The following is a 57,164-nucleotide window of genomic DNA, read 5'->3' as shown; positions in this document are numbered from 1 at the left end:
TCTCGAAGACGATGATGTAGGAGCGGCGCTCGCCGCGGACGCGGGCGGACTCCAGGAAGTCGCGGTTGCGCAGCGACAGGGCCTGGGCGCGCATCTGGTTGGCGCCGTAGGACCAGCCGGTGACCACCAGGACGGAGATCATGACCGTCAGGGTCGGCCTGCCGGAGTACGCCGAGAGCACGATCACCAGCGGGAAAGTGGGGATGACCAGGACCACGTTGGTGACGAAGGAGATCACGTCGTCCGCGACGCCCCCGAGGTAGGCCGCGGAGACGCCGACCAGCACCGAGATGATCGTGGCCAGACCACCGGCGACGACCGCGATGATCAGCGGCTCGCGGGAGCCGTAGACGAACAGCGCCCACACGTCCTGGCCCAGCGAGGTGGTGCCGAGCCAGTGCTCGCCGGACGGGGGCAGGCGCGGCATGAACCTGGCCGGCGCCGTCGGGTCGTCGACGTCGGTGAACAACGCCGGGAACAGCGCCATCACCAGCAGCACCAGGAACAGCCCGAAGCCGAAGTTGGCCTTGCGGTTGGACAGGAACGAGCGCCACACGCCGCCCCCGCGCTTCTTGGCGCGGAGGGGCACGACCGGGGCGTCCGCCGGCTGCGACAGCAGGGTCGTCATCAGGTCCTCACCCCTTCGCCCGGGTGCGCGGGTCGAGCCACACCGTGAGCAGGTCGCACACCAGGATCGCGCCCAGCACCGCGACCGTGAACAGCAGGAACAGGGCCTGCATCATCGGGTAGTCGATGCTGTTGACCGCGTTGTAGAGCTGGTAGCCCAGCCCCGGGTAGTTGAAGATCTTCTCCACCAGGATGGCGCCGGTGAGCACGAACCCGATCGACATCGCGAAGCCGGACAGGTTCGGCAGGAACGCGTTGCGGGCGGCGTAGTTGTACATCACCTTGCGGTCGGACAGGCCCTTGGCCCGGCCCATCCGGATGTAGTCCTCGGCCAGCGTGGTGATCATGTTGTTCCGCATGGTCAGCACCCAGCCGCCGATCGAGGTGATCAGCAGGGTGGCGGCCGGCAGGACCGCGTGCTGGAGCACGCTGCCGACGAAACCGGGCGACCAGCCGGGCACGATCGTGTTGTCGTAGTTGAACGACCCGGGCAGCCAGGTGTTGTCGATCGTGAAGAACAGGATCAGGAACAGGCCGACCACGAAGTAGGGCAGGGCCGAGGTGACGACGAAGACCGACGGCAGCACCGAGTCGACCACGCCGCCCCGGCGCCAGGCCGCGACCGTGCCGATCAGCGAGCCGATGACGAACGCCAGCACCGTGGTGAGGCCGACCAGGCCCAGGGTCCAGGGCAGCGACTGGCCGATCATCTTGGACACCGGCTGGCCCAGCGAGCTGCCGCCGGTGGAGACGCCGAAGTTGCCGGTGAGCATCTTGCCCAGGTAGTCCCAGTACTGGCTGAAGATGTCGGCGTCCGGCTTGAAGCCGTAGGAGGCCAGGATCTGCTTCAGCTGCGCGTCCGGGACCTTGCCGCGGGTGGCGGCGCGCAGCGAGTTGATCGGGCTGCCGGGCATGAAGTGTGGCAGGAAGAAGTTCAGCGTGAGAGCGGCCCAGAGGGTGAGAAGGAAGAACCCTAGTCGGCGCAGAAGATATCTCAACCCTCTGTCCTTTCGTCTGACTGGCACGGAGATGGGGTGGCACCCGGGGTACGGTTCCGGGCGCCACCCGGATCCCTCAGGGGATCGTCAATGCGGCTTGGCTACTGCGCCGACTTCGCGTACACGTTGAGCAGCACCTGCTCGTTGTCCGGGAAGTTGTACGCCGCCGGCTGCGCGTACGGGTTGTCGGCGGTCGGCCAGCCGCCGAAGTCCTTGGTGTTGTACTGGAACCAGTCCACGGACTCGGTCACGGGGATGATCGGGACGTCCTTGAGCATGTAGCCCTCGATCTTCTTGATGATGCCGAGCTGGTCGTCGGCGGAGGCGGTGGCGTAGTTGTCGAGCAGCGTGTCCACCTCCTTGTTCTGGTAGCGCTCGAAGTTGCCGGCCGAGGCGGACTGGCCGATCGGCGCGGTGTTCGCCGAGTGCAGCCACTCGCGCAGCTCGAAGTACGGCGTCGGGCCGCCCGCCGGCTGGCCGACGTAGGCCAGGTCGTAGTCGCCCTTGTAGAGCTTGTCGTCGTAGGTCTGCATGGTCAGGGAGCTCTCGGTCAGGTTGATGCCGATGCCCTTGAGCTCGTCCTTGATGACCGCGATCGAAGCGTCCCAGTCGGTGTAGCCCTGGACCGAGATGACCGTCAGGTTCAGCGGGTTCGAGGTCGAGTACCCGGCGGTCTGCAGCGCCGCCTTGGCCTTCTCCAGGTCCGGCTTGTCGAACCCGGCCGCGGAGATCGCCGCGGTGTCGTTGTACTTGTCGAAGGTCGGGGTGACGATGCCGCTCTGGTTGGCCGGTGGCTGCTGACCGTCCTCACCGATCGCCGAGACCTTCGCCTTGTCGATCGCGTAGGCCAGGGCCTGGCGCACGCCGAGCTGGCTGGTGGCCTTGTGCGAGGGATCCAGGTTCGGCACCAGCGCCACGTTCAGGACCGGCGGCGACCAGGTGTGGTTGTCCTGCGACTTGTTCAGGTAGAAGGACTTGATGCCGGTGATGAACTGCGAGCCCCACTGCGCCTTGCCGCTGGCCAGGTCCTGGTTCGCCGGCTGGTTGTCCAGGTAGGCCGGGTACTCGACGGTGGTGACGTAGGGCTTGCCCGGCTGCCAGTAGTTCGGGTTCGCCTTGTACTCCATGTTGTTCGGCGTGCACTTGACCGTGTACGGGCCCGAACCCACCGGGTTCGCGTTGGTCCAGGTGTCCGGCTTCGACGCCGCGTCGCCGGTGGACCAGATGTGCTTGGGCACGATCGTGACCAGGTTGGCGAACTGGTAGAAGTACACCTGCGCGTTCTGCTTGAACGTCAGCGTGACCTGGTTGCCGGTGGCCTTGACGTCGGTGAGGCCGGCGCCGCTCCACAGCGTGTAGAGGTCGGTGGCCGGCGTCTGCTTCATGAGCTGGAAGGTGAACGCCACGTCGTCGGCGGTCAGCGCCTGGCCGTCGCTCCACTTCACCCCGTCGCGGATGGTGAAGGTGATCTGCGTCTTGTCGGCGTTCCAGGTGTAGGAGGACGCCAGCATCGGCGTCTCCTTGGCGTTCTGCAGCGTGTTGACGTAGACCAGCGGCTCGTAGATGAACCCGTTGGCCTCGACGTTGTTGGACGCGTTGAACGGGTTGAACGCGCACGGCCAGGTCTGGCCCTGCTCGTTCGAGATGGTGAGCGTGCCGCCCTGCTTGTAGGTCTTGGCGGACGTGGAGGACGACGAGCCGCCGGAACCGGTGCTCGCCGAGGAGCCGCCGCTGCCGCCGGAGGCGTTGTCGGTGGTGTGCTTGGTGCTGGAGCACGCGCTGGCGGCCAGGCCTATGGAGACGGCGACCGCGAGCAGCGACGACTTGCTGCGCCTCATGCTGGGTTTCCTTTCCGGTTCGCGGGATGTGGCGCCCGAGGGAGTCGTGCGGAGGTGGTGCTGTGGTGCGTTTCCTGCGGTGGTGCGGCTGGTGCGAAATCCCCGATCGTCACAGAGGATCGGGCCGGTGTCATCAGAGGGCTGTTGAGGGTTGAGGGCGGGCCGCGGCGCGCGCGAGGGTGAGCGCGCCGGCCAGCGGGGCGTCGAACGGGAACGCGGCCTGCACCAGCTCCGGGGGGAACGGCACGGCGGCGTCGAGGGCGCGGCGCAGGGGGCCGTGCAGGGCGGCCCAGGACCGGACCATCCCGCCGCCGACCGCGATCCGCGCGGGATCGAGGGCGATGGCGAGGTTGACCAGGTGGAAGGCCAGCTCGTCGGCGAACTCCTTGAGCGCCGAGGCGGCCCGCTCGTCGTGCCCGGCCGCGGCGAACAGGTCCTGGGCGCCCGTGGCGTCCGGGAACAGTTCCTTGGCCCGGGCCAGCAACCCGATGCCGCTGACCCCGTCCTCCAGGATCGAGCGCTTCCCGGTGGGGGCGCCGACGTCGGCGACGGAGCGGAGGTTGTAGCCGATCTCGCCCGAGGCGCCGTTGCGCCCGGCGACGACCTCGCCGCCGGCGACCAGCGCGACCGCGAGGCCGGTGCCGAGGTTGAGGTAGAGACCCGGGTCGGCGTCCTTCAGGGCGCCCTCCACGGCCTCGACCCGTGCCGCCGCCTTCACGTCCGTCTCGACCCGGATCTCGGAGTCGGGGAACGCGGCCCGTACTTCCCGGGCCAGCGCCAGATCGGCCCACCCGGGGATGTTCGGGGCCAGATCCACACCGGCCTCCCGCGGGATGCCGATGGTCGACACGCCCACCGCGAGCGGCTCCCGCCCCGGGGCCACCCGGTCCAGCAGGGCGCGGGCGGCGCGGAGCCCCCGGGCCAGGGAGGCCTTGCCGCCTTCGGCGGCGTGCGTGGGAACGGTGGCGGTGCCGAGACGGAGGCCGGTGGCGGCCTCGGCCACGGCCATCGCGGTCTTCGTGCCGCCGAAGTCGATCCCCAGCACTACAGGCGTGTTCAAGCGCCCTCCCTTAGCCGGCTTCTTCGCTGTGAGTTCTGCGGTGGTGCGGTGATGCGGGGTGGTGCGGGGTGGTGCGGTGAGCTGTGGTGCTCGGTGGTGCGAGTTCGTCAGTAAAGTAAACTAAATATTGCGCGCGGGGAAGGGGTTGGGTGGCGCGAGACGATAACGGCTCGGCAACGGTGCGGCGGCGCCGAAAACGCCGGCGGGGCCCCCGGAGAACCGGGGGCGCCGCCGGCGCCCTGCTTGAATCAGTTCCTTGTGTTACGAGCCCAGCGCCGGCACCAGCTTCGCCGCGTCCGGCGTCCCGAGGCCGGTGATCGGGTCCCAGCCCTGGGTGGCGGGGTAGCCGGGCACCGTGTCCGAGGCGGTGTTGTTGCCGGTGGTCACGTCGAAGAAGTACGTGCCGTAGTCCGGCCCGTCGGCCAGCGCGTACAGCTTCGGCTGGATGAGGCCGAGGTCGTGGCCCGCCATCTGGTCGGCGATCGCCACCAGGCCGGCCCACTGCGGGCTGGACGAGGAGGTGCCGCCGATGATGTACCAGCTGCCGTCGTTGACGTTCGAGCCGCCGTTGTCGCCGGGGGCGGTGTCGTAGACCAGGACCCCGGTGGCGGCGGAGGCCTGGTAGCCGATGTCCGGCACGCCGCGCATGGAGCCGATCGGGGTGGAGCCGGCGGGCAGTGCGTCCTGGTACGACGGGCGGGCGAAGTCCTGGCTGTAGCCGCCGCCGGAGAAGGTCCAGCCCACCTCACGCTGGCCGGGGAACTTCGGGCACAGGCCGCCGGCGCTGGTGCTGTCCACGGTGGTGCCGGTGGCGCCGTCGGTGCAGAGGTAGGTGCCGCCGACGGACAGCACCAGGGGGTCGGAGGCCGGCCAGCCGACGCTCGCCGAATCCAGGGCCGCCGGGTTCTTGATCGGCGTCTTGGCGTTGTTGGCGGTGCCGTTGTCGCCCGAGGAGGCCAGGAAGGTCACGCCGCTCTGGGTTCCGGAGACGAAGGCGTGGCGCAGGTTCTCCAGGGAGGCGGTGCCGTTGTGGAAGTCCGGCTCGGCGGTGCCGAAGGACTGGGACACGACGTCCGCCAGGTGGTGGTCCACCAGGAACTGTTCGGCGTCCATCATCTGCGGCAGGCCCTGCACGCCCTGGGTCTCGGCGACGTTGGTCGTCATCAGGATGATGTCGGCGCCGGGAGCCGTGGCGTGCGCCCACTGCGTGTCGAGCGCCACCTCCAGGGCCCAGGCGTTGGACGCCTGCTGGCCGGTGCCCTGGGACTTGGACGGGGGCTGCTTGACGGGGCGCTGGCCGTCCCAGCGGTCCCACTCGAAGGTGGGCATGCCCGGCTTGCACTCGACGTCCGGCATGCCGCACATGAGCGGCAGGCCGAACTGCTTGCTGTAGTTCTCCAGGTCGCTCGCGACCGTGTCGTAGCCGAAGGAGTCGATGATCGCGATCGTCTTGCCGTGCCCGTCGTTGCCGGCGGCCAGCAGCGGGGTGATGTCGTACGAGGCCTGCATCGACGCCGGGGTGAAGCAGCGGCGGCCGACGGCGGCGCACGCGGCCTGGGTCGGCGCGGTGACGCCGGTGGCGACCTGTACCGCGTCCTGTGCGTGCGGGTGCACGGCCGGGTAGGCCGCGCCGGCGGTGGACGCGGACCCGCTCAGGGCGAACGCCGCGCCGGCGGCGGCCGTCACGGCCGCGACCAGCAGACGGCGGGCCGGACTCCTGGTGAGTGAATAAGACACTCGGTGATCCTCCTGACGCTAAGGGCTAAGGGATGTGGCACCTGTTGCGCATCGACGAGGACGCGGGGCAGCGCGACGTGGCCGCGCACCGATCGGGTGCTGGCCGCGGGCGCCGATCCGGGTGGCAGGATCACCGTCGGCCACTCAATCAAGCGGTTTCCGCCGATCACGTCAAGGGTGCGGGCCTTGTCGGTGGTCGGGACTAGCGTGAAACCGCCAGCCACCGAACGGGGCCGCGGACGTCAGGAGGGGCCGTGTACCGCCAAGGAGATGTGTTGATCGTGCCGGTCACGGAGACCGCGGTCCCGGAGGAGATGCGCGCCTCCGGTCCGAAGCGCCGGGCGCCGCGCGAGCCGATGGTGCTGGCCCTAGGGGAAAGCACCGGGCACGCCCACGCCGTGCTGGCGTCCCATGACGACGGCGACTTCTACCCGGCGCCGACCGAGAGCGAGCCGGCATTCCTCTTCCTGCCCCGCGGCGGGAAGGTGGTGCACGAGGAGCACGGCACCATCCCGCTGCCGGAGGGCTGGTTCCGCGTCGTCCGCCAGCGCGAGTACGAGCCGGCCGCGCTGCGCTCGTTCCGGGTGGTGGCGGACTGATGGCGGGCATAGAGAGCCCTGAGACGCACCCGGACCTCACCGCCGACGGCGTGGTCGCGATCGCCGCGGCCACCGCTCGGGAGTGGCGGTCGATCGCCCTGTCCACGGACGCCGCGGACCGGGAGGCCGCCGAGCAGGCGGCGCTCACGCTGTACGCCGAGGCGTTCCCGGACGCCGCGCCGGAGATCATCTGGTGCCGCTCCCCGCTGGAGGCGGCGCGGCTGGTGGCCGCCGCGGACGGCCGGTACGGCGCCCCGGCCCGGGACCGGATCCGGGACCTGGCGTGGTCGCAGGGCCGCGCGGAGCTGGTCGAGCGGTTCGGGCCGCGCGAGTTCGGCCGCGTGTGGCAGGCCGCCTGCGGCACCCTGGCGCCGCTTCTCAGTGGCCTGATCACACGGATCTCAGCGGGTGTCGAGGCGCGGGCCGCCGACCCGGCGGAACGCACCGCACTGCGGATCGCCTTGACGCACGCGGTGCACGGCCAGTTCGACGCCGCGTGGCTCCCCCTCTACGAGGCGGCGGGCATGGCCTGCGGACTCAGCCGGATGGCCCGGGCGGCCGGCTGGTGGTGGCCCTTCGAGCGCGCCGTGATCCTCACCGAGCGGCCGCTCGCGCTGCGCCTGGACGACCAGGAGCGACTGCACCACGGCGACGGTCCGGCGGTCGCCTACTCCGACGGCTTCGCCCTCTACTCCTGGCGCGGCACCGCGCTGGACCCGGCGTTCGGCGCCCGGCTGGCGGCCACCACCCCGGAGCTGATCCGCGCCGAGGAGAACGCCGAGCAGCGCCGGATGATGGTCGAGCACTACACCCCCGAGCGGTTCCTGAAGGAGTCCGGCGCCGAGCCGGTCCAGCAGGACGAGACCGGGAAGCTGTGGCGCATCGAGATGCCGGACGACGAGTCGATCGTGATGGTCGAGGTCGTGAACTCCTCCCCGGAGCCGGACGGCACGTTCAACGTGTACTTCCTGCGCGTGCCGCCGCACACCCGCACCGCCAAGGAGGGCGTGGCCTGGACCTTCGGCCTCAGCGAGGACCAGTACCGGCCGCTGGCGCAGACCTGATCCGGGACAGGACCCCGCCGGCGAACGTCTCGTAGAGTCCGAGCTCCGGCATGTGCACGTACCCGATGTGGCAGTCGCACTGCGCCAGGGGGCAGAGTCGCGGCCGGAGGGCGGCTCGGTAGGAGCCGTCGTACAGGTTGCCCAGACGCTCGGCGGGGTCCGTCCGCGGGACGAAGTGGCAGCGGTAGACCTCGCCGTCGCCGTTCACGGAGACGACCGTCTCCCCCGCGCGGCAGGCGCGGCCTCGCGAGGGATGCGGGAAGCGCGACACGGGGAACAGCGGGTCGATCCCGGTCCAGGGCGCGGCTTCATCGTCCGTGTAGGGGTGGCCTTCGGCCGCGTTGACCCAGAGATAGACGTCCGCGGGGAGGTCGGCGCGCAGCCGGCGGGCGGCGTCCAGGTGCTCGGGCAGGCCGACGATCCCGACGCTGAACCGGACGCCGCGCTCCCGAAGGTCGGTGCACCGGCCGAGGAAGCGGTCGTAGGGAACCTGGCCGGGGTGGTACGTGCACCAGAGAGCCAGAGAGCTGAGATCGGCGTCGGCGGTCCAGGCGGTGCGCGAGCTCAGGTTGGTCTGGATGGCGACTTCACCGACGTGGTCCAGGCGGCTGAGCGCGACCAGTGCCCGCCGGTACCACGACCGGGTCAGACCTTCGCCCCACGGGGTGAACAGGACGTTGATCCGGTCCGCGGCCTGGCCGGTCACCCAGGAGACGAACCGCTCCAGGGCTTCCCGGTCGGCGCGCAGCGTCTCCGGCGAATCGCGGCGCTTGGCGAAGGGGCAGTACCCGCAGTCGTAGTCGCAGCTGGCCAGCGGGCCACGGTAGAGGATCGACAGTTCCACGCGGCGGCTACTTGAGATCGTAGGCGCGCATCGCGGCCCTGACCGGCTCGGAGAAGAACAGCGGGCCGATCGCGTCGGACCACGCCAGGCCCTCGGCGGTGAGGCGGATGCGGTGGTCCGGCGTGACTTCCAGGAAGCCGCGGGCGGCCAGCCGCTCCAACTCCGCCCCGAACGGCTCGCAGGGCGGACTCGGCTCCATGCCCTCGGCTTGCAGCAGGGACTGGATCAGGAACCTGCGATCCTGCTCGTCCTGGTCGAGATGGATGCCGACTTCGGCGCGGCTGAAGTCCTCGGTGCCGACATAGTCGTCGATGATTCCGCGCACCTCCGACGCCGACACCGCGTAGTCGAAGGAGTAGTGCAGAGAAGCGGTATAAGAACGTGCTCCGCAGCCGAGGCCGATCATGCCGTCGGTCTGGCAGGCGTAGTCCTCACCGCCTTCGATGACCGGTGCGTCCAGGCGGCGGAACATCCGCATGGAGACCTGCTCGTAGCCGTGGTCCCGAAGGAAGTCACGGCTGGCGCGGTAGAGGCCCAGGCGCTGGGTGTCCCAAGCGGCGTCCCGGTCCAGGTTGAGGCGTCCCAGGCCGGTCAGGGGCCGCACATAGAGCGGATAGAGATAGATCTCTTCCGGGGTCCAGCGCAGTGCGGTCGCCAGAGAGGCAAGCCAGCTGTCGCGGCTTTGTCCCTCGATACCGTAGATGAGATCGATGTTCAGAACAGGGATCTCAGCGGCACGGATCGCGTCCAGGGCCGCGAAGACGTCGGCCGGCTTCTGCGGCCGGACCGCCGAGCGGGCCTCGCCGTCGTCGAAGCTCTGGACGCCCAGGCTGAGGCGGGTGGTGCCACGCTCGGCCAGCACAGCCAGCCGGTCCGGTGTCGCCGTGGCCGGGGACGCCTCGACCGACAACGGGATGGTCCCCAGGCCGACGCCCATCACCTTCGAAGCGATGTCGAAGAGCCGCGACAGCTCATCGGGGCTCAGATAAGTAGGAGTTCCGCCGCCGATCGCCGCGTTGGCGAAGTGCGGTTCGGGGCCGGAGGCGTCCAAAGCGGCACGCACGGCGACCGCCTGCCGTTCGAGCGCGTCGAGGTAGTTCTCGGTCAAGGATGCGGGAGCGCCGGTGCGGGTGAAGAGGTTGCAGAACCCGCAGCGCACTTCGCAGAACGGGATGTGCGTATAGAAGGACAAGGCGTGGCGCGGTTCGCCGTGCCAGATGTCGGCCAGCAGCGGCTTCGGATCGAGCGGCCGATACGCGGTCTTGTGCGGGTACGCATATACATAGGCCTCGTAGGGACGATCCAGCATCAGCCCTCGTATCCCTTCGGCAGCACGAAATCCGCATACGGCACGGTCCACACCACGTCGTGGCCGATCCGGTGCCCGACGTGGCCGTCCTCGCCGTAGGCGGTGCCGTGGTCGGAACAGACGACGGTGAAGCAGGGACGGCGAGCGGCCATCGTGGTGAAGAGCCGACCGATCAACCCGTCGACGTAACGCAGGGCCGCCGCATGCGACGCGCGCGTGTCGCCGGCCTCCCGGGTGGCGCCGTCGAGATAGAACCAGTTCGGTTGGTGCAGTGCCGGGACGTTCACGAAGAGGAACAGGCGTTGTTCCGCAGGCAGGTCCGCCACCACGCGCTCGACGACGTCGAGCTGGTTGCCGAAGGCGTCCGGATCGGTGACACCGGTCCCCGGGCTCCAGTGCGCCTCGTCGAACATCCCCGGCAGTACCTGCCCGAGCCGGCTCTCCGGGTTGAAGAACCCCACTCCCCCGACGCACACGGTCCGGTATCCGGCCGCACGCAGACCGGCGACAAGGTCCGGCTCCTCGAAGACCCACGTGTCCGCCGCCGTGGTCTCGCTGCCGCCGAAACGCGCGGCGAACAACCGCGGATGCCGCCCCGGCGCGGCCGGCGTCGGCAAAAAGCCGGCGAAGAACGCCGCGTGCGCGGCGAACGTGAACGACCCCGGCGTGGACCGCCGCTCCCAGCCGTCCGGCAGCACCCGCGCGAGGTTCGGCAGCCGGCCGGCCGCCAGTTCCTCGGCCGCGACGTCGTGGCGCAGCGTGTCCAGCGTGACGAACAGGATGTCGTGCGTACCGACGACGTCGTTCATGTTCATGCGAAGCGGCCTATCAGTGAACGTACTTGAGCGCCGTAGGTGTCGACGCCCTCCCCGGCCGTACCCGGAAGTCCCATCAGGTTCGGCAGCAGGTCGCCGTAGGCGTTGACCTCGCCGATGTAGTCGTGGCCGTCGGCGCCCGGCAGGACGTCGATCCCCAGCGTGTGCACACCGGGAAAGCAGGCGGCGGTGGTCTCGGCGTGGCGGAGGATCGTGTGCCAGCGCTCGTCTCCGACCGCGTCCCGGAACCGGGCCAGGTCTCCTCGCCGTCCGCCCAGGTGCAGGTTCGTCATCGGATGCTCGCTCGTGCGCAGGACCGCGTGGGTGGCCGATCCGCCGACCGTGACGATGCGCAGGTCGCAGTCGCGGCCGTCCTGCTTGAGTTTCGGGATCCAGCGTTCTGCGTGCAGGCCGTCCGGCGCCAGGGCACGGAGCAGATCATCGATGTCCGCATCGCGGAGATAGGTACGGACGCGCAGCGAGTTGTAGAGCTCGATCCCTTGGTCGGTGCGCACCATCTCCACCGAGGTGACGGCGCGGCGGCGCGCGCCGCGCACGGTCAGCGCCACGACACCGGAGGCTGAGGATCCGTGCCGGATCTTGAGGAAGGCGGTCTCCGAGCCGTCGATCTCGGCCGCGCCGGGCACCGGGAGCCCGACGTCTGTCAGGAGCTCGTGGCACCGCAGTTTGTCGAAGGCGATGGCCACTTCCTCGTGGCGGAACAGGCTCACCGCGCCCGCTTCCTCGATCGCTCCCTGGAGTTTTCCGAGCGCTGCGGTGAAGCCCGCGTACCAGTCCCGCGTGCCCTCGACGCGGTACATGTCCACCGGCGCGGAGGAGCCTCGCAGCAGCCGCGTGACTTCGGCGTCCTCACCCGGGGAGTCGACCCGGACCACCTCGCCGCGGTGGAAGACGGCGTCGCCCCCCAGCACGTCGAGCCACGGCACGACCCGCGGCTCCGGCAGACCGGCGGCCCGGACCGCCTCGGCGAAGAGGCCGACGCGACGGTTGTCCGGGTTGCCGACCACCGCGAAGCGCGGGCTCATTCGGCCACCGCGATGTAGCGGCGGCCGCGCCGGTCCTCACGGTGCGGCTGGGACAGATCGATCTCGACGCCCGGCCAGGCCTGCCGCAGCCGCCCCTGCATCTCCTCGGAGAGGTAGTGGTGGTGCAGGTCGAGTCGGGCCAGGTGGCCGAGCGGCTGTCCGGCCAGGAGCGCGGCGGCCCCGGCGTCGCCGAGGGTGCCGAGCGAGAGATCCAGGGTCCTGAGTTGCGCGACCACCGGGGCATGGGCGACGGCCACGGCGAAGTCGTCCTGGACCACCGAGTCGCGCAGGCCGAGGTGCCGCAGGTTGGGCAGCCGGTCGCCGGCCAGGAGCCAGTCGATGTCGGCCGGCGTCGCGTGGCCGCCGTAGCCGGGGTGGCCGAAGTAGAACTCCAGGTGTTCCAGGGCCGGGAAGTCACATTCCGCGACGGCCCGCACGGTGGCCGGGTCGAGGCCGCCGGACTGGATCACGAGGGTGCAGAGGGAGTCGTGCTCGGCCGGGGCGATGATCGGCACGCCTATGCCCCCGACGACATCGGGGTCCGTGCCGCCCCGCACCCACAGTTGCTCCAGCCTCGGGTACGCCGCCAGCAACGGCGTGACCGGCTTCAGCGGGATGTACGAGACTTCGCACTGCTCCCGGATCAGTTCTCCGATGAACACCGCCCGCAGCGCTGGAAAGCGATCCGCGTGCGCACAGAGGAGTTCGACGACGGTGTCGTCCTCAGGTTCCGGCCACTCCGACCACAGCCCCGTCACCAAGGCCGCGACCCGTGTCGTGTCGACCCGCGCGAGGAAGCTCTCGAAGACGGTGTCGAAGTCGGACCGGTGCTCCTCGTCCCGGTCCTTCCCGCAGTCGATCCGCCAGGCCCGCGGCTCCGCTTCCGCGGAACCGTCGGGCAGCGGAGCGTCCGGGTCGACGGGGAAGTCGAGGATCTCCAGTCCGGCGAACTCGGTGATGTGCGCGTCGAAGCTCATGGCCGCTACTCGCTCACCGCGACGTACCGCCACACTTCGTCGTCGTCCCTTTCCTCCTCCTGCGGTTCCGAAAGGTCGACCTCGACCCCGGGCAAGGCGTCCAGCAGCCGCTGCCGCATCTCCTCGGAGAGGAAGTGGTGATGCAGATCGAGTTTCCTCAGATGCGTCAGCGGCTGCCCGGCCAGCAGCGCCGCCGCGCCCTCGTCGCCGAGCGTGCCCAGCGACAGGTCCAGGACCTCCAGCCGGGCGACGATCGGGGCGTGCGCGACGGCCGCGGCCGTCCGGTCGGCGTTCTCGTCGTCGCGCAGGCCGAGGTAGCGAAGCCGGGGGAAGTGCGCCCCGTCCAGGATCTCGGCCAGGTCCTCGACGCCTGAGCCGCCGAAGTACTCGCTGTCACCGAGGTAGAGCTCCAGATCGGTCAGTTCGGGGAAGTCCGAGGCGCCGACCGCGCGCACCACCTCCGGCGGCAGACCGCCGCTCTGGAACGTCAGCTCCCTGAGTTCCGGGTAGGCGCGCGCCTCCCACCCCAGGTTCTCGCTCCCGCGCACGCCGAACCGCGTCAGCTTCGGAAAGGCCCGCAACAGCGGCGTCAGGTCGCTCTGGTGGATCCACGAGATCTCGTGCTGATCCTGTTCGATGTCGCCGAGGAACAGCGCTCTCAGGTTCGGGAACCGGTCCGCCGCGGCGATCAGCGGCGCGAACATGTCGGCCGCGGTCTTGTCCATGTCCCGGTCGGTGAGCCAGTTGCCGATGATCAGCGCGGTCAGCGGGACGGTGTCCACGGTGCGCAGGAACGCGTCGAACAGGTCCGGGAACCCCGGCGAGTGCCAGTCCTGGCAGCCGACGCGCCAGGCCCAGGCGTCGACGTCGCCGGGGATCTCGCCGTGACCGGGCCAGTCGTCGAGGGTCCGGAACCCGGTGCGGGGCAGGTGGAACACCGGCAGCCCGCCCCAGACCTCGAGCCCCACGCACTCGCTGTTGATCACGGGATCCCCTCCGACCGGCTTGCTTTCCGACGGAGGTCTTTCTATCAGCCGCCTCCGACGGCTACTCGAACTCGGCGTCCCGCAACCGTACCGACAGCTCTGCCCGCCGCCGCAGCGCCTGGTCCAGCAGCACCCCGGCGACCGTCAGCCCGAGCACCACGGCCGCCACCGGCGCGGTCCAGCCCCAGCCGATGGAGCCGGTGGCCACCACCGAGGCACCCGGCCCGGACGCCGCCCCGCGGTCCAGCGGCCCCAGCATCGGGGACAGACCGGCGCCCATGCCCAGTCCGGCGGCCACCGCGAGGACCGCGATCGGCAACGGGACCAACGCGGCCACCAGGCGGCTGCGTCCCGCGCGCAGCCCGAAGACCTGCAACAGCAGCGCGCTGTCGCGGCTCACGGTCCGCGTCGCGGTCAGCAACTGCAACAGGCACAACGCGAAGTAGCCGACGCAGAGGGCTTCCACGAGGTGGAACACGTCCCGTGCCGCCGACACCCGGCCCTCGCCGTACGCCGCGGACCGCACCTGCTGAAGCGTCGTCACACGGTAGGACTTCGTGACGCCGGGCAGCGCGCGCAGCGCGTCCTCCGACATCGCCCCGGTGGCACCGGTGAACCAGGCGACGTTCGCCGGGCCCGGATCGACACCCTTCACCTGGCCCGCGGCCACGACGACGTAGTCGGTGCCGCCCCGGTCGACGACCGAGTCGGCGATCGGCACGTCCGCGACCGCCCCGAACACCGCCTTGAACGACCCGGCCGGCTCGGAGATCGACACCTGTCCCGTGAACAGCCCCGCCAGGCCCGGGGAGGCCAGCACCGAGACCGTGCCGTCGGCGGAGGGCGCCGTCGGCCAGCCGCCCTCCGGGAGCGCCGGCCCGCGCGCCGAAGCTCCGGACAACACTTCGGCCGCGGCCCGCCGGAACGCCTCCGGATCCACGGTGATGACGGCGATCGGCCGCGCCTCCGGAGTCCCCGAGGCCGAGATCTGCGCGATGCCGCCGAGTTCCACCCGCCCGGTGAGCACGCTCCGCACTCCCGGCACCTTGGCGGCGGCCGCGGCGAACCCGTCGGCGAACTGATACGCGTTCGGATCCTTCGTCGTCTGATCGGCCACCGACAGCGACCGGTCCGGCTCCGCGTCGATCCGTGCCGCGGCGCCGACCTGCCGGATCGTGTCGTCCCGCACCTTCTGCGCGACCGAGGCGTCGTAGCCGGCGGCGAACATCCCGGCGGCGACCACCACGACCAGCCCGGCCAGCGGCGCGGCGACCACGCGCACCCGGCGTCCGGACAGCGCGGCGGCCACGAAGCCGACCACGCTGCGCCGCCGGCCCAGCACCCGCACGGCGGGCCCGAACAGCGCCGGCACCAGCCGCACCGCGGCGATCCCGGCCGCGAAGGCGAGCAGCGCGGGCGCGGCGACGGCGATCCAGTCGATCGAGCCGTCGGGGTTCGCGGAGCCCTGGCCGCGGTAGATCGCCAGCGCGCCGCCGGCGGCCAGCAGCAGACCGGCGTCCCGCACCATCCGCCGGATCCGCGCGGTGTCCCCCAGCGCCTCGTGCCGCGCCGTGACGACGCGGTCGCCCTGCCGCAGCACGGACCAGCCGACGACGCCGAACGCCAGCAGCGTCACCAGGATCACGCCGGACCAGGCCGCCGGGTCGTGCAGCGTCCCGTGGCCGGTGCGGACCGCCAGGAGCGCACCGCCGAGACCGGACACCGCGACGACCGCCGCGATCTGCGTCGCGATCCGCAGCGCCAGCCGCACCGGCGAGGCGCCGCGCGCCTCGCACAGCGCGACCTCCCGCGCCCGCCGCAGCACCACGAGCCGCAGCATCAGGAACAACGCGGACAGCGCGCCGGCCGACAGCGCGCCGAGCACCACCGCCGCCAGCAGATGGCTGTCGGACTGGGTTTCGCGGACCTTCGCGGCCAGATCCTTCAGCCCGGTCTTCAGGGTGACGTCGCCCTTGAACTGGACGACGCCCAGCGTCGTCTGGTCCAGGGCCGGGCCCACACCCGCCAGGGCGCCGGGAGTCAGGCGCGCCGGATCGACGACGTAGTCGTAGGTCGTGGAGTACGCGCCGACGCGGATCAGGGACGTGATGAGCGCGACGACTTCGGGCCGGTTCACGAACACGTCCGCCTGCCACACCGTGGCCGTGGCGTCGCAGCCCTGGGCGCTCTCGCGCACGCACACCGGGACCCGGGCCGGCTCGGGGCGGTCGGCCACGTGCCACACCGGGTCCGAGGACGTGACGCCGGCGTTCGGCTCGTAGATCCCGGAGACCTTCGCCGACAGCGTCAGGGCCACGCCGATCCCGGCCCCGCCGGCGTCGGCACCGCCGGCGGTGTCGAGGCGCACCGTGCTGCCGACGCTCAGGCCGAGCCGGTCGGCGGTCGCCCGGGAGACCGCGATCGGCAGCGTCATGCTCATCGCGCGGGTGAAGCCCTCGGGACTCTTCTGGGTGATCTCGCCGGTCTCCACGCCGGGCGCCTCGCCGGCGACGTAGTGCACTTCGGCGTTCAGCTGCGGCGACCAGTCGACCCGGAGCCACGCCGGGGCGTCGAGTCCGGCCGGGGGGTCGACGACCGGCAGCGGGTGCGTGTACTGCCGGGTGATCACGGTCTCCGACACCAGCCGGTTCAGGGCGTCCGGCAGCGCGGCCAGGTTCGTGGCGGCGAGCTCGCCGAGGTCGTGCGCGTCCTTCGGATAGGCGGTGGCCACCCCTGCGCCCGGCCGCCCGGCCACCACCAGGTCCCGCTGCACGTACGAGGCCTGCGACACCAGGCTGTCCGCGCTCCAGGCGTCCGACTTCGCGACGTCGGCCGGGACCACGACGGCGGTGGCGGCGGTACCGGCCGCCAGCAGCGCCAGCGCGGCCAGCATCAGGCGCGCCGAGCCGAGTTCGGCGATCCAGCGCGGGGTTCTCAGCAGCCGGCTCATCGTCCGTCCTCCCCCAGGCGCAGGACGCTGCCGAGAGTCTGCTCGCGGCGGCCCAGCGACACCACCGCGACCAGCCCGAGCAGCAGCAGGGCGGCCGCCGCGCCGACCCCGGCCAGCGCCGGCAGGTCGACCACGGTCACCGGTTCGGGGATCGGCACCTGTCCGGAATCGGTGAGGATCAGCAAGGGCAGTTCCGATCTGATCGTGAGCACCGCCAGCGCGCCGCCGCCGACCATGCCGAGCACCACCAGCAGGAGGTTCTCGGCCAGCAGCATCACGGCGGTGCGGCGGCGGGACAGGCCGAGCGCGTTGAGCAGCGCCAGCTCGGTGGTGCGCTCGCGCAGCGCGATGACGGAGTGCAGCGCGAAGCCGATGAGGATGAACAGCAGCGCCGCGCCGGCCGCGATGACCAGCGTCAGCTTCATGCCGCCGCGGATCGGGTCGTCGCGGATGGCGGCGGCCGCGGTGGCGCGGTCGGTGACGACGCCGGCGCCCAGGCCGGCGACCCGCACGGACCGGAGCCCGTCGGCCAGGCGGCCGGGGCCGGTGCCGGAGGCGGTGGTGGACCACCACTCGGTCTCCTCGCCGACCGAGCCGGTGGCCAGGTCCGAGCGGCCGACGAGGCCGATCGGCACCACCAGCGCGTCGTCCTCGGCCGGGGCGTCGGCGTTGCGCTGGCCGATGCGGTGCGGGGCCGGCATCGCCCGCACCTCGCCGACGAAGTGCAGGCGCACCTCGGGGCCGAAGGCCTTGGTCTGGTAGGAGGACCCGACCTTCAGGCCCAGGGCGGCCAGCAGATGCGCGGACGCCAGCGCCGGGACGTCGGTCACCGCGGACGCCGAGCGCGCCAGGTCCAGGACGTGGGTGACCAGGGGCTGGCCCTGGGAGCTGTAGCCGGAGTACTCGGTGAAGTGCAGCAGGCCGTTCCCGGTCGGCGCGGTGACGTGGTAGTCCGCGCGCTGCGCGGCGGCGGCGCCGTCCGTGGACCCGCCGTCCGGCTCGGCGAACGGGCGCGGCTGGATTCCGGGCGGCAGCGTCGCGGGCCGGCCGTCGGCTGTCAGGTTGCTGACATTGACGGTCACCGTCTCGGCGTCCCCCGTGCCCCCGCCGGGTTCGCACCGCGTGTCGCGGGTGCCGTCGGCCTGGTAGTAACGGCATTCGGGCGCGTGGTAGCCGACTGAGAGTCCGGCGATCCTCACGGGGTAGGCGATCTTGCCCCCCTCGGCGTCGAGCTTGGCGGTCAGGGTGTGGACCTGCCCGTCCGCGGCCGGAACACCGCCGAAGTCCACCAGCGTGGGGACGCCGTAGGCGTCCACGACCTCGGCGACCACGCCGAGCGACCCCAAGGCGCTCGGCGCCCCGGCCTTGGCACCGGCGCCCTGATACGTGACGTCCAGGGTGAGCTTCGTCGGCGTGCCGGGCAGCGGGATGCCGCCGGACAGCCCGTGCTCGTCCCAGCCTTGGGCGGCCAGCGCGGCGGTGAGCTTCGGCCAGCTCTCGTCGGCCAGGTCCGAGCGGAGGTCCACGACCCCGTTCGAGCGGGCCGGGTCGACGCCGAGCACGTTGATGGGCAGCTGCTGGCGTCCGGAACCGAAGAACAGGCCCTCGCGCGTGGCGGCGAATCCCCGGCCGCTCCCGGGGACCGCGGCGAAGGCCCCGGACATGCCGAGGTGGCCGCCGGGGATGCCCGCGGCGCGCGTGTCGGTTCCGACCTGGTGGGCGGCCTGGTCGTCGGCGGACCGGTCCACGGAGGCGAGGAAGACGGTGGCCTGCGTCCCGACCGCGACCGCCATGATCAGCAGCGCCATCGGGGCGGCGTAGGTGCGCGCCATGCGCCCCACGCGCCAGCCGGCCAGGGCCAGCACGGCGGCGCGCCGGCGGGCGGCCAGGTACTCCAGCGGGCCGACGATCAACGGCAGCGCGCGCAGCAGCACCAACGATCCGGCCAGCAGAAGCACCGAGGGCGCCACCACCTGGGGCAGCGACAGGGCGCCGTCGCGCGCCGGGTCGTCGCCGAACCGGGTGAGCTCCCACAGCGCGCCGGCGCCGAGCAGCACCACGATCACGTCCGCGCCGGTGCGCTGCACGGCGGTGCGTACCTGCGAGCGGCTGCGTTCGCGCTTGACGCCGACGAAACTCGCCGAGGACGTGACCGGCACCATCGCCAGCAGCAGCAGGGTGGCGAGCGCGCCCAGCGCCACCACGACCCACAGGTCGGTGGAGATCGGGGCGGAGCTGTCGTGGGACGTGGCCCAGCGGCTGGAGCTCAGGCCGTGCTCGAGCTGCCGGGCGGCGAACGGCGCGACCGCGGCCGCCGGCAGGGTCAGCAGCAGCCCCTCGGCCAGTCCGACGCGCAGCAGCCCGCGGACCGAGGCGCCGCGGGCGCGCAGCAGGCCGTCGGACTCGCGGCGGTGTTCGCTGAGCAGCCGGGTGGTGAGGACCAGCGCCGTCAGCGCGAGCAGCGCCAGCTCGACCACCGGCAGCAGGTTCAGGCGGCTGCTGATCTTCAGGTTGCCGTCGATGCCCTGGGTCCGCGGCGCGAGCTGGTCCAGGACGGTGGCGTGGATGTTGCTGTCGACCGTCGCGGCGGCGTTCGGCAGCCAGGCGTCCAGCGGCGCCAGCCGGTCCTGCAGCCCGGCCGCGGCCCCGGTCCCGATGGTGCTGAAGTCCGGCGAGGCGATCACGCTCTCCTGCCGGATCTCCAGCTTCGCGCCGGTGGTGACGGTCGGGTCGACGAGCAGCGGGCCGAAGGTGGGCTGGTCCTCCTGGCCCTTGCCGGCCCCCTGATAGGACTCGGCCTGCCAGAACGCGGCGGTCTTGTCCGCCGGACGGTAGACGCCGACCACTTTGACGCGTTCCTTGGCACCGTCCATCCGGGCCGCGACGGCGAGCTCGTCGCCGACCTTCCAGTGGTTGGCGGTGGCCGCCACCTCCGGGATCACGGCCTCGAACTCGGTGCCGGCGGTGTCCTGGGTCCCGGGCTTCGCGTCGCCGGCCAGGGCCGCGGGCCACGCCCCGGCGACGAGCCGCGCGTTCTTCCGGGCGTCGGTCGCGCCCATGAAGTAGACCGAGTAGGCGGGCTTGGCGCCGGCCACACCGTACGGGGCGCTCGCGGACTCGTGCAGGATCGCGGTGTCGACGCCGGCGAACGCCTCGCGCATGTGCTGCTCGACGTCGTTCAGGAAGGCGATGCGGGTCGCCGGGTTGGCCGGGAACCGCGAGCCGATGTTGTAGACGGCGGTCACCGAGCGCGCGCTGTCCGGCAGGCTGGTCAGGGCTTTGCGGACGCCGTCGCGTTCGGCGGTGGTGCCGTGCAGGCGGATGAGCGTGACCAGCACCAGCGCCGGCAGCAGCACCGCGAGGGCGGCGGCCAGGAGCATGCGTTGGGCGACCGCTCGCTTGCGGACCAATCCCGGCACGCGACCTCCTGAGGACATGGGGACACCGCTCATACGGTTTAGAACGGGAGGTCGTCGCGAGCGCGTTGCGGGCGTTACCAATCGGTGATGTTGCGGCCGGCGGTTTCGCCGGGAACTGCGATCAGCCGCTGCTGAACAGGTCGCTGGGGAGTGTGATCGACGGCAGGTTGCTGATGAGGTCGCTGGGGATGTTCGTCGGGAACAGGTCGCTCGGGATGCTGCCGCTGGGGAACAGGTCGGTCGGCAGGGTGCTGGGCATGTCCTTCGGGATCCCGATCAGCCAGCGGCCGCCCTCCTTGACCCAGGTGGTGTCCTCGATGTCGAGTTGGATGGTCTGCCCGGCCACCTTGAGGCTGCTGGTCTTCCAGCGCACGGCCGAAGCGGGCACGAGGGCGGTGTTCCCGGTGACCACCACCTTCGAGGCGTCGACGGTGGCCGCCCGCGCGGCGCTGCGCTGGTCGGCCAGCGATCCGCCCAGAGAGTTCAGGAAGCCGTTGGCACTGGTCATGAGACTGGCGCACCCGGCCTTGCCGCCGTAGACCTTCAACAGGGCCGAGCTCATGTCGTTGCAGATGGCGGTGTTGTTGCCGCTGCCGTAGTCGTGCAGCGCGGACTCCATGGCCTTCGCCACGCTGACCTGCGGGGTGTCCGAGCTGCCGGAGGCGACCACGGCCACCGTGGTGGTGGCGCCGACCACGGTGACGGTCGCGACGGTGGCCGCGAGCGCCTTGCCGTGCAGGAGTTTGGCGCCGCGGCGGGACCACTTCGCGGCCTGGCGGGTGTGCTGGATGGCTTGGTGGCCGTGGGTGGCGCCGTCGCCGATGAACTGGCCGGCGGAGCTGGAACCGTGGACCGCGGCTTGGCCCAGGGAGTGGCCGGCGGTGTGGGTGGCCGAGTGGCCGAAGGCTTGGGCGGCGGCGGTGGTGCCGTGGGTGCCGGCTTGGACCGCGCCGTGGCCCAGGCCCGCAGCACTTGTGCTCGCAGCACTTGTTCCCACAGCACTTGTTCCCGCAGCGCCCGTTCCCACAGCGCCCGTTCCCACAGCGCCCGTTCCGGCCATGCCGGCGGCACCGGTTCCGGCTCCCGCCGTGCCCGCGGCACCCGCAGCTCCCGCGGCACCAGCCGTCCCCGCGAACCCGACCGTTCCAGCCGCCGTCGTCCCGGCGGCCAGCGCCAGCAACGGCAGCGCCGCGATCATCCCGGCGGCCACATAGGCCAGGTCCCGAACCCCGCGCTCCAGCCAGTCCGGGCCGTAACCGGCGACCGCCGAGGCCTCGACGTCGGCCAAGAACGACCGCACATCCCCGTACCGCTGCTCCGGATACTTCGCGAGTCCACGCTCCAGGAACCCGCGCACCGGCGGCGGCACGCGGTCCAGCGGCGGCGGCGCGGTCTCGTGCAACGTGCGCAGCTCGGCGAGGGTCTCCGAACGGAACGGCCGCACGCCGGTGACGCACTCGTAGAACACCACCGCGGCCGAGTACATGTCCGACGCGGGCGCCGCCGGATAGCCGTTCCATTGCTCCGGGGCCATATAAGGGGGCGTGCCCTCGGCCGGAACGCCCTCCCAGGCCGTCGTGGCGATGCCGAAGTCGGTCAGCTTGCTCCGGCCGCTCGCGTCGACGAGCACGTTGTCCGGCTTGTAGTCGCGGTGCACCACGCCCTTGTCGTGGGCGGCCGCCAAGCCGAGCAACGACCCGCGCAACAGCGACAGCGCCGCCTCCGGCGAGCCGTGCCCGCGCCCGAGCAACGCCCGCAGCGTCGGTCCTTCCACGGCCTCCATCACCAGCGCGACCCCGCGCCCGGCCGGATCGACGGCGAGGTCGTACACCTCGACCACGTTCGGGTCCCGGACCAAGGCCATGAGTGCGGCCTCCCGCTGGAACCGCTCGGCGAACGCCGCGCTCCCCACCAGTCTCGGCGCGAGGTACTTCAGCGCGACCAGGCGGCCGCTCGCATCGTGCCGCGCCAACACCACGCGCCCGGTGGCTCCGCTGCCCAGCTCGCGGATCTCCGTGTAACCAGGCGCTGCCCAACCCCCTGATTCACCCACGCTTCCACGCTGCCACGGCTCGGTGACCGCGACCAGTGCTTCGGCCGAAGCACGCGGAGGGTAAACCCTCACCCCAGCAGCCGCTGCTCCTTCGCCACGGCCACCGCCCCGGCGCGGGTGTCGACCCCGAGCTTGTCGTAGATCCGTCCGAGATGGGTCTTCACCGTCGCCTCGCTGATGAACAGCTTCCTGGCGATCTCGCGGTTGCCGAGACCCTGCGCCAGTTGTCCCAGGATGTCCTTCTCCCGGTCGGTGAGACTCGGGCGTGGGGAACGCATCTGCGCGAGCATGCGGCTGGCGACCGGAGGCGACAGAGCGGTACGGCCCGCGGCGGCGGCCCGGATCGCGGCGTAGAGCTCGTCGGCGGGTTCGGCCTTGAGCAGACCGCTACGGCGTCGGCGTGGACCTGCACCTGCACGACCGCGGCCGGGACGGCCTGGACGTGTTCGACGCGGTCGTCGAGCGCACCCGCGCGCTGTCCCTGGGCGGCCGGGTCACGGTCAGCCACGCCTTCGCGCTGGTCGGCCTGCCGGACGCCGAGCTGGACCGGCGCGCCGCCGAGCTCGCCGAGGCCGGGATCGGCCTGACGACCGTGGCCCCGGCCGGGTCCACGCTGCCGGTGCGCCGGCTGCGCGAGCTCGGGGTGCGGGCCGGGCTGGGCTCGGACGGCGTGCGCGACGCGTGGTCGCCGTTCGGCGACGCCGACATGCTGCACCGGGCCCACCTGATGGCCCGCTCGCTGCGGGCCCGCGTCGACGAGGACCTGGAACTCGGCTTCCACACCGCCGCGGTCTCCGGAGCGGAACTGGTCGGCCTGCCGGCCGGCGACCTGGCGGTGGGCTCGCCCGCGGACTTCTTCCTGGTCTCCGGCGAGTGCCCGGCCCAGGTGGTGGTGGACGTCCCGGCCCGGGAGCTCGTGGTGCGCGGCGGGAGCGTGGTCGCGCGGGACGGGAAGCTCGTCAGCGCCTGACGTCCTCCGGCGGGGCCGGGTCGGCGGGTCCCTCCGGATCCTCGTCGGCCCGGTTCCGCCGGACCCTCCACACGATCAGCGCGACGATCACGACGAGCGCGACGAACCCCGCCAGCAGTCCGCCCACCAGGTGCTCGACCTTCTGGTAGGCGGCCCCGGTGAAGTAGCCCAACAGAGTGAACCCGACGCCCCACACCAGCCCGCCGAGCGCGTTGAAGAACAGGAACCTGTCGTAGGGGATGCGGGATATCGCGGCCAGCGGCGGCATCAGGGCCCGGAAGAAGGACACGAACCGTCCGAGGAACACCGCCGCCGCGCCGCGTCTGTTGATCAGGGCCCGGGCCCGGTCGATCCTCGAACGGTGCCGCAGCAGCGGGCGGACGCCGAGCAGCCGGTCCCCGAGATGCCGTCCCACCTCGAACCCGGCGCTGTCCCCGGCGACGGCGGCACCGACCACGACGGCGGCCAGCACCCAGATCGACACCGCGCCGCGGTGCGCCAGCACGCCGCCGACCACCGCCGCGGTCTCCCCCGGCACGACGAACCCGACGAACAGCGCGTCCTCGACGAACACCAGCGCGCCGACCGTCACGTAGATCAGGGCGGGCGGAAGCCTGCTGAGCCAGTCGAGCATCCCGGGGCCGCCGTCACCTGTTCAGGCGCTGCGAGAGGTGGCCGCGCACGCGCGTGCCCACCGCCGTGATGGCGCCGGCCACGAACGAGAAGGTGTAGACGAGCTGGACCAGCACGATGGCCCGCCCGATCTGGCCACTGGCGTAGATGTCGCCGTAGCCGACGGTCGTCATCGTGACGCCGGTGAAGTAGAGCGCGTCCAGGCGGGTGGTCAAGCCCGAGAACTGCCCGTGGCCGACAGCCAGGGACCAGTAGATGGCCGAGAAGGTCAGGATCGAGGTCCAGGCCAGCAACAGGATGATCAGACCGGGATGGCCCGGGCGGTCGCTCATCACGCGGACCGTGGTCACGGCCATGCCCAGGCCCAGCAGCGCCTGCAGACCGATGAGCATCAGCCAAGCCAGGGGGTGGTCGCCGCTGAGCAGGCTGAACGGGAGGGTGAAGTAGGCGACGGTGAGCAGGACCGGGCCGAGGATTCCCACGGTGACACGGACCGGCCGGGGCAGAGCACGGATCCGCTCGCCGTGTCTGTCCTTCCACACTGGTTCCGCTCCCGGTTCCGGTTCCTCTCCGGGGCCCGGTCCCTTCGCGCCGCTGTCGCTCATCAACAAGCGTATGCCCGCGTCGGCGGCCGCCGACGCGGGCGATTTCCGCGGTGTCACCCGTCCAGACGCTCGACGACCTGTTCGCAGAGCTCGTGGGTGGCCAACGCGTCCTGCGGGTCCGGGAAGACGGTCTCCCCGCGCACCGCCGCGAGGAAGTGCTCGCAGATCTGCTCGACGCCCCTCACCCGGCCGACCGGCGCCCAGCCGGTGGGGCCGGCCGCGAGGTCGTGGACCTCCAGCTGGTGGCCGTCGCCGATGACCTGGAGCCGCTCCCCCTTGCGCCCGGCGCGCCGGTTCATGGCGCCGAAGCCGGTGAACCCGGGACCGGACAAGGTCAGCGCGACGTGCTCCAGCAAGCCGTCCTCGACGCGCCCGGACACCGTCACGTCGTCGATCGGCCCCGGCGCCAGGAAGCGCAGCGTGTCCGCCACATGGATGAAGTCGTCGAACACGATGTCGCGCACGGTGCCGGGGGCGTCGACCTCGTTCTTCTGGAGGATCACCGTCTCGCGCGGGGCCCGGGCGGCGTCGACGTACGCCGGGGCGTGCCGCCGGTTGAAGCCGACCATCAGCGGCGTGCCGGTCCGCCCGGAGTGCTCGACCAGCGCGCGGGAGTCGGCGAGGTTGTCGGCGAGCGGCTTGTCGACGTAGGTGGGGATGCCGGCGTCCAGAAGGGCGGTCACCACCTCCACGTGCGCGACCGTCGCGACGTGGACGAACGCGGCGTCCGTCCGCGCCTCCAGCACCGCCTCGATGCCGGTGAACAGACACTCGTCGGGCACGCGGTACGCGGCGCCCAGCTCCGCCAGGCGCTCGCGGTTCCGCGTCATCAGCTTGAGGCGCAGGTCGCCCCGTGTGCCCAGGACCGGCAGATAGGCCTTGCGCGCGATGTCGCCGAGGCCGATCACCGCGACCGAGAGCTGTTCGATCTCCATGCGGCCATCCTGGACCAACTCGGCGGTCCCGGCTCCCTCTGTCTCCTTCTGACGGTGGCCGCCGTTACGGTGTGCGCCATGACCGACAGCGAGGTGCGGATAGCCGGTGCGACGCGGGCGGCGGTGGACTCCCCCGATCGCGCCGCCGTCTGGGACCTGATCAAGATCGTCGCGGCCGACTGGTCGGCCCGCCCGCTCGGCCCCCGCGACGGCTGCCCCGAGGAGGAACTCGACGCGGCCGCCGTCCGCCTCGGCCTGCCCCTTCCCGCCGCCCTCCGCGAAGCGTTCCAGCTCTTCGGACGGCGTGACGACCTGACCCGCAACCAGGATCCGTTCAGCACCCCGGGCGACCTCGACCTCTACGAGGGCGCCCTCGTCTTCCGCGAGGAGAACCAGGGCGTGTGCTGGTGGGGCGTCCTGCTCGAAGACCTCGGACAGGACGATCCGCCGACCTACCTCCGCTCCGACATGGCGGACAAGAGCCAAGAGCACTGGACGCCGTGGACCGACCGGCTCTCCCTGGCGCTGGCCGAGATGGTCCTGGCCGAGACCGTGCTCGAAGACACCGAGGACCTGACCGACGGCACCGACTTCAGCCCGGGGATCCTGGAGGACCTCGGCCTGCGGCCGCTGCCGTCGTTGGCCCCGGCCTGGTGCGAGACCGGCTTCCACGTCGGTCCGGACCTGCTGGCCCATGTCAGCGGCGGCAGCTGGATCAGTGTCCGGGGCCGCACCCCGGAAGCTCTGGCCGCGTTCAGCGGCGACGAGGACTCAGAGGACGAGGAGTAGGGACACCATGGGCGCTTGGGACTTCGGCCCCTTCGAGAACGACGACGCCGCCGACTTCGGCGGCCGCCTGGACGGCCTCGCGGACGCCGACCGCCCGGCGGCGCTGCGAGCGGCCCTGCAGGAGGCCGTCGCCTGCACCGGCTACCTGGACAGCGACATCGGCGCCGCGGCGATAGCGGCGGCGGCGCTGATAGCCCGGGAACTCGCCGACGGCGCGCGCTTCGTCTCGCCGCACTACGGCCCCAAGAAGCCGCTGCCCGTGCTCCCCGACGACCTGCGTCCCCTGGCCGTCTCCGCGATCGACCGGGTGATGGGAGAGGACAGCGAACTCGCCGAGGAGTGGGGCGACGGCGGGCAGCAGAGCGCGTGGCACCGGATCACACTGGAACTGCGGGAGGCTCTCACTCCCGCTTCCTGACGGGGCGGACCTCGATCGGAGCGCGATCCGTTCCTCCCATGACCACCCTCCCAGGTGCGGCGCGGGCCGGCCTCATCCCGTGTAGTTGAACACCGCGGGGTCGGGCCCGATGCGGCCGCCGGCGCCGCCGAGCGCCGTGATCTCGTCGATCTCGTCCGGCGTCAGGTCGAAGTCGAAGACGTCGAAGTTCTCGCGGATGCGGGACGGGGTGGCGGACTTCGGGATGACGACGTTGCCGAGCTGGAGGTGCCAGCGGATCACGACCTGGGCCGGGGTCTTGCCGTACAGGCCGCCCAGCCGGGTCAGCAGCGGCTCGCCGAGCAGGTCGCCGCCCTGGCCGAGCGGGCTCCAGGCCTCGGTCACGATGCCGTGCTTGCGGTCGTACTCGCGCATCGCCGCCTGCGGGAAGTAGGGGTGCAGCTCGATCTGGTTGATCGCCGGGGGCGTGGTGCCCTCCTTGAGCAGCCGGTCCAGCGTCTCGGCCGTGAAGTTCGAGACGCCGATCGCCCGGGCCCGGCCGTCGGCCGCGATCTTCTCCAGAGCGCGCCAGCTTTCGATATACAAATCCTGTTCCGGGACCGGCCAGTGAATCAAATACAGATCCACATAGTCGGTGCCGAGACGCTCCAGGCTCAGGTCGAAGGCCCGGAGGGTGGTGTCGTAGCCCTGGTCGCCGTTCCACAGCTTGGTGGTGAGGAAGACGTCCTCACGGGGGACCCCGGACTCCCGGATCGCGCGGCCCACACCGGCTTCGTTCTCGTAGGCGGCCGCGGTGTCGACGTGGCGGTAGCCGGCCTCGAGCGCCGTGGAGACCGCTTCGTACGCCTGGGCGTCCGGGATCTGCCAGACCCCGAAGCCGAGCTGGGGGATCCGGACGTCGTCATTCAAAGTGATGTATTGCATTGCTCAGCCCTTCCACGCTTGAACGGCCTGAAAAATCGGGACCGCCCCGGACACCAGTTCGAGGGTCTGCCCGAGCGCGGCCCCCTGGTCGATGACCTCCGCGAGAACGTGCGCCACGTCCTCCCGCGGAATCGTGCCGCCGCTGACGTGCGGGGCGAGCTGGACCTCGCCGAGGCCGGGGGTGTTCAGCAGCCCGCCGGGACGGATGATGGTCCAGTCGAGCTTGCGCCCGCGCAGGTCGTCCTCGGCCCTGGTCTTCGCGTCCAGATACGCCGTCCAGACCGGATCCGAGCCCTCCGCCGCGGGAGCGCCCGCACCGCGGGACGACACCTGCACGAACCGCCGCACCCCGGCCAGCTCGGCGGCGTCGGCCAGCAGCACCGACCCGCCGAGGTCGACGGTGTACTTGCGCTCGGCGCTGCTGCCCGGCCCGGCCCCGGCCGCGAACACCACGGCATCGGCACCGCGGATCACGTCCGCCAGATCGGCGGTGCTGGCCCGCTCCAGGTCGAAGACCACGGGCTCGGCACCCGCGGCCACCAGGTCGTCGGCCCCGTCCGGGCGCCGCAGCAGGCCCTGCACCGTGTGCCCGGCGGCACTCAGCCGGGCCTCCAGCAACAGGGCGATCTGCCCGTGGCCTCCGGCGATCACGATGCGTGACATGGGTCCTCCCAACGATCAGCTCTCCGGCAACCGCACCAGCATCTTGCCCGTGTTGGCGCCGCTCATCAGTCCGAAGAAGGCATCCAGGGCGTTCTCGATTCCCTCCACGACGGTCTCGTCGGCGCGCAGCGACCCCTCGGCGAGCCACCCGACGGCCTTGCCGATGTACTCCGGCGCCGTCTTCATGTGGTGCCCGATGGTGAAGCCGCGCAGGGTCAGGCTCTTGCCGATGGCCAGCGGCAGGTGCGGCGGACCGGGCGGCAGCGCGGACTCGTTGTAGGCGGAGATGGCGCCGCACAGCGCGATCCGCCCGAACAGGTTCATCGAGACCAGGGCCGCGTCCAGGTGGTCGCCGCCGACGTTGTCGAAGTAGACGTCGACACCGTTCGGCGCCTCCCGCTTCAGCTGACCGACGAGGTCGCCCTCGCGGTAGTCGATCCCGGCGTCGAAGCCGTAGTCCTCGATGAGGCGCTTCACCTTCTGCGGCCCGCCGGCCGACCCGATGACGCGCGACGCCCCGAGCTTCTTCGCGATCTGGCCGGCGATCGATCCGACGGCGCCGGCCGCCCCCGAGATGAAGACGACGTCGCCCTCCTTCACCGGCGCGATCTCGGTGAGGCCGACGTAGGCGGTCAGACCGGTGGTGCCGAGGACGCCGAGGAAGGCCTGCGCGGACACCTTCGTCGTGTCGAGCACCTGCACCTTCGACGCGTCCAGCAACGCGTACTCACGCCATCCCGCGAAGTGCAGGACCACGGCGCCCACCGGCACGGCCGCCCCGTCCCCAACGGCCGTCACCACCCCGACCGCGCTGCCCGTCATCGGCTCGTTGAGCTGAAAGGGTGGGATGTACGAGGGAACGTCATCCATCCGGCCCCGCATGTAGGGGTCGACGGACAGCCAGGTGTTCCGCACGAGGATCTGCCCCGGCCCCGGATCGGCCACCTCGGCCCGCAGGAGACGGAAATCGGTGGGCCTCGGCTGCCCGACCGGGCGGGCGATCAACTGCCATTCACGGCTGGGAACGGACACGGATTACTCCAAGAGAGTGAAGAAGGGACACCAGGGACGGACAGATCGCAGCACAGACAGGACCACCACCCGGCTCACTCAGCCGAGCCGCTTCACCAGTTCCTCCGCCAGTCTCGCCGACGACATCGGGTTCTGCCCGGTGATCAGGTTCCGGTCGACCACCACGTGCGAGGTCCACGGCTCGGCGACCTCGACGACCACCCCGTCGGCCTCCAGCCGGTCCTGCAGCAGCCACTTCGCCCGGTCGCCCAGGCCGGCCTGGATCTCCTCGGCGTTGGTGAAGGCCGCCACGCGGTAGCCGGCGAAGGCCGAGGTCCCGTCCTCCCGCCGGGCGGCGAGCAGCGCGGCGGGACCGTGGCACACGACGGCCAGCGGCTTGCCGGACGCCAGGGCGGCGGTCAGCAGGCGGCCGGAGTCGGCGTCGACGGCGAGGTCCTCCATCGGACCGTGGCCGCCGGGGTACAGCACGGCGTCGTAGTCGCCGACCGCCACGTCGGCGAGCACCAGCGGGGTCCGCAGCTCGGCCATCGCGTCGACGGCCTCCTGCATCGTCCGGGCACCGCCGCCGCTGAACTCGGCCGTCAGACTGCCGGCGTCCGCCGTCGGCACCACGCCGCCGGGCGTCGCGACCGCGACCTGGTGGCCGGCGGCCTTGAGCGCCTGGTAGGGCACCACGACCTCCTCGGCCCAGAAGCCGGTCGGGTGCTGTGTGCCGTCCTTCAGCGTCCAGGAGTCGGCACCGGTCAAGACCATGAGAATCTTCGCCATGCGTCGAAACTAAAGCTCATGAACCTATCGGCGCCAATGGGCACTCCGATGGGTGGTATCGGCATCCCGATGGCTCAGCCGCGCCGGCCTGTCGCCCCAGGCGATCAGTGCAACTGGTCGAGGGCCCTCTGGAAAGCGGCTTCGTGCCTGGCTTCGTCAGCGGCGGTGTCGCGGAAGTATCTGGCGGCGGCGGTGTCACCGACAGCGGCGGCCTGCCTGGCGAACGTCGGGTACACGGTGGTGGCTTCCTTGTATTCGCCGGCGATGGCCGTGCGCAGGTTCGTCTCCGTTGTGCGGACCAGACCGGCCAGCACTGCCTCGCCGGCGAAATGCTCCTGCAGCTCGACCTCGGCGGTGCCCTCCCACAGAAGGGCCAGCGCGGTGTTGCCCGTTTGTCTGGCGTGGGCGGAGAAGAGCATGTACTTGGCGTGCGCCAGCGCCTCGCCGTGCATGGCGGTGTCCAGGTTGGTCAGGGTGCGGGCGGCCCTGACCTTCGGCAGCCCGGCGGGCACCGTGACCACATCTGCCTCCGGCGGCGCCGGAATGGTTCCGGAGCCGGTGGTCACGGCTGTGAGGGCCGTGCGAAAGTTGTCGAGGTGCCGGCCTTCGTCGGCGGCGATCTCGCTGAAGAGTTCCGCGGCCTCGTCGTCCCCGTCCGCACGGGCCTGCTCGGCGAAGCCGGGGTACATCACCTGGTGTTCGTAGGTCTCGCCGCTGATGGCCTGGCTCAGGTTGGCCGCGTTCGATCCGACGGTTCCGGCGAGGGTCGCCGCCTCGCGCAGATGCTCGTTCAGCTCGGTCTGCGCCGTGCTCCGGAAGAGCTTGCCGACGGCCGGCAGGCCCTGCCGGTCGGCCTCGGCAGCGTAGAGGCTGTAGGCGGCGTAGGCATACGCCTCGCCGGTCATCGCGGTGGCCAGGTCGGCGAGCGTCTGTGCGTGGAGTGGGCCGCCGTGGTTGTGCGGCGTCGGAGACAGCGCCGCCCCGGCTGGAGCGGTGGCTAGAGATCGGGCGGGCGCCGCCGACACCGCGACGGCCAGCGCGCACAGACCCACTACGAACGTACCCTTCGAACCGCGGAACACCATGTCCTCCTTCCGGGCGCACCCTTCCTCGGTGCGGAAACCCCTCCCATCTCACCTGTGCATCGACTGCACCGCTCTTCACATCAGCCGAACCGGTGAGCACTTACGCTCATCAGCGCCGTATTCCCCGGCGCCCACACGCGTCACAGAGGCGGCCGCCCGATGCTCGCTGATCAGTGACATCGCCGTCGGCCTGTCTAGGCTCGCCCCATGGCCGAACCACTGGACCTGAACCAACTGCGCACCTTCTTGGCGGTCCACCGCGCGGGATCGTTCACCGCCGCCGCGCATCTGCTGGGCGTGTCGCAGTCGACCGTCACCACGCAGATCCGGGCCCTGGAGACCCGCTTGGGACGGGAGCTGTTCGAGCGGCGGCCCCGCGGTGTCGCGCCGCTGCCGTACGCGGACGAGCTGGCCGGCCAGGTCGCCGCACCGCTGGACCGGCTGTCGGACGTCGCCGACGGAGGCCGCACGGCGGTCACCGAGCCGGTGCATCTGGCGGGCCCGGCGGAGTTCCTCGGCGCGGTCGGAATGCGGCTGCTCGCGCCGCTGGTCGCGCAGGGAGTGCAGCTGCGGGTCGCGACGGGGCTGACCGAACAGCTGCTGGAGGAGCTGCGAGGCGGGCGGCACGACCTGGTCGTGTCGACACGGCGCCCGGCGGACGGGGTACTGGTCGCGGAGCCTTTCAGCGATGAGGAGTTCGTGTTGGTGGCCGCGCCGGAATGGGCCGGGCGAGTGAGGGGCGCACCCCTCCCGGCGGCCCTGGCCGACGTCCCGGCGGTCGCCTACGACACCGATCTGCCGATCATCCGGCGCTACTGGCGCTACGTCTTCAACGACCGGATCGTCGCCCCGGGGCTGCTGACGACGATTCCTGATCTCCGCGGGGTCCGGACGGCGGTGGTGGCCGGGGCGGGATGGAGCGTGCTGCCGAAATACCTGTGCCGGGCCGAGTTGGACAGCGGGAGCCTGACCCTGCTGCACCAGCCTGAGGAGGCGCCGCTGAACACCGCGTTCCTCGTCCATCGGCCCGGCGGGTCGGCGAATCCCCACGTGGCGCTGGTCCGGCAGCGGCTGCTGGCCGCCGCCAAGGCGTGGTGGGCCGACGACGAGTGTTGAGACGGCCCGCGCTGGGGTCGGGCTTCGGGCTTCGGGCTCGCCGCGGATCGCGCCGTTATCGAATATTGACACCGGATTCTTCTGTGGTCCCGCAACGCGGTGCGCCGGTCACAGCGTCCTGCTCTCTCGACGCCGGGGAGTTCCCGGCGTGAACGAGGAGGCATCCCATGAGTTGGAAGTTCCGGCGCCCGCGGCGCCGTGCGGCCGTCGCCCTGTCGGCCGCCCTCGTCCTGTCCGCCGCCGGTACCGCCACCGCGCTCGCCGCCACCGCGAGCCACCCCAAGCTCACCCCGATGCTGCTGAGCAGCCCGGACTTCAAGGACGGGGGGAAGCTGCCGTCCTGGACGGTGTGGGGGAAGGACCCGGCGTGCCCGGGCAAGAACCTGGCGCCGGCGTTGAAGTGGGTCAACCCGCCGGCGGGCACCAAGGGGTTCGCGGTGACCGTCACGGACGTGGACACCCCGATGAACCCCGGATTCACGCACTGGGTCGTCTACAACATCCCGGGGAATGTGAGCGGGCTGGCGGGTCACGGTTCCAACCCCTACAGCGAGGGCGTCACGGACTACGACGGCGTGACGACCGGCTACGCCGGGCCGTGCCCGCCGCCCACGGGGCAGCCGCATCACTATGTGTTCCGCGTGTGGGCGCTCGACATCGACCACGTCGATGGGAACAACCTGGACTACGCGACGCTGATCAACGAGATCACGCCGCACATGTTGTGGTCGGCGAGCATGGTCGGCACTGTTCGGTTCCCCACCGCGGACAGCTGAGCGCCAACGGCTGACCTGGTCCGAACGTGCGGCGCCGCTCGCGGGGAAGCGGGGCCGCACCGTTCTCTCCCCTGTTGACACCACTCGTCCCGGGAGAATACTGAGCGGACAGTCACCGGCCGGTTGGAAAGCAAGGGTGCCGACATTGACCACCCCGCACGACCTCGAGAACCGAATCCACGAATTCCTCGCCGCCCACGATCCCCTCGCCATGGAGGAACGCGAGTTCCTGCGGAACCGCTTCGATGCGGGCTTGGCCTGGCTCCACTACCCGCCCGGCCTGGGCGGACAATCCCTGCCGCGCGATCTGCAGCCGGTCGCGGAGAAGGTGTTCGCCGACGCCGGCGCCCCGGACAACGATCCGCGGCGTATCGGCATCGGCCTGGGCATGGCTGCGCCGACGATCCTCGCGTTCGGCACCGACGAGCAGAAGAAGCGGTGGCTGCGGCCGCTGTGGTGCGGCGAGGAGGTGTGGTGCCAGCTGTTCAGTGAGCCGGGTGCCGGGTCCGACCTCGCCGCGCTGGCGACGCGTGCGGTGCGGGACGGCGACGAGTGGATCGTCAACGGCCAGAAGGTCTGGACGTCCATGGCCCACGAGGCGCGCTGGGCGATCCTGGTCACCCGCACCGATCCGGACGTCCCGAAGCACCAGGGCCTGACGTACTTCGTGCTGGACATGACCGCCCCGGGGGTGGAGGTCCGGCCGCTGCGGCAGATCACCGGCGAGGCCGAGTTCAACGAGGTGTTCCTGACGGACGTGCGGATCCCCGACGACCAGCGGCTCGGCGCCGTCGGCGACGGCTGGCGCGTCGCGCAGACGACGCTGATGAACGAGCGGGTGGCGATCGGGGGCGGGACGGCGCCCCGCGAGTCCGGCATGATCGGCGTGCTCGCCGAGACATGGCGGAACCGGCCCGAGATCCGGGAGCCCGCACTCCACGACCGCCTGATGACCCTGTGGGTGGCGGCGGAGGCGGCGAGGCTGACCGCGATGCGGCTGTCGGCGCAGTTGGCAGCGGGACAGCCCGGGCCGGAGGGATCGGCTGCGAAGTACGCCTTCGCCACCCTCAACCAGCAGCTGTCGGGACTGGAGCTCGAGCTGCTCGGCGAGGAGGGCCTCCGCTACGACGACTGGACGATGCGGCGGCCGGACACGGTGGACTTCGTCGGGCGGTCACCCGGGTATCGCTACCTGCGCGCCAAGGGGAACTCCATCGAGGGCGGCACGTCGGAGATCCTGCTCAACATCATCGCGGAACGCGTCCTCGGGCTCCCCGGCGAGATCCGAACCGACAAGGACGTCGCGTGGAAGGACCTGGCCCGGTGAGCGACGAGCTGCTCTATTCAGAGACCGAAGAGGAGCTGCGCGCGGCGGTCGCCGACCTCCTGGCCGCGCGGGCGCCGTGGGCGGCCGTGCTGGCGCGGACCGAGTCGTCAGAGCCCTACGACGCCGACCTGTGGAAGGCGCTCGGGGCCGGTATCGGCGCGGCGGGCCTGTTGGTGCCGGAGGAACTCGGCGGATCGGGCGCTTCCCTCCGCGAGGCCGCCGTGGTCGCCGAGGAGTTGGGGAAAGCGGTCGCACCAGTGCCGTTTCTCGGCAACCTGACGGCGACCGCGTTGCTGATGGCCCTGCCGGATACCGATGACCGCCTGCGTCTGGCCGCCGGCGGCGAGCAGACGATCGCGGTGGCGGTCCCGTTCTCGACGTTGCCGGGCAACGGGCGGAGGAACACGGTGTCGGTGACGCCGTGGCCGCCGCGGGACGATGTCCGTGAGGCGCGCCTCACGGGGCGGGTGACCAGTGTCGCCGACGCGCTGCCGGCGGATGTGCTCATCGTTCCGGCTGACGGCTCGCTCTACGCGGTGCGGGCCGCCGATGTCCGGCGCACGCCGGTCACCTCGCTGGACATGACCCGGGTCCTGTGCGACCTCGAGCTTGAGGACTCCCCCGGCGAGCTCCTCGCCATCGGCTACTCGGCGCTCGACGAAGCTCTCACCGTGGCCGCCGCCGTATTGGCGTCGGAGCAGCTCGGGCTGGCGGAACGCTGCCTGTCGCTCACGGTCGAGTACGTGAAGACCCGCCACCAGTTCGGCCGCGCGATCGGCTCCTACCAAGGGCTCAAGCACCGGCTCGCGCAGTTGTGGGTGCAGATCGCGCAGGCTCGCGCGGTCGCTCGGCACGCGGTCTCGGCGAAGGGCGAGGAGCGCGCGATCGCGGTCGCGGTGGCACAGGCGCACTGTTCGGTGGTCGCGGTGCAGGCCGCGGAGGAATGCGTGCAGATGCATGGTGGCATCGGCTTCACGTGGGAGCATCCGGCGCACCTGTATTTGAAGCGGGCGAAGAGTGCGTCGCTCGCTTTCGGCACGGCGGCTCGGCATCGGGGACGGTTGGCGGAGTTGGTCGGGTTGCCGGTGAGCTGAAGCGGGCTGGATCCAGTCCGGTCCAACTGGGTTGGGCCGGGCTGGACCAGGCTGGACCAGGCTGGACCGGGCTGGACCAGGCTGGACCGGGCTTGGACCGACCCGCTGGAAGTCCCCGCCCGGGCTCCTACAGCCCCAACGCGTTGACCCAGATCCGGTTCAGCGTCGTGACCAGCCGCTCGAACGGCATGGGCGTCCCCTGGACGAACGCGACATAGGCCATCCGCGACACCATGCCCGACAGCGCGTGCGCCGTCAGCAGCGGGTCGAGTTCGGTGTCGGCCAGGCCCTGCTCCTGCAGGTTCCGGATCATCTTCGCGTTGCGCTGGACGAAGGCGTCCGCGCGCTCGACGCGGACCTTGCGGAAGTTCTCGTCGATCTGGGAGACCTGCTCGAACAGGCCCATGAGCTTGGCGTTCTTCTTGTAGGAGCGGAGGTACTCGCGGTTCGCCAGATCGATGAGTTCGCGGGGATCCGTGATGCCGGTGCGGGCCCGGAGGTGAGGGTGGACCATCTCCTCGGTGACCTGCTCCGCCACCGCCTGGAAGATCTCCTCTTTGCCGTCGAAGTAGGTGTAGAGCGATCCGGATGCCACGCCGGCTTCGGCCGAGATGTCGCTCAGGCGCGCCTCCAGGTACCCGTCGCGTTCGAAGACCACGCGGGCGGCGGTGATCAGGGCGGCCCTGGTGCGGATGCCGCGGGCGCTGCGGGGTGTGACGCGTACCTCGCTTCTGGCCATCGGGAAACGTCGTCCTCCTACTTGAACTTGACGCCGACCTCAACTATACCGGAAGCATGTTCAGCGTCTCCGACCGCGCTCAGCGGTACCAGGACGATCTGCTCGCCTTCATGGACGAGTCGGTCTATCCCGCCGAAGAGGTCTATGAGGAGCAGATGCGCGCCTCGGGCGACCCTCATCACCAGCCCGCGGTCGTCGAGGAGTTGAAGGTCGAGGCGCGGAAGCGGGGATTGTGGAATCTCTTCCACCCGCATCCGGAATGGGGCCCCGGGCTCACCAATCTGGAGTACGCGCCGCTGGCCGAGATCATGGGGCGCAGCCACCTGGCGCCTGAGGCCACCAACTGTGCCGCACCGGACACCGGCAACATGGAGGTGCTGACCCTCTTCGGTACGGACGCGCACAAGGAGAAGTGGCTTCGGCCGCTGCTCGATGGGGAGATCCGTTCCGGCTTCGCGATGACGGAGCCGGGAGTGGCCAGCTCGGATGCCACCAACATCGAGATGAGCATGGTGCGGGATGAGTCCCGCGGCGGCTATGTGCTCAACGGCCGCAAGTGGTTCGCCTCCAATGCGATGCACCAGAACTGCCGTGTGCTCATCGTCATGGGCAAGACCGATCCGGAGGCCGCGCCGCATCGGCAGCAGTCGATGATGGTCGTGCCTTTGGACGCGCCGGGGGTGACGATCGTGCGGTCCCTGCCGGTGTTCGGGTACCAGGACCGGGAGGGGCACGCCGAGATCCTCTTCGAGGACGTCTTCGTGCCCTTCGAGGACCTGCTGAAGGGTGAGGGCGAGGGTTTCGCCATCAGCCAGGCCCGTCTGGGGCCGGGCCGCATCCACCACTGCATGCGCACCATCGGCATGGCCGAGCGGGCGTTGGAGCTGATGTGCCGGCGGGCCGTGGACCGGGTCACGTTCGGCCGGCCGCTGGCGGAGCGGGCGAACATCCAGGACTGGATCGCCGAGGCCCGGATCGACATCGAGCGGACGCGGCTGCTGACGCTGAAGGCGGCCTGGATGATGGACACGGTCGGCAACAAGGCCGCGCGGACCGAGATCGCCGCGATCAAGGTCGCGGCGCCGGAGATGGCGCTGCGGATCATCGACCGGGCGATCCAGGTGCACGGCGGCGCCGGCGTCACCGATGACTTCCCGTTGGCCTGGGCGTGGGCGCATCTGCGGACGCTGCGGCTGGCCGACGGGCCCGACGAGGTCCACAAGCGGGCCATCGCCAAGATCGAACTCGCCAAGTACCGGAAGGTTTCATGAGCACCCTGAACTTCGACTTCTCCGGCCGCACGGCCGTCGTCACCGGCGCCTCGCGGGGTATCGGGCTGGCCATCGCGCAGACGCTCGCCGCCGGTGGCGCGAACGTCGTGCTCACCTCGCGGACGCAGGAGCACGCGGACGAGGCCGCCAAGCAGGTCGAGGGGCCCGGGGCCGCGGTGGGCTACCAGGCGCACGCGACGGACGAGGAGGCGGCGCGGGCTTGCGTCGCGTTCGCGGTGGAGCGCTTCGGCGGTCTGGACATCCTGGTCAACAACGCCGGCACCAATCCGGCGTACGGGCCGCTGATCGACATCGAGAAGAGCCGGTTCGCCAAGACGCTGGACACGAACCTGTGGGGCCCGATCCTGTGGACCTCGCTGGCGGTGAAGGGGTGGATGGGCGAGCACGGCGGCGCGATCGTCAACACCGCCTCGATCGGCGGGATCCACGTGGCGGCGAACCTCGGCGTCTACAACGCGAGCAAGGCGGCGCTCATCCACGTCACCAAGCAGCTGGCCCTGGAGCTGGCTCCGAAGGTGCGGGTGAACGCGGTCGCACCCGCGGTGGTGCGGACCCGGCTGGCCGAGAGCCTGTGGGCGGACCAGGAGGAGGCCGTCGCGGGCGCGTATCCGCTGGGGCGGATCGGCGAACCCCATGACGTCTCCTCGGCGGTCGCGTTCCTCGTCTCGGACGCCGCGGCCTGGATCACCGGGGAGACTCTGACCATCGACGGCGGGGCGCTGCTGGGACAGGCCGGTGTCTGAGCGTTCCGAGCCGGAGCGCCTGGCCGGAGTCGTCGGCGGGTGGCTGGAGGAGTCGGGGATCGACCACGACGGACCGCTGACGCTGACCCGCGTCGGCGTCGGACAGTCGAACCTGACCTACACCGTCGCCGACGCCACCGGCCGGGCGGACCGGCGCTGGGTGCTGCGGCGGCCGCCGCTGGGGCAGCTGCTGGCCTCCGCGCACGATGTCGCGCGCGAGGCGCGGATCATGACCGCGTTGCAGGACTCCGAGGTGCCGGTGCCGCGGGTGTTCGGCGTCCGGACCGTCGACGACGTGCCGATGGTGCTGATGGAGTTCGTGGACGGCCTGGTGCTGGACCGGCGGGAGGTCGTCGACGCGGTTCCGGAGGCGATCCGGCGGGCCGTCGGACTCGCGATCGCCCGCGCGCTGGCCCTGGTCCACACCGTCGACCTGGAGAAGACCGGGCTGATCGACCTGGCCAGCCACAAGCCGTACGCCGAGCGCCAGCTCAAGCGCTGGACGACGCAGTGGCAGCACTCGAAGACGCGGGAGTCGGCCGATCTGGAGACGCTGACCGCCCGGCTGGCGGCCGCGGTGCCCGAACAGCGGGAGCTGACGCTGGTGCACGGGGACTTCCACCTGCGGAACGTGATCGTGCGCCCCGAGGACGGCTCCGTGGCCTCGGTCCTGGACTGGGAGCTGTGCACGCTCGGCGATCCGCTGGCCGACCTCGGCACGCTGCTGGCGTACTGGCCGGAGCCCGGCGAGCCCGGGGCCGGGCTGCTGAGCTTCTCCACGCTGCCCGGGTTCCCCCGGCGGGACGAGATGGCGGCCGCCTACCTGGACGCGAGCGGCCGGGACGGTTCCGCCCTGGCCTTCTGGCACGCGCTCGGCTTATGGAAAATCGCCATCATCGCCGAGGGCGTGCTACGACGGATCCAGGACGAGCCGCGCAACCGCGCCGCCGCCTACGCCCCCACCACCGACCAGATCGATTCCCTGATCGCGAAGGCTTTGAGGACACTGCGATGACTGACACCACCTCCGCCGCCCGCGTCGCCGTCGTCACCGGCGCCGCGCGCGGGATCGGCGCCGCGATCGCGCTGCGGCTGGCCGCGGACGGCCACGCCGTCGCGGTCGTGGACCTGGACGAGGCGGCCTGCGCCGAGACCGTCGACGCCATCACCGCCAAGGGCGGCACGGCCATGGCCGTGGGCTGCGACGTCTCCTCCGAGGAGGCCGTGGCCGCCGCCGTGGAGCGGATCGCCGCCGAGCTCGGGGCGCCCACGGTGCTGGTCAACAACGCCGGGGTCCTGCGCGACAACCTGCTGTTCAAGATGACGGTCGACGACTGGGACACGGTGATGAACGTCCACCTGCGGGGCGCGTTCCTGATGGCGCGCGCCGTGCAGGCGCACATGGTCGCCGCGAAGTTCGGCCGGATCGTGAACCTGTCGAGCACCTCGGCGCTGGGCAACCGCGGCCAGGCCAACTACGCGGCGGCGAAGGCCGGCATGCAGGGCTTCACCAAGACGCTGGCGATCGAGCTCGGCAAGTTCGGCGTGACCGCCAACGCGATCGCGCCGGGCTTCATCGAGACCGCCATGACCCGCGCCACCGCGGAGCGGGTGGGCGTGGACTTCGACGCGTTCCGCGAGGCGGCGATCAGCCAGATCCCGGTCGGCCGGTCGGGGCAACCGGAGGACATCGCCGCGGTGGCGTCGTTCCTGGTGCGCGAGGACGCCGGCTTCGTGTCCGGCCAGGTCATCTACGCCGCGGGCGGTCCGCGCGACTAGCCCCTACCCCGCCACCGAGGTACCTCGGATACGAGGTATCCCGATTCCAAGGTATCGCGAATTCGAGGTATCCCGGTCGCGCGGTATCCCGGTGGCGAGGTACATCCGTCCCGGAGGCCCCGGACGCTTCGAGGAGGCATCCCGCATGACGCAGAGCCCCGATCTGGTCCTGTCCGAACGGCACGGCGCCGTGCTGCTGCTCACCCTCAACCGGCCGGACCGGCTGAACGCCTGGACCCTGGCGCTGGAGGAGCAGTACTTCGCGCTGCTCGACGCCGCCGAGGACGACCCGGAGGTGCGGGTCGTGGTGGTCACCGGCGCCGGACGCGGGTTCTGCGCGGGGGCCGATCTGGAGGACCTCTCGCAGCTCGGCACCGTCGACCCGGACACCATCGCGCGGGCCCGCAAGCGCCCGCGCGAGCGTCCGCTGGCCTTCCGCAAGCCCCTGATCGCGGCGGTGAACGGCCCGGTCGCCGGGCTCGGGCTGGTGCAGGCGCTGTACTGCGACCTGCGGTTCACCACACCGGTGGCCAAGTTCACGACCGCGTTCGTGCGGCGCGGGCTGGTGGCCGAGTACGGGATCGCGTGGCTGCTGCCGCGCCTGGTCGGCCACAGCCGCGCGCTGGACCTGCTGCTGTCCGGGCGCGTGGTGCTGGGCGCCGAGGCCCTGGCGATGGGCCTGGCCGACCGGGTGGTCGCGGCCGACGAGCTGCTGCCGGTCACCCTCGCCTACGCCGCAGACCTCGCCGAGAACTGCTCGCCCCGGTCGATGGCGCTGATGAAGTCGCAGGTGTTCCAGGCGATGGATTCGGACCTGCCGACCGCGATCACGCTGGCGAACCAGCTGATGGACGAGTCGTTCCGGCACCCGGACTCGGCCGAGGGCGTGCACAGCTACCTGGAGCGGCGGCCGCCGCGGTTCGAACCTTTGGGGGCGGCATGAGCACCGGCGGGACCGACGGCCTGAACGTCGGCGAGAGCGACAGCGGCACCGGCACCGGCACCGGCACCGGCACCGGCACCGGCGGCCCGAACGACGCCGCGAACCCCGGCGAGACCGGTGGCTCGGCCGGCGGCATGAGCACCACCCTGCCGCGAGCCGTCCTGACCGACTTCGGCGGCGTGCTGACGTCCAGCGTCTTCGAGGCCTTCCAGGCCTATTCGGCCTCGGTGTCGGGCGACCCGGAGCTGTTCGCGAAGCTGTTCAGCTCCGATCCGGCGGCCGGCGAGCTGCTGGTCGAGCACGAGTGCGGCCGGATCGGCCAGGCGGAGTTCGAAGCCGGCATCGCCGCCGTGCTCGCGCCGCGCGGCGTCGACCTGCCCGCGCCGGGCTTCGTCGACGCGTTCCAGGCGCTGCTCAAGCCGGACGAGGCGATGCTCGCCGCGCTCGGGCGGCTGCGGGCGGCGGGGGTGCCGGTGGCGATCGTCTCCAACTCCCTCGGCGACGACTGCTACCGGGGCTACGACCTCGCGGCGCTGGCGGACACGGTGGTGATCTCCGCCGAGGTGGGCGTCCGCAAGCCCTCCCGTGCCATCTACGAACTCGCCTGCTCCCGTCTCGCCGTGCCGCCGGCCGACTGCGTCATGATCGACGACCTGGAGCACAACCTCCGCGGCGCGGCGCGCATTGGTATCAGGTGCCTGCACCACACGGACGCCGCGCGCACCGTCGCCACCCTGGCGGAGTGGTTTCCGATACCCGTTTGATCACCGGACGACGGGCCGCTTACCGTCGTGCCATGCACCCCGAACCGCTCCGCGACCGCCTTCGGGCCGCCCTCCCGGCCGCGCTGAAGAGCCGCGACCGCGCCACCGCCGCCACGCTGCGCGCCACGCTCGCCGCCATCGACAACGCCGAGGCCGTGGACGCGGGTTCGGCCCGCGCGGGCGCGATCGAGGCCAGCCCGGTCGGCCTCGGTGTCGCGGAGGTGCCCCGGCGGGAGCTGACCGAGGCGGACGTGGCGGCGATCGTCCAGGCGGAGATCGACGAGCAGCGCCGCGCCGCGGAGACGTACGACCGGTCCGGCCACGCCGCCAAGGCCGTCGAGTTGCGGACCGCCGCCGAGACGCTCGCCGGATTCCTGGCGTGAAGAGTGTCGTCACAGGTGCGAACGCCGGACTGGCGTTCGCCCTCGAGCTAGGCCTGCTCGCAGCCCTCTGTCATTGGGGTGTCCGCACCGGACGCACAACGCTCACCAAGACCGTGCTCGCAGCCGGCGCGACGATCGCGGGCATCGTCGTGTGGGCGGTCTTCCTGGCCGCCGGCGGACACACCGTGCACCTGCCCGAAGTCGCGGAAGCGCTCCTCAAATCAGCCGTCTTCCTCGTCGCGGCGGGCATCCTCGCCACCGGCGGCCGACGGCGCCTCGGTATCGGCTTCGCGGTGGCGGCACTGGTGTCCGTGGTGATCGAGTACACGGTCGGCACGTAGTCGGCTCCAGCTACAACAGATCCACCTCCGCCGGCCACGGTCCCGCACCGGCACGCTCGGCCACGGCGATCGCCTCGGGCGGCAGCTCGGTCAGCCCGATGCTGTTGTCGCGCATGACGCTGCCCTCACCGCTCAGGGGTGGCGTGACCGTGCTGTCCGTCCAGTTGCCGACGGCGCGGTTCTCGACGCCGTACTCGGCCCAGTTGGAGACCCACTTGTAGCCGAGACGGGTCGCGACGTTGCCGGTGACCGTGATGTAAGAGCTCTGTTCATCGAGGTACACACCGTTGCCGTCCGTGCCGCTGGATGGGTGCCGGACTCCGTTGATGTAGTTCGCGGCGATCACCGTGCCGGGCTGCGGGCCCTGGGTATAGATGGCGCCGCCGTCGAAATGGCGGCTTTCGCGGCGCATGACGCCGACGAGACGGTTGCCCCGGATGGTGTTCTCGCCGAGCCAGGGGTCCTGGGCCTCCGGCTGGTTCCAGCCCCAGCCCACGCTGATCCCCGAGTACGGAAGGTCCTCCAGCGTGTTCTGGGAGACCGTGAGCTCCCGGGTGTAGCCGGCCCAGATGCCGACCGAGTCGGTGAACTCGACGCCGACGCCGACGATCGTGTTGAGGGTGACCGTGTTGCGGGCGTCCGCCTGCGACTCGTCCGGATGGGGATCCAGGTCTCCGACGAGGACCGCTCCCCCGGAGATGTCGGTGAAGCGACAGCCGGAGATCAGTGAGTCGGTCGTTCCACGTTCGAGGACGGCTCCGGCGCCGCCGAGACCGGTGAAACAACACTCGACGATCTCCACCTCATGACCGTTCCGAACGGTGACCGCGGCGGCAGGCTTCGTATAGAACCGCCCGGCCATGTCCGAAGGCCCGGTTGCGCCGACCAAGCTGAGTCCGGCCTGCATCCCGGCGTAGCCGTCATCAGTGCCGGGCTGCCGCCACGCCGTGTCGCGGAAGGTGATTCCGCGTAAGGACACCTGGGAGGCGCCTTCAACGACCACCAGGTACTCCAACACCGGCACCACGATCTCGGCCTCGGCCAGCACTTCACCAGGACGCGGCAGGTACGTCACCGTGCGAGCCCGGGAGTCCCACACGAAGGATCCCGGCTCGCGGAGGAGCTCGAGCGCATTGCTGAGGAACATCGACCATTGATGACGCATGGTGGTCACCGCTGTGTCGTCCCAGTGGGGACCGACCCGGCCGGTGCCGGCGATCGAGTTGGTCCAGGCGGGTGTGACGAACGTCAGCAGGTCGGGAGACGCCGACGCCACGCGGCAATGGAAGTCCCGCCATCGCACCTTGAAGACGGCCTCGACGTCCTCGGGCCGCGACCAGCCGGCGACCTCGGTGCCCGACAAGCCGGCGGACGTCACCGAGCAGTCGGCGCTGGAGATCCACGGCCCCCGCGCCCAGGCGGACCGCGCCCCGTTCACGGACAGCTGCCGAGGCGTCCCCGCCGACTCCGGCACGGAGGCCCGCCACCATCCCTCGGGCGTGACCGACCATCCGCCGAGCACCAAGCCGCCGGACACCACCGGTCGCGCCCCGGGAACGGCACGTACTGAGACGCGTTTCGCCCCCTTGAGTACCAGCGGCTCGGCCAGCCGGTAGACGCCGTCGGCCAGCAGCACCTCGACGTCGCCGCCGACCGCGCCCAGGGCGGCGGACAGCTCCGCCGCCGAGGACACCTCGATCGTCCGCGTCATTTCGTCGGGGTCCCCGAGGCCGTGGAAGCCGTGCCGCCTTGCAGCGCCTGCTGGTACTCGCTCCGGATCTGGTCGCCGCCGTTGCTCCGCCACGTCTTCACCGCGGAGTCCAGCGCGCTCAGCGACGACTGTCCGGTGATGATCTGTGCCACCGCGTCGCTCATCGCCTTCCCCAACGCCGTCCCCTTCTTCCCGGCGGTCGGCGAGTACAGACTCGCCGTGGGATCGGCCACCGCCAAGGCGATCTCGTCGGTGTAGGACTTGTACATCAGGTCCGTCAGGTCCTTCTGACCCGGGTAGAACTGCGCCTGAGTGGGCGCCGACAGGTACTTGAAGGTCACGAGCGTGTCGTTCTTCCCCTGCGCCGTCAGCACCGGGTTGTGGTTCTCGTCCAGCGTGTAGTCGGTGCCCTCGACGCCGAAGTTCAGCAGCATGTGCTCCTTGGTGCCGAACGGCGAGGCGAAGAAGTCGCACGCCTTCAGCACGTCGGCCAGCCGTGCCGGGTCCGCCTTCTTCAGCGCCACGCGCGCGAAGTAGATGTTGTCCTTCCACGTCACGCCCTTGCCACCGGCGTGTCCGAACGGCACGAACGGCGCCGGGGCGGCGGCGGGACTGATCTTCTTCGCCTGCTGATATGCCACGCCGAACCCGGGCAGCCCGTCGTAGATGAGTGCGGCTTTCCCGGACTGGAAGGCATCCTCCATCTGGTTCTTGGTCCAGCCCTGCGACCCCGGCAGGTAGCAGCCGGCCTTGTAGACCTTGGCCATGAACTCGACCGCGGCCTTGTATTCGTCGGTCTCGTAGTGGGCGGTCAGGTTGCCGCCGCCGTCCAGCCGCCACATGTTCGGCACACCGAAGATGTGGAGGAACGGCATGGCGGAGAAGCCGCCGTTGCCGGAGGAACCCGCGACCCCGTACTGCTTGCCGGGGACCGTGATCTCCTTGAGCAGCGTCAGGAAGTCGTCCGCGTTCTTGATGTCCCGGCAGTCGTTCACTCCGGCGGCCGCGAACATGTCCTGCCGATAGAAGCCGCTGCCGGCGCTGATGTTGCGCGGGATCGGGATGAAGTACAGCTTCCCGGCCGACGTGCACTGCTCCCACACCGCGGTGGGGATGGCGGCCAAGTGCGGGTACTGCTTCGCCTTGTCCCCGCCGAGCAGCGGGGTCAGGTCGGCGAACTTGGCGGCCAGCAGGCCGGGCAGGTTGGCCGGGTCGGCGGTGATCACGACGATGTCCGGCAGGCTGTCCCCGGCCACCGTCGTCGACAGCTTGGTGTCGTAGTCGTCGCCGACGATCATCGTGATGTCGACCTTCGCGCCGAGCGCCTTCTCCACCGCCTGCCACGCCGGGTTCGCGTCGTGACCGCTCGGCGGCGAGGTGAACAGCGGCGTCATCGCCGAGATCTTGCCGCCGGACAGCGGCGGCGCGGAGTAGGCGGCGACCGGCGCGGCCGGGTACGTGTAGTACGCGGCGGGGACGCCGGCCGCGGTCGCGGGCAGGTCCGGGGCCGCGCCGCCGGCCAGCGGCACGAAGGTCGGCAGCGTCACGTCGGCCGCGGAGGACGCCTTGCCCGCCGTGCTCTTGGCCGACGAACCGCAGCCGGTCAGCGCCAGCGACGCCACGCCGACGCCGCCCCACAGGAAGCTCCGTCGCCCCAGTTCGGCTTTGACAATGTTCTTACCAGACATCGCAGACCACCTTTGCTCGGAGGAGAAACTCGCTTATCCCTTGACGGCGCCGCTGAGCACGCCCTTGGTGAAGTACCGCTGGAGGAAGGGGTAGACCAGGACGATCGGCACCACACTCACCACGACCACGGCCATCTGGATGGCCTGCGTGGAGGCGATCCCCTCCCCGTTGGAGATCGCGTCGCCCTGGGTGACGAACGACCGCAGCACCAGCGCCAGCGGCCACTTCGTGTTGTCGTCCAGGTAGAGCATCGCGTTGAAGAAGGCGTTCCAGTAGCCGACCGCGTAGAACAGCGACACCACCGCGATCACGCCCTTGGACAGCGGCAGCACCACTCGGGTCAGGATCCTGAAGTCCCCCGCGCCGTCCAGCCGCGCCGCCTCGTACAGCTCGCCCGGCAGCGCCATGAAGAAGGAGCGAAGCACCACCAGGTTGAAGGCGCTCACCAGGCTCGGCAGCACCAGCGCGGCGTACGTCCCGAGCAGGCCGAGCTGCTTGACCGTCAGGAAGTTGGGGATGATCCCCGGGTTGAACAGCATCGTGAACAGGGCGATCAGCAGGATGAACCGGCCGCCGACCAGGTCCCGGCGGGACAGGCCGTAGGCCATGCCGACGGTCGCGGCCACGCTCAGCAGCGTGCCGACCAGGGTCACGCCGAAGCTCACCAGCAGCGCCCGCGTGACGATGCCGCCGTTGAACACCGTCCGGTACGCGTCCAGCGTCGGATGTGCCGGCCACGCCACCAGGCCGCCGGCCTTGGCCACGTCGGCCTCCGACGAGAAGCTGGTGGCCAGGACCACGTACAGCGGGTAGACCACGACCACGAAGACCGCCGCGATCACCAGTGCCTTGGCGCCGGTGCCGAGCCGGGAAGGCCGTTCCATCCAGATCGGCCGGCGGGCCCTGATACGACCGCCCGCCCGGGAACCGGCCACGGTCCCGGATCCGGATCCGGCCGAACCGGCCCCGATCTCAACTGTCGCCACGGCGGTACACCCCTTCCTGGCCCAGCAGATGCGCGAACTTGTTGGCCCCGAGCACCAGCACCAGGCCGACCACCGCCTTCACCAGCCCCACCGCGGCCGCCTGGCCCCAGCCGCCGCCCTGCACGCCGTGGTAGTACACGTAGGTGTCGAGCACCTCGCCGGCCGCCGGGCCGACGGTGTCGCGCTGCAACAGGATCTGCTCGAAGCCGACCGACAGGATGCTGCCGAGGTTCAGGATCAGGAGCAGCACCGCCACCGGCAGCAGCCCCGGCAGTGTCACGGCGCGGAACCGCCGCCATCGGCCGGCGCCGTCCACCGCCGCCGCCTCGTACAGCGCGGTGTCGATGTTCAGCAGCGCGGCCAGGAAGATGATCGTGCCCCAGCCGCAGTCCTTCCAGATCGACTCCAGCGCGATCAGCCACGGGAAGAAGCCCGGCGAGCTCATCGCGTCGACCCGCGGCAGGCCGAGGTCGTGCAGCAGGTTCGGCACCACCCCGGTCGGGCCCAGCACCTGCTGGAAGATCGAGACGATGACCACCCAGCCGATGAAGTGCGGCAGGTAGACCACGCTCTGCACCAGCTTGCGGAGCCGCGCGCTGAGCACCGAGTTCAGCAGCAGCGCCAGCCCGATCGGCGCCGGGAAGAATAGCAGCAGCTGAATGAAGCTGATCTTGAAGGTGTTGCCCAGCGCCTGCCAGAACGCCGGATCCCCGGTGAGGTCCGTGAAGTTCCGCAGGCCGACCCACGCGCTGTGGAAGAAGCCGGTGTACGGCTGGTAGTCCTCGAACGCGGCGAGGTAGCCGAAGATCGGCGCGTAGTGGAACACGACGAAGTACACGAAGCCGGGCGCCACGAGCGCCAGCATCACCTTGTCGCGTTTCACGCGCTGCCACAGGGTCAGGCGGCGCGGTCTGACGGTCGTTCCCGGCCCGGATCGGACGGCCTGCGCCGTCTCGGCCGGCATGCGTATGTCGGTCAATGTGGCCCCTGAGGTCGGTGCCGATACAGAAATCGCTTACTAGGTTCGAGGTGACCGTCAGTATTGGCGCGGCCGTTGCGGACTGTCAACAGTTCCGCCGCCGATCTTTCATTATTCGAGATCAGAGGGCTTGCTTCAGATCGGGGGGCACCATCGCCGGGCGAAAAGAGGATCGCATCCCAACGGTAAGCGTGTACTATCCCGCCTCAGTCACATTCGTTGCTGGGAGGAGAGATCCCCTGAGCGCCATCGACCCCACCCCCGCACCGGCCAGGCCGCGAGCCGTGCTCGCCCTGCGCCCGGACGAGGTCCCGGACCTGTTCGGCCCGGAAGCCCTGCACCGGCTCTCGGCCGCGACCCTGGTCGACCCGGACACGCCGGTCGCCGGCCGGCCGGACCAGCTCGCCCCGCGCACCGCCCGCGCCCTGGCCGAGGCCGACATCCTGCTCACCAGCTGGGGATCGCCGCGCATCGACCTGGGCTTCCTGGACGCCGCGCCCAAACTCCGGCTGCTGGTGCACGCCGCCGGCACCATCAAGCCGCTGGTGGTGCCGGAGATCTTCGAGCGCGGCGTGCGGGTGTGCTCGGCGGCCGAGGCCAACGCGGTCCCGGTCGCGGAGTACACGCTGGCCGCGGTCATCCTGGGCGCCAAGCGCGCGTTCCCGGCCGCGGCCCGCTACCGGAGCGGCGTCCGCGCCGCCGACGGCACCCACCGCGACCTGGACGGCCTGGGCTGGATCGGCACCTGGCCGCTGACCGTCGGCGTGATCGGCGCCTCCCGGATCGGCCGCAAGGTGGTGCGGCTGCTGCGCCAGGTGCTGGACGCCGACGTGCTGGTCTACGACCCGTACGGCCTCGGCGGCCTGGACGACGACCCGCGGGTGCGCGCCGCCGACCTGGACGGGCTGCTCGCCGCCTGCGACGTGGTGACCGTGCACGCCCCGCTCACCCCGGAGAGCCGCGGCATGATCGACGCCCGGCGGCTGGCGCTGCTCCGCGACGGCACGGTGCTGGTGAACACCGCCCGCGGTCCCATCGTCGACGGCCCGGCCCTGGCCCGGGAGCTGGCCTCGGGCCGGATCGACGCGGTGCTGGACGTCACCGACCCGGAGCCGCTGCCGCCGGAATCAGAGCTCTTCGACCTGCCGAACGTCTTCGTGACCCCGCACATCGCCGGCTCCCTGGGCCGTGAGGTGCGGCGACTCGGGCTGCTCGCGGTCGGTGAAGTGGAGCGGTTCGCCTCCGGCTTGCCGCTACGCTACGAGGTGTTCCCCGACCAGCTGGACCGTCTGGCATGACGGCCGGCCCCCGCCGAAAGCGATCCGGTATGCCCGACAGCCCCCCGCCGTCCCGCTCCCGGCGGCCCGCGCCCGCCGGCGGCGGTCCGCAGCGCGCGACCGTGCAGGACGTGGCCGAGGCGGCGGGGGTGTCCACGGCCACCGTGTCGCGGGTGCTCAACGGCAACTACCCGGTGGCCGCCGAGACCCGCCGCAAGGTGGAGCGGGCGGTGCGCTCCCTGGGCTACGTGGTCAACGCGCACGCCCGGGCCCTGGCCGGCTCCTTCACCCGCACCGTCGGCATCATCGTCGCCGACGTCGTCGACCCGTTCTTCGCGCACATCGCGCACGGCGTCACCCGCCAGGCCGCCGAGGACGGCAAGCTGTGCCTGGTCTGCAGCACCTACGGCGTGCTCGGCGGCGAGCTGGACCTGATCGACGTCCTCAACGAGCAGCGCGCCGAGGCGGTCGTGGTGGTCGGGGGCGGCGCCTACGACCCCGTCTACAGCCGCCGCCTGGCCGAGCGCGCGAAGGCCCTGAACCGGGCCGGCTCCTGGCTCATCCTGTGCGGCCGTCCCCCGCTGGCCGCGGGCGTCCCCACCGGCGTGATCGACTACGACAACGCCGGCGGCGCGTTCGCCGTCACCGAGTACCTGCTGGGCCTGGGCCACCGCCGGATCCTGTACCTCGGCGGCCCGGAGGAGCTCTCCACGCACCACCTCCGCCTGGAGGGCTTCCGCAAGGCGCACGCCGCCCGCGGCCTCCCGGTCGACGAACGCCTGATCCAGCGCGGCGCCTTCAGCCGCCGCTTCGGCTACGAACGCACGGCCCAGCTGCTGGAGAGCGGCGAAGCCGGCGGCTTCACGGCGGTGTTCGGCGGCAACGACAACGTCGCGGTCGGCGTCCTGCAGGCGGCCCGCGAGGCGGGCCTCCAGGTGCCGCGCGACCTGTCGGTCGTCGGCTACGACGACATCCCGCTGGCGAGCGAGGTGCTGCCCGCGCTGACCACGGTGCACCTGCCGCTGGAGCAGATGGGCCGCGAGGCGGTGCGCCTGGCGGCGGTGCTGCGCGGCGAGGCCGAGGGGTCGAAGGACACCCGGCATCTGGGGACGCACCTGGTGATCCGGGACTCGACCGGGGCGCCCTCGGCACCGGTCGGCTGAGCGCGTCCCGCTCGCCGAGACTTCGCGAAGACTTCTCGAACGTGGAAGGGGCCGCTCCGTGGCTCAGTCGTACCCTGATTCGCCGGTCCCCGGCCGTCCGGAATGGCAGGCGGCGGCGGACCGCTGGCTGCTGACGGCACGGAACCACGCGCACCGTGACGGTGCGCTCATCCTGCCACCGGGGCGGGTTTCGCAGAGCGGCCCGCTGAGCGACGGCATGGAGGGCTTCTGCCGCAGTTTCCTGATCGCCGCGGCGCGCCTCGCCGGAGCCGATGACGGCGATCCCCACGGACACGCGGAGTTCTACGCCGACGGCCTCGCGGCGGCGATGGACGTGTGGCCGCGTGCGGTGTCCCGGACGGACTGGCCCGACGCGGGCATCACCCAGCCGGCGGTCGAGGCGGCCAACCTGGCGTTCGGCTTGGCACTGTGCCGGCAGCAGGTCTGGGACCGGCTGGACGAGCGGACCCGCGAGCGGCTGGCCGACTGGCTGCGGCACCACGCGTCGCTGACGGTGTGGGACAGCAACTGGCTGCTGTTCACCGCGATCCCGGAGGCGTTCCTGAACTCGGTCGGCGTGGATATGCCCGGCGGACATGGAGCCGAGAACGTCGAACGTGTCGAGTCCTGGTACCTCGGCGACGGCTGGTACAACGACGGTCCGCCGCCGCCCGAGGGCACGGGCCGCAACATCGACCACTACAACGCCTGGGTGATCCAGCCGTTCCTGTGGCAGTGGTACCGGCTGCGCGGCGCGGTGGAGGAAGGGTGGCGGGTCGAGCGGTTCCGTGAGCGGCTGGCCGCCTTCGCGGCGACGAACGCGCTGCTCTTCGCCCCGGACGGCGCGCCGCTGCATCTGGGACGTTCACTCACCTATCGCCACGCGGTGCTCGGCGGACTGTGGGCGGCCGCGTTGGAAGGCCTCGACCGGGGAGTCGCCCGGTCCATCGGCGGCAGCACGTTGCGATACTTCGACCGGCTGGGAGTCGACGGCTCCGAGCCGCCCTCCCTCGGCTGGAGCGCGGCGGAGTTCTTGCCCTCGGTCCAGGTCTACAGCGGTCCGGGGTCGCCGTACTTCGCGGGGATGGGGTTCCTCGGGCTCGTGGCGCCCGCCACGGATCCCCTGTGGGCCGAAGGGCCCGAGCGGACCGAACCGAGTTCGCAGGCGTCCGGGTCCACTCCGGTGATCCTCCGTTCGCTCGGCTGGGGCATCCAACGCGCCGACGGCATCGTGCGCGTCGTCAACCACGGCAGCGACCACTCGCTCTCCCCGCACGACGTCGGCGACCCGCACTACGCCAAGTTCGCCTACTCCACCCACACCGCTCCCGGCACCGGCGACGCATGGTCCGACCGCGCCTGGAACGACGGCCCCGACAGCCATGTCGCCCTGCTCGACGCATGGGGCCGTGCCACCCAGCGCGGCCCGATCCTGGGCACGGCCTCGGGTGACGGCTTCCTCGCCTCCTGGCACCGGCCCCGCCTCGGCGCGACCGGCACGCCGCTGCCCGGAGCACGCGTGGTCACCGTCTCGATGATCGACGACCGCTGGGAACTGCGATGCCATCTGGTCACCGCCCCGGCCGGCTGGTCGGTCCGCGAAGGCGGTCACATGGTCGCCGATTCCGAACCCCCGCACGCGGAATCCGAACCCGTCCCGTGGGCTCGCACCATCGCCGGCCTCCGCTCTTCGCTCACCCCCGTGCACGGCTACACATCCGGCGCCATCGTTCGCCACACCGCTGCCAACGCCTTCGGCCCCCACGCGGCCACTCCTCTGCTCCACGGCCGCACGGATCACAGCGTGGGCACGACGCTCCACCTCGCCTTTCACACCCTGGACCGCGCCACCGCACTCACTCTGCCGCCGGTGACCGTGACCGGTACCCGTGTACGGGTCGCCCAGACCGTCGTCGACCTGGCCGGCCTCTTCGACTCTTGACAGCAGGGGAAACGCTCACCAAACTCCTGCCGAGCAAGCGCTTACCCACATCCCATCTTGGTGAAAAGCGTTCCCAGCGGAGGGTTAAGTAAGCGCTTACCGTCCAGTGACCAGGAGGAAGCCCCGTCATGAAGCTCCAACCACGGTCCCGTCCCCTCGCCGCGGCACTGCTCGCCGCCGCACTCGGCGTCGCCGTCGCCGGCGGCGCCGCGGCCTCCACCCCGACGTTCCCCACCTACACCCTCGACACCACGCGCTCGCTCAACTCGACTCTGCGAGGCGACATCGCCGGTTCCGCGTTCGTCGGCGCCGACGGGCAGTTCCACTGGCTGAACTCGTATGCGACCTACGCCACCACCGACACCGGCTCGTACACGAACACGTTCACCAACTCCGACCTCGGCGCGCTGAACGCCCAGATGGGCAGCGGCACGACCGAGGTCTCGGCCGACACGTACTACGACCGTCCCGGCTCGCTCTGCTACCAGACCGACAAGGACGCCGCGCATCCGGCGCCCTCGCCCTTCGAGGACGACCACTGCGACATCGTCGGCGTCTGGGTCGATCCGGCCACCGGCACCTGGTACGGCGTCGTCAACGACGAGTACGACTTCGCGCCCTGGGCCACCGACAACCCCACCGTCGCGCAGCGGATCCAGTCCGGCGTGCACGGCAACCGGATCCTCACCGCCTCCTCCACCGACCAGGGCCAGACCTGGGCCTTCGGCGGTGAGATCGTGACCTCGCCGTTCACCGACGACGACGCCTTCGACGCCACCGCCGCCCCCGGCGCGAAGACCTGGAACTACGGGGTGGCCGGCACGCGCCTGTTCATCGACCACGCGACCGGCTACTTCTACCTGGTCTACAACACCCAGGTGAAGACCAAGCCCGGCCTGACGACCGTCGCCGCCTGGAACACCCTGGCCCGCGCCCCGATCAGCGGGAAGATGGCGCCGGGCACGTGGAACAAGTTCAGCGACGGCACCTGGACGCAGCCCGGCATCGCCGGAACCGACGGGACGGTCGAGAACCCGCTCGGCCTCGTGGCGTCCTACACCCCGTCCGCCGACCGCGTCGACTTCACCGGCAAGGGCGCGGACGGCAAGACGGTCGACTTCCGGACCGTGTGGCCGTCCAGCAACACCTTCACGTTCTCCGACGCCTCCGGCGCCTCCTACACCGCCAACACCTCCACCGGCGCCATCACGGACTCCACGGGCGCGACCGTGGCCTCGGTGGCGTATCAGGACCCGGCGTTGAACAGCTCGGTCACGGTGGCCACCTCCAGTTCGAAGGTGGTCATCACGGTCACCGATCCGAACGGCCTGGCCACCACGCAGACCGTCTCGAACAACGTCCTGGAGGACGTCACCACGCACCGGCTCTACGTCTCGCCGCCGGTCAACGAGTCTGCGATCACGCTGAACGTGTACTCCAGCAACTCGTACCTGTCGGTCGGCTACGACAAGTACGTGTACCAGTCCACTGACTTGGGTGCCGCCAACACCTGGAACGTCGTGGGCGCGGCGCCGTCGGGCGCGTCCAACGCCTACCTGACCAGCCTGGACTACGGCAGCCTGACCAACCAGAACGTCAGCAGCCGCTCCTACCGCACCGTCTCGTCGCTGACCGGTGGGATGTGGGACATCTCGGCGACACCGCACTCCGCCGGCCAGACCCACTTCCTGACCGGCAGGACGCCGGCCGACGGCAGCGGCGCCGCGCTGAGCAGCACCTCGACCTACGGCCTGAGCATCGGCGGCACCGCGCTCGCCGACGGGACCGGCACGTCGGCCGGCGCGTGGAAGCTCGTACCGGTCGCCGACGCCTTCAACGCCACCTACTCCAGCGGCTTCTACCGCCTCCAGAACGTCGGCACCGGCAAGTTCCTCCAGGTTCCGGGCTCGACACCGGCCGCGCAGCGCGCTCTCGGCGCGTCCGTGGCGACCGGAGCGCAGCAGGCCGACTTCAGCTCGTCCGGCGACGGCGGCCAGGGCTCGCCGTCGGGCAGCGACCAGTGGTACCTGCAGCCGGTCGGCAGGGACACGCCCCAGACGCTGTCGCCGTCCAGCTCGGCGGCCGACATCGCCGCCGCCACGAACACGTCGCTGACCGGTGTGACCTCGTACAAGCTGGTCAACCGGAACAGCGGCCTGGTGCTGGAGAACGTCGGCGGGACCTGGCGGCTCGCGGGTCAGGACTTCGGCGACGCCGGCCAGCCGGTGACCATCAGCAAGCTGTCTTGAGCGATGGGGATCCGCGGAGGTCCGCGGTGACCGTTCCGCGGAGGTCCACGGCGACCGTTCCGCGGATCCCCTGCACGTTTTGTTCGAGAGAGTCCGCTAGCGTCGACACGTGCCCAACCGCGAACTGGAAGAACAGTCGGCGTCGGAGACCCCTGAGGCGGCGGAACCCGCGAAACCCCGCCGCCGCGGGCGGCGCCGGATCGCCGCGGCCGGGGGCGGTGTCCTGGTACTCGGCGGGGCGGCGACGATCGCGGTGTTGGCCGTGAACGGCTCCGGCGGGCCGCCCAAGCCGGATCTGGCCCGGGTCCCGCCGGACTTCCGCACCTTCGCGAGCGCTCTGCCGTGGCCCACCGACGGCGAGACGGCACTGTGGGCCGACGGCGTAGGCGACCTCGGCACCTGCGGGAAGCAGACGGCGGTGCCGATAGCCAGTGTCGCCAAGGTGATGACCGCCTATGTGGTCCTGCGCGATCATCCGCTGACGGGCACGGACCCGGGTCCGGACATCACCGTCGACGACCAGGCGGGGTTCGAGGCCTTCTCCCGCGACGAGAGCTCCGCGCCGGTACGCTCCGGACAGCGCATCAGCGAGCGCACGCTGCTGGAGCTGATGATGGTCCCCTCCGCGAACAACGTGGCGCGCCTGCTGGCCCGCTGGGACGCGGGCAGTGAGCCGGCGTTCGTGGCCGAGATGAACGCCGCCGCGGCCGGCCTGGGGATGACCGACACGGTCTACACCGACGCCGCCGGGTTCGACGCGGCGACCCGCAGCACCGCGGCGGACCAGCTGAAACTTGCCGAATCAGCCCTCACCGACAGCACCCTGCTGAACCTGACCGCCCAGCACGAAACCCGGGTCCCGGACGACCCGACGCTGCTGCCGAACACCGACTCGCTGCTCGGCACGGACGGCGTGGTCGGCGGCAAGACCGGATCCAGCACCCCGGCCGGAGGCGCGCTGATGTGGGCGGCGCACCGCACCATCGGCGGCCGGGACCGGCTGGTGCTCGGGGTGGTGCTGCACCAGAACGCCGGCACGACCTCGGAGCAGGGGCTGGCCCGGGCGCTGACCGTGAGCCGACGGCTCATCGCGGCCCTCGGCTGAGCCGGACCCGGAAAGATGATGGGACCGGCGCCAGTGGGGGGAAGTCCAGCGGCCGGTCCCGGCTTCGCGTCACGCATCCGCCTGTGGGGGGTGGCGGGCGGCGGAGAGGCCTCCCCGAGGGTAACCGGCGGCGATTGCGCTCGGATTGCGCGGCTCTTGCACGGCGGATATCAGAGCTCTTAGGGGGTTGGGCGATAGAAGGGCGGGTCAGGGGGCCAGGGGATCGGGGGGTCGGAGGGTCGGGGGGTCGGAGGGTCGGGGGGTCAGAGGGACGGGAGGGGTCGGAGGGTCGTAGGTCGGAGGGCCAGAGGGGGCGGAGTGTCTGGGGTCAGGGGGTGAGCACGCGGTCCAGGAAGCCCTGCAGGTTCGCGACCGCGCGCAGGATGCGGCTCGATCGGTCGATCGACTCGTCCAGGTCCCCGCCCACCGCCGAGGTCTTGATCCCGCGCACGAACAGCGAGCAGGCCAGATCGGTGCACAGATACTGCCCGATCGAGTTGCCCTGGCGCCCGGACTCCCCGGTACGGCGCGCGGTCATCAGCGCGACGCCGCCACCGGTGCGGGTGGTCAAGCAGATCGAGCACATGCTGCGCGAGGCGAAGCCGCGGGCGCTGCCGCCGGAGGCCCGCAACGAGATGCCGACCAGGCGGGTGTCCCGCTCGGCGACCAGGTAGGCGCGCTCGGGGGCGCCGGGATCGCGCCAGCCGAGGAAGTCCAGGTCGGCCCAGGGCAGGTCGGCGAAGTCGGCGGGCAGCCCGAGCCGCGAGGCCTCGCCCTTGGAGCAGTTGACGAAACTGGCGCGGATCTCGCGCTCGGTGATCGGGTCCATGCCTCGTACGCTAAGCTTGCCTAAGTGACTTAGGCAAATCATGAAGGAGATTAGGAAGCGATGGCACGCGCCGGCCTGTCCGCCGAGGTCCTCACCACCACGGCCGCCGACCTCGCCGACGAGATCGGCTTCGACCGCCTGACCCTGGGCGCCGTCGCCCGCCGGTGCGGAGTGAAGGAGCCGAGCCTGTACTCGCACGTCGAGAACGCCCACGCCCTCCGCGTCCGGGTGGCGGGCGCGGCCCTGAGCGACCTGGCCGACCGCATCGCGGACGCCGTCGCCGGCCGCTCCGGCCACGACGCTCTCAGCGCTTTCGCGTCCGCGTACCGGGACTACGCCGCCGAGCACCCGGGTCGCTTCGCCGCCGCGCGGATGACGACCCTGCCCCCGGAATCCGACGCGGCCGCGGCTGCCCGCCGCCACTCGGACCTCACCCGCGCGCTGCTCCGGGGGTACGCCCTCGGCGAGCCGGCCGAGACGGATGCGGTCCGCCTGATCGGGGCCATGGTGCTCGGATTCGTCACGCTGGAAGCCGGAGGATCCTACGCGCACCATCCGCGCGAGGCGCAGGCGTCGTGGGCGGCGGCCGTCGACGCGCTCGATGTCGCGTTGCGGAACTGGCCGAAGGGTTCCTAGCTGTACTGCAGCGCCTCGGCGGTCTTTCGGGGGTCGGTTCGCTGCGGTTGGTGTGGGGGTGGGGGCTGTGGAGTCGGCGGGTTGCTGTTGGTGTGGCTTCGCGTTCGCGCCCAAAGGGCGGGACGCGATGCCTCCGGCGGCCCTCCGGGGGCGCCTGCGCGGCGGGCGGCCTCGGCTC

The 57,164-nt window shown here is 71.2% G+C and carries 50 protein-coding genes and 2 pseudogenes (1 of these 52 running past the window's edge); 23 read left to right on the top strand and 29 right to left on the bottom strand.

Features of this window, described 5'->3' with window-relative positions; all coding sequences use genetic code 11:
* The 5 genes from ABD466_RS32210 to ABD466_RS32190 form a co-directional block, all read right to left on the bottom strand.
* Window positions 1–628, bottom strand: the 5' portion of a protein-coding gene (locus ABD466_RS32210) for an ABC transporter permease (protein ID WP_344660990.1). It extends 359 nt beyond the left edge of the window; the window shows 628 of its 987 coding nt (coding positions 1–628); it begins with the start codon at window positions 626–628; the stop codon falls past the left edge of the window.
* A 7-nt stretch (window positions 629–635) separates the two neighbouring features.
* Window positions 636–1,625 (bottom strand): ABC transporter permease, encoded by a 990-nt coding sequence (locus ABD466_RS32205; protein ID WP_344660989.1) that lies wholly within the window; start codon window positions 1,623–1,625, stop codon window positions 636–638.
* 101 nt (window positions 1,626–1,726) lie between these two features.
* Entirely contained in the window at window positions 1,727–3,463 is a 1,737-nt protein-coding gene (locus tag ABD466_RS32200) for an ABC transporter substrate-binding protein (RefSeq protein WP_344660988.1), read from the bottom strand.
* 133 nt (window positions 3,464–3,596) lie between these two features.
* Window positions 3,597–4,523 (bottom strand): ROK family protein, encoded by a 927-nt coding sequence (locus ABD466_RS32195; protein WP_344660987.1) that lies wholly within the window; start codon window positions 4,521–4,523, stop codon window positions 3,597–3,599.
* Between the two features lie 261 nt (window positions 4,524–4,784).
* Complete coding sequence (locus ABD466_RS32190) at window positions 4,785–6,260, bottom strand: S53 family peptidase (RefSeq protein WP_344660986.1); 1,476 nt, start codon at window positions 6,258–6,260, stop codon at window positions 4,785–4,787.
* A 254-nt stretch (window positions 6,261–6,514) separates the two neighbouring features.
* Here ABD466_RS32190 and ABD466_RS32185 point away from each other — a divergent pair, with 254 nt between their 5' ends.
* Entirely contained in the window at window positions 6,515–6,859 is a 345-nt protein-coding gene (locus ABD466_RS32185) for a hypothetical protein (protein ID WP_344660985.1), read from the top strand.
* Entirely contained in the window at window positions 6,859–7,923 is a 1,065-nt protein-coding gene (locus ABD466_RS32180; RefSeq protein ID WP_344660984.1) for a DUF6745 domain-containing protein, read from the top strand. Before ABD466_RS32185 ends, ABD466_RS32180 begins: the two co-directional genes overlap by 1 nt.
* Here ABD466_RS32180 and ABD466_RS32175 read toward each other — a convergent pair.
* The 10 genes and pseudogenes from ABD466_RS32175 to ABD466_RS32130 form a co-directional block, all read right to left on the bottom strand.
* Window positions 7,886–8,767 (bottom strand): STM4011 family radical SAM protein, encoded by an 882-nt coding sequence (locus tag ABD466_RS32175; protein WP_344660983.1) that lies wholly within the window; start codon window positions 8,765–8,767, stop codon window positions 7,886–7,888. The two genes, ABD466_RS32180 and ABD466_RS32175, sit on opposite strands and share 38 nt — an antisense overlap.
* Before the next feature lie 7 nt (window positions 8,768–8,774).
* Window positions 8,775–10,076: an STM4012 family radical SAM protein gene (locus ABD466_RS32170; RefSeq protein WP_344660982.1), complete on the bottom strand. Its 1,302-nt coding sequence runs from the start codon at window positions 10,074–10,076 to the stop codon at window positions 8,775–8,777.
* Window positions 10,076–10,885: an STM4013/SEN3800 family hydrolase gene (locus ABD466_RS32165; RefSeq protein WP_344661015.1), complete on the bottom strand. Its 810-nt coding sequence runs from the start codon at window positions 10,883–10,885 to the stop codon at window positions 10,076–10,078. The genes ABD466_RS32170 and ABD466_RS32165 overlap by 1 nt, the downstream gene beginning before the upstream one ends.
* 2 nt (window positions 10,886–10,887) lie before the next feature.
* Window positions 10,888–11,937, bottom strand: a complete 1,050-nt coding sequence (locus tag ABD466_RS32160; RefSeq protein ID WP_344660981.1) for an STM4014 family protein — start codon at window positions 11,935–11,937, stop codon at window positions 10,888–10,890.
* Window positions 11,934–12,914, bottom strand: coding sequence for an STM4015 family protein (locus ABD466_RS32155; protein ID WP_344660980.1), 981 nt, complete (start codon window positions 12,912–12,914; stop codon window positions 11,934–11,936). The genes ABD466_RS32160 and ABD466_RS32155 overlap by 4 nt, the downstream gene beginning before the upstream one ends.
* 5 nt (window positions 12,915–12,919) lie before the next feature.
* On the bottom strand, window positions 12,920–13,900 hold the full coding sequence (locus ABD466_RS32150) for an STM4015 family protein (protein WP_344660979.1): 981 nt from the start codon (window positions 13,898–13,900) through the stop codon (window positions 12,920–12,922).
* 61 nt (window positions 13,901–13,961) lie between these two features.
* Entirely contained in the window at window positions 13,962–16,850 is a 2,889-nt protein-coding gene (locus ABD466_RS32145; RefSeq protein WP_344660978.1) for a hypothetical protein, read from the bottom strand.
* Entirely contained in the window at window positions 16,847–20,269 is a 3,423-nt protein-coding gene (locus tag ABD466_RS32140; protein WP_344660977.1) for an FtsX-like permease family protein, read from the bottom strand. The genes ABD466_RS32145 and ABD466_RS32140 overlap by 4 nt, the downstream gene beginning before the upstream one ends.
* A gap of 121 nt (window positions 20,270–20,390) precedes the next feature.
* Window positions 20,391–22,322 (bottom strand): serine/threonine-protein kinase, encoded by a 1,932-nt coding sequence (locus ABD466_RS32135; protein WP_344660976.1) that lies wholly within the window; start codon window positions 22,320–22,322, stop codon window positions 20,391–20,393.
* A gap of 68 nt (window positions 22,323–22,390) precedes the next feature.
* Window positions 22,391–22,705 (bottom strand): annotated as a pseudogene (locus tag ABD466_RS32130) (helix-turn-helix domain-containing protein); the annotation flags it as partial.
* On the opposite strand from ABD466_RS32130, the pseudogene ABD466_RS32125 reads away from it, so the two are divergent.
* A pseudogene (locus ABD466_RS32125) lies at window positions 22,702–23,292 on the top strand (amidohydrolase family protein); the annotation flags it as partial. The pseudogenes ABD466_RS32130 and ABD466_RS32125 overlap by 4 nt on opposite strands.
* Here ABD466_RS32125 and ABD466_RS32120 read toward each other — a convergent pair.
* From ABD466_RS32120 to ABD466_RS32110, 3 genes are all read right to left on the bottom strand, one after another.
* Window positions 23,282–23,926: a DedA family protein gene (locus tag ABD466_RS32120; RefSeq protein ID WP_344660974.1), complete on the bottom strand. Its 645-nt coding sequence runs from the start codon at window positions 23,924–23,926 to the stop codon at window positions 23,282–23,284. The pseudogene ABD466_RS32125 and the gene ABD466_RS32120 sit on opposite strands and share 11 nt — an antisense overlap.
* 13 nt (window positions 23,927–23,939) lie before the next feature.
* On the bottom strand, window positions 23,940–24,467 hold the full coding sequence (locus ABD466_RS32115; protein WP_344660973.1) for a potassium channel family protein: 528 nt from the start codon (window positions 24,465–24,467) through the stop codon (window positions 23,940–23,942).
* 116 nt (window positions 24,468–24,583) lie between these two features.
* Window positions 24,584–25,465 (bottom strand): Gfo/Idh/MocA family protein, encoded by an 882-nt coding sequence (locus ABD466_RS32110; RefSeq protein WP_344660972.1) that lies wholly within the window; start codon window positions 25,463–25,465, stop codon window positions 24,584–24,586.
* 78 nt (window positions 25,466–25,543) lie between these two features.
* On the opposite strand from ABD466_RS32110, the gene ABD466_RS32105 reads away from it, so the two are divergent.
* Together ABD466_RS32105 and ABD466_RS32100 are read left to right on the top strand one after the other, a co-directional pair.
* Complete coding sequence (locus ABD466_RS32105; protein WP_344660971.1) at window positions 25,544–26,254, top strand: SMI1/KNR4 family protein; 711 nt, start codon at window positions 25,544–25,546, stop codon at window positions 26,252–26,254.
* 7 nt (window positions 26,255–26,261) lie between these two features.
* On the top strand, window positions 26,262–26,672 hold the full coding sequence (locus ABD466_RS32100; protein ID WP_344660970.1) for a DUF4259 domain-containing protein: 411 nt from the start codon (window positions 26,262–26,264) through the stop codon (window positions 26,670–26,672).
* A 72-nt stretch (window positions 26,673–26,744) separates the two neighbouring features.
* Here the strand turns inward: ABD466_RS32100 and ABD466_RS32095 are convergent, their stop codons facing one another.
* From ABD466_RS32095 to ABD466_RS32075, 5 genes are all read right to left on the bottom strand, one after another.
* Window positions 26,745–27,575, bottom strand: coding sequence for an aldo/keto reductase (locus ABD466_RS32095; RefSeq protein WP_344660969.1), 831 nt, complete (start codon window positions 27,573–27,575; stop codon window positions 26,745–26,747).
* A 3-nt stretch (window positions 27,576–27,578) separates the two neighbouring features.
* A complete protein-coding gene (locus tag ABD466_RS32090; protein WP_344660968.1) occupies window positions 27,579–28,238 on the bottom strand; it encodes an SDR family oxidoreductase in 660 nt (219 codons plus the stop codon).
* 15 nt (window positions 28,239–28,253) lie between these two features.
* A complete protein-coding gene (locus tag ABD466_RS32085; protein ID WP_344660967.1) occupies window positions 28,254–29,270 on the bottom strand; it encodes an NADP-dependent oxidoreductase in 1,017 nt (338 codons plus the stop codon).
* Window positions 29,271–29,348: 78 nt separating this feature from the next.
* Window positions 29,349–30,038: a type 1 glutamine amidotransferase domain-containing protein gene (locus ABD466_RS32080; protein WP_344660966.1), complete on the bottom strand. Its 690-nt coding sequence runs from the start codon at window positions 30,036–30,038 to the stop codon at window positions 29,349–29,351.
* A gap of 104 nt (window positions 30,039–30,142) precedes the next feature.
* Window positions 30,143–31,123 (bottom strand): ferritin family protein, encoded by a 981-nt coding sequence (locus ABD466_RS32075; RefSeq protein ID WP_344660965.1) that lies wholly within the window; start codon window positions 31,121–31,123, stop codon window positions 30,143–30,145.
* A gap of 207 nt (window positions 31,124–31,330) precedes the next feature.
* Between ABD466_RS32075 and ABD466_RS32070 the strand changes: the two genes are divergently transcribed.
* From ABD466_RS32070 to ABD466_RS32055, 4 genes are all read left to right on the top strand, one after another.
* Complete coding sequence (locus ABD466_RS32070) at window positions 31,331–32,239, top strand: LysR family transcriptional regulator (protein ID WP_344660964.1); 909 nt, start codon at window positions 31,331–31,333, stop codon at window positions 32,237–32,239.
* A 167-nt stretch (window positions 32,240–32,406) separates the two neighbouring features.
* Window positions 32,407–33,015 (top strand): YbhB/YbcL family Raf kinase inhibitor-like protein, encoded by a 609-nt coding sequence (locus tag ABD466_RS32065; protein ID WP_344660963.1) that lies wholly within the window; start codon window positions 32,407–32,409, stop codon window positions 33,013–33,015.
* Window positions 33,016–33,160: 145 nt separating this feature from the next.
* Window positions 33,161–34,342: an acyl-CoA dehydrogenase family protein gene (locus ABD466_RS32060; RefSeq protein ID WP_425558805.1), complete on the top strand. Its 1,182-nt coding sequence runs from the start codon at window positions 33,161–33,163 to the stop codon at window positions 34,340–34,342.
* Entirely contained in the window at window positions 34,339–35,436 is a 1,098-nt protein-coding gene (locus tag ABD466_RS32055; RefSeq protein ID WP_344660961.1) for an acyl-CoA dehydrogenase family protein, read from the top strand. Before ABD466_RS32060 ends, ABD466_RS32055 begins: the two co-directional genes overlap by 4 nt.
* A 127-nt stretch (window positions 35,437–35,563) precedes the next feature.
* Here ABD466_RS32055 and ABD466_RS32050 read toward each other — a convergent pair whose 3' ends face one another.
* A complete protein-coding gene (locus tag ABD466_RS32050; RefSeq protein WP_344660960.1) occupies window positions 35,564–36,175 on the bottom strand; it encodes a TetR/AcrR family transcriptional regulator in 612 nt (203 codons plus the stop codon).
* 56 nt (window positions 36,176–36,231) lie between these two features.
* Here ABD466_RS32050 and ABD466_RS32045 point away from each other — a divergent pair, with 56 nt between their 5' ends.
* From ABD466_RS32045 to ABD466_RS32010, 8 genes are all read left to right on the top strand, one after another.
* The gene (locus ABD466_RS32045; RefSeq protein WP_344660959.1) at window positions 36,232–37,446 is read left to right on the top strand and encodes an acyl-CoA dehydrogenase family protein; all 1,215 of its coding nucleotides are present in this window, start codon (window positions 36,232–36,234) and stop codon (window positions 37,444–37,446) included.
* The gene (locus ABD466_RS32040; protein ID WP_344660958.1) at window positions 37,443–38,210 is read left to right on the top strand and encodes an SDR family oxidoreductase; all 768 of its coding nucleotides are present in this window, start codon (window positions 37,443–37,445) and stop codon (window positions 38,208–38,210) included. Before ABD466_RS32045 ends, ABD466_RS32040 begins: the two co-directional genes overlap by 4 nt.
* Entirely contained in the window at window positions 38,203–39,225 is a 1,023-nt protein-coding gene (locus tag ABD466_RS32035) for a phosphotransferase family protein (protein ID WP_425558804.1), read from the top strand. The genes ABD466_RS32040 and ABD466_RS32035 overlap by 8 nt, the downstream gene beginning before the upstream one ends.
* Complete coding sequence (gene fabG / locus ABD466_RS32030; protein ID WP_344660957.1) at window positions 39,222–39,989, top strand: 3-oxoacyl-ACP reductase FabG; 768 nt, start codon at window positions 39,222–39,224, stop codon at window positions 39,987–39,989. Before ABD466_RS32035 ends, fabG begins: the two co-directional genes overlap by 4 nt.
* Before the next feature lie 145 nt (window positions 39,990–40,134).
* Window positions 40,135–40,932, top strand: coding sequence for an enoyl-CoA hydratase-related protein (locus ABD466_RS32025; protein WP_344660956.1), 798 nt, complete (start codon window positions 40,135–40,137; stop codon window positions 40,930–40,932).
* Window positions 40,929–41,696 carry an HAD family hydrolase gene (locus tag ABD466_RS32020; RefSeq protein WP_344660955.1) on the top strand — a complete coding sequence of 256 codons (768 nt, stop codon included), beginning with the start codon at window positions 40,929–40,931 and terminating at the stop codon, window positions 41,694–41,696. Before ABD466_RS32025 ends, ABD466_RS32020 begins: the two co-directional genes overlap by 4 nt.
* 32 nt (window positions 41,697–41,728) lie before the next feature.
* Window positions 41,729–42,079 carry a hypothetical protein gene (locus ABD466_RS32015; protein WP_344660954.1) on the top strand — a complete coding sequence of 117 codons (351 nt, stop codon included), beginning with the start codon at window positions 41,729–41,731 and terminating at the stop codon, window positions 42,077–42,079.
* Window positions 42,076–42,420, top strand: coding sequence for a DUF2568 domain-containing protein (locus tag ABD466_RS32010; protein ID WP_344660953.1), 345 nt, complete (start codon window positions 42,076–42,078; stop codon window positions 42,418–42,420). Before ABD466_RS32015 ends, ABD466_RS32010 begins: the two co-directional genes overlap by 4 nt.
* 10 nt (window positions 42,421–42,430) lie before the next feature.
* Here ABD466_RS32010 and ABD466_RS32005 read toward each other — a convergent pair whose 3' ends face one another.
* The 4 genes from ABD466_RS32005 to ABD466_RS31990 all read right to left on the bottom strand — a co-directional run bounded on the left by ABD466_RS32005 (window position 42,431) and on the right by ABD466_RS31990 (window position 47,770).
* The gene (locus tag ABD466_RS32005; protein WP_344660952.1) at window positions 42,431–44,131 is read right to left on the bottom strand and encodes a right-handed parallel beta-helix repeat-containing protein; all 1,701 of its coding nucleotides are present in this window, start codon (window positions 44,129–44,131) and stop codon (window positions 42,431–42,433) included.
* The gene (locus tag ABD466_RS32000; protein ID WP_344660951.1) at window positions 44,128–45,819 is read right to left on the bottom strand and encodes an extracellular solute-binding protein; all 1,692 of its coding nucleotides are present in this window, start codon (window positions 45,817–45,819) and stop codon (window positions 44,128–44,130) included. Before ABD466_RS32000 ends, ABD466_RS32005 begins: the two co-directional genes overlap by 4 nt.
* 33 nt (window positions 45,820–45,852) lie before the next feature.
* Window positions 45,853–46,704, bottom strand: coding sequence for a carbohydrate ABC transporter permease (locus tag ABD466_RS31995; RefSeq protein WP_344660950.1), 852 nt, complete (start codon window positions 46,702–46,704; stop codon window positions 45,853–45,855).
* 88 nt (window positions 46,705–46,792) lie between these two features.
* Complete coding sequence (locus ABD466_RS31990; protein ID WP_344661013.1) at window positions 46,793–47,770, bottom strand: ABC transporter permease; 978 nt, start codon at window positions 47,768–47,770, stop codon at window positions 46,793–46,795.
* 299 nt (window positions 47,771–48,069) lie between these two features.
* Here ABD466_RS31990 and ABD466_RS31985 point away from each other — a divergent pair, with 299 nt between their 5' ends.
* The 5 genes from ABD466_RS31985 to ABD466_RS31965 all read left to right on the top strand — a co-directional run bounded on the left by ABD466_RS31985 (window position 48,070) and on the right by ABD466_RS31965 (window position 55,521).
* Window positions 48,070–49,083, top strand: coding sequence for a hydroxyacid dehydrogenase (locus ABD466_RS31985; protein WP_344660949.1), 1,014 nt, complete (start codon window positions 48,070–48,072; stop codon window positions 49,081–49,083).
* A 29-nt stretch (window positions 49,084–49,112) separates the two neighbouring features.
* On the top strand, window positions 49,113–50,225 hold the full coding sequence (locus ABD466_RS31980; RefSeq protein WP_344660948.1) for a LacI family DNA-binding transcriptional regulator: 1,113 nt from the start codon (window positions 49,113–49,115) through the stop codon (window positions 50,223–50,225).
* Window positions 50,226–50,283: 58 nt separating this feature from the next.
* Window positions 50,284–52,167 (top strand): DUF2264 domain-containing protein, encoded by a 1,884-nt coding sequence (locus tag ABD466_RS31975; RefSeq protein WP_344660947.1) that lies wholly within the window; start codon window positions 50,284–50,286, stop codon window positions 52,165–52,167.
* Window positions 52,168–52,295: 128 nt separating this feature from the next.
* Window positions 52,296–54,416, top strand: coding sequence for a hypothetical protein (locus ABD466_RS31970; RefSeq protein ID WP_344660946.1), 2,121 nt, complete (start codon window positions 52,296–52,298; stop codon window positions 54,414–54,416).
* A gap of 109 nt (window positions 54,417–54,525) precedes the next feature.
* Window positions 54,526–55,521, top strand: coding sequence for a D-alanyl-D-alanine carboxypeptidase family protein (locus ABD466_RS31965; RefSeq protein ID WP_344660945.1), 996 nt, complete (start codon window positions 54,526–54,528; stop codon window positions 55,519–55,521).
* A gap of 328 nt (window positions 55,522–55,849) precedes the next feature.
* Here ABD466_RS31965 and ABD466_RS31960 read toward each other — a convergent pair whose 3' ends face one another.
* Window positions 55,850–56,350 (bottom strand): FBP domain-containing protein, encoded by a 501-nt coding sequence (locus tag ABD466_RS31960; protein ID WP_344660944.1) that lies wholly within the window; start codon window positions 56,348–56,350, stop codon window positions 55,850–55,852.
* Between the two features lie 60 nt (window positions 56,351–56,410).
* Between ABD466_RS31960 and ABD466_RS31955 the strand changes: the two genes are divergently transcribed.
* Entirely contained in the window at window positions 56,411–56,986 is a 576-nt protein-coding gene (locus tag ABD466_RS31955) for a TetR/AcrR family transcriptional regulator (RefSeq protein ID WP_344660943.1), read from the top strand.
* The last annotated feature ends 178 nt before the right edge of the window (window positions 56,987–57,164 follow it).

The sequence above is a fragment of the Catenulispora subtropica genome (assembly GCF_039531675.1).
GTDB lineage: Bacteria > Actinomycetota > Actinomycetes > Streptomycetales > Catenulisporaceae > Catenulispora > Catenulispora subtropica.
The sequence above is the reverse complement of the archived record's forward strand: the minus strand, read 5'-3'. Positions and strand labels throughout refer to the sequence as shown.

Excerpts from the sequence above, each read along its gene's own strand:
- ABD466_RS32070 (WP_344660964.1), top strand. The coding sequence starts at position 31,331 with ATGGCCGAACCACTGGACCTGAACCAACTGCGCACCTTCTTGGCGGTC.
- ABD466_RS31960 (WP_344660944.1), bottom strand. The coding sequence starts at position 56,350 with ATGGACCCGATCACCGAGCGCGAGATCCGCGCCAGTTTCGTCAACTGC.
- ABD466_RS32080 (WP_344660966.1), bottom strand. The coding sequence starts at position 30,038 with ATGGCGAAGATTCTCATGGTCTTGACCGGTGCCGACTCCTGGACGCTG.
- ABD466_RS32170 (WP_344660982.1), bottom strand. The coding sequence starts at position 10,076 with ATGCTGGATCGTCCCTACGAGGCCTATGTATATGCGTACCCGCACAAG.
- ABD466_RS31990 (WP_344661013.1), bottom strand. The coding sequence starts at position 47,770 with ATGCCGGCCGAGACGGCGCAGGCCGTCCGATCCGGGCCGGGAACGACC.
- ABD466_RS32025 (WP_344660956.1), top strand. The coding sequence starts at position 40,135 with ATGACGCAGAGCCCCGATCTGGTCCTGTCCGAACGGCACGGCGCCGTG.
- ABD466_RS32065 (WP_344660963.1), top strand. The coding sequence starts at position 32,407 with ATGAGTTGGAAGTTCCGGCGCCCGCGGCGCCGTGCGGCCGTCGCCCTG.
- ABD466_RS32050 (WP_344660960.1), bottom strand. The coding sequence starts at position 36,175 with ATGGCCAGAAGCGAGGTACGCGTCACACCCCGCAGCGCCCGCGGCATC.
- ABD466_RS32000 (WP_344660951.1), bottom strand. The coding sequence starts at position 45,819 with ATGTCTGGTAAGAACATTGTCAAAGCCGAACTGGGGCGACGGAGCTTC.
- fabG (WP_344660957.1), top strand. The coding sequence starts at position 39,222 with ATGACTGACACCACCTCCGCCGCCCGCGTCGCCGTCGTCACCGGCGCC.
- ABD466_RS31955 (WP_344660943.1), top strand. The coding sequence starts at position 56,411 with ATGGCACGCGCCGGCCTGTCCGCCGAGGTCCTCACCACCACGGCCGCC.
- ABD466_RS32005 (WP_344660952.1), bottom strand. The coding sequence starts at position 44,131 with ATGACGCGGACGATCGAGGTGTCCTCGGCGGCGGAGCTGTCCGCCGCC.
- ABD466_RS32020 (WP_344660955.1), top strand. The coding sequence starts at position 40,929 with ATGAGCACCGGCGGGACCGACGGCCTGAACGTCGGCGAGAGCGACAGC.
- ABD466_RS32155 (WP_344660980.1), bottom strand. The coding sequence starts at position 12,914 with ATGAGCTTCGACGCGCACATCACCGAGTTCGCCGGACTGGAGATCCTC.
- ABD466_RS32165 (WP_344661015.1), bottom strand. The coding sequence starts at position 10,885 with ATGAACGACGTCGTCGGTACGCACGACATCCTGTTCGTCACGCTGGAC.
- ABD466_RS32160 (WP_344660981.1), bottom strand. The coding sequence starts at position 11,937 with ATGAGCCCGCGCTTCGCGGTGGTCGGCAACCCGGACAACCGTCGCGTC.
- ABD466_RS32110 (WP_344660972.1), bottom strand. The coding sequence starts at position 25,465 with ATGGAGATCGAACAGCTCTCGGTCGCGGTGATCGGCCTCGGCGACATC.
- ABD466_RS32145 (WP_344660978.1), bottom strand. The coding sequence starts at position 16,850 with ATGAGCCGGCTGCTGAGAACCCCGCGCTGGATCGCCGAACTCGGCTCG.
- ABD466_RS32105 (WP_344660971.1), top strand. The coding sequence starts at position 25,544 with ATGACCGACAGCGAGGTGCGGATAGCCGGTGCGACGCGGGCGGCGGTG.
- ABD466_RS32045 (WP_344660959.1), top strand. The coding sequence starts at position 36,232 with ATGTTCAGCGTCTCCGACCGCGCTCAGCGGTACCAGGACGATCTGCTC.
- ABD466_RS32095 (WP_344660969.1), bottom strand. The coding sequence starts at position 27,575 with ATGCAATACATCACTTTGAATGACGACGTCCGGATCCCCCAGCTCGGC.
- ABD466_RS32075 (WP_344660965.1), bottom strand. The coding sequence starts at position 31,123 with ATGGTGTTCCGCGGTTCGAAGGGTACGTTCGTAGTGGGTCTGTGCGCG.
- ABD466_RS32180 (WP_344660984.1), top strand. The coding sequence starts at position 6,859 with ATGGCGGGCATAGAGAGCCCTGAGACGCACCCGGACCTCACCGCCGAC.
- ABD466_RS31970 (WP_344660946.1), top strand. The coding sequence starts at position 52,296 with ATGAAGCTCCAACCACGGTCCCGTCCCCTCGCCGCGGCACTGCTCGCC.
- ABD466_RS32100 (WP_344660970.1), top strand. The coding sequence starts at position 26,262 with ATGGGCGCTTGGGACTTCGGCCCCTTCGAGAACGACGACGCCGCCGAC.
- ABD466_RS32015 (WP_344660954.1), top strand. The coding sequence starts at position 41,729 with ATGCACCCCGAACCGCTCCGCGACCGCCTTCGGGCCGCCCTCCCGGCC.
- ABD466_RS32090 (WP_344660968.1), bottom strand. The coding sequence starts at position 28,238 with ATGTCACGCATCGTGATCGCCGGAGGCCACGGGCAGATCGCCCTGTTG.
- ABD466_RS32200 (WP_344660988.1), bottom strand. The coding sequence starts at position 3,463 with ATGAGGCGCAGCAAGTCGTCGCTGCTCGCGGTCGCCGTCTCCATAGGC.
- ABD466_RS31980 (WP_344660948.1), top strand. The coding sequence starts at position 49,113 with ATGCCCGACAGCCCCCCGCCGTCCCGCTCCCGGCGGCCCGCGCCCGCC.
- ABD466_RS31995 (WP_344660950.1), bottom strand. The coding sequence starts at position 46,704 with ATGGAACGGCCTTCCCGGCTCGGCACCGGCGCCAAGGCACTGGTGATC.
- ABD466_RS32040 (WP_344660958.1), top strand. The coding sequence starts at position 37,443 with ATGAGCACCCTGAACTTCGACTTCTCCGGCCGCACGGCCGTCGTCACC.
- ABD466_RS32120 (WP_344660974.1), bottom strand. The coding sequence starts at position 23,926 with ATGCTCGACTGGCTCAGCAGGCTTCCGCCCGCCCTGATCTACGTGACG.